The organism is Pseudomonas sp. GM50 (assembly GCF_000282375.1).
Classification (GTDB): Bacteria; Pseudomonadota; Gammaproteobacteria; order Pseudomonadales; family Pseudomonadaceae; genus Aquipseudomonas.
In genome coordinates this window covers 1-57,671 of record NZ_AKJK01000048.1, presented here as the reverse complement: position 1 = coordinate 57,671, position 57,671 = coordinate 1, and the positions used below count along the sequence as shown (strand labels likewise).

44 protein-coding genes and 1 pseudogene (1 of these 45 running past the window's edge) are annotated in these 57,671 nt (G+C 60.7%); 28 read left to right on the top strand and 17 right to left on the bottom strand.

Translation table 11 applies throughout. The annotated features are described in order from the left end of the window. The 12 genes from PMI30_RS18215 to PMI30_RS18270 form a co-directional block, all read left to right on the top strand. On the top strand, positions 1 to 175 hold the end of the coding sequence (locus PMI30_RS18215) for a 3-dehydroquinate synthase (protein ID WP_008008824.1). The gene continues 1,712 nt to the left of window position 1, outside the view; 175 of the gene's 1,887 nt are visible here — the last part of the coding sequence; its start codon lies beyond the left edge, outside the window; the stop codon is at positions 173 to 175. Continuing rightward, a complete protein-coding gene (locus tag PMI30_RS18220; RefSeq protein WP_008008822.1) occupies positions 172 to 1,062 on the top strand; it encodes a UbiA family prenyltransferase in 891 nt (296 codons plus the stop codon). The genes PMI30_RS18215 and PMI30_RS18220 overlap by 4 nt, the downstream gene beginning before the upstream one ends. After that, the gene (locus tag PMI30_RS18225) at positions 1,059 to 1,832 is read left to right on the top strand and encodes an EboA domain-containing protein (protein WP_008008820.1); all 774 of its coding nucleotides are present in this window, start codon (positions 1,059 to 1,061) and stop codon (positions 1,830 to 1,832) included. Before PMI30_RS18220 ends, PMI30_RS18225 begins: the two co-directional genes overlap by 4 nt. Positions 1,833 to 1,868: 36 nt before the next feature. After that, positions 1,869 to 2,753: a TatD family hydrolase gene (locus PMI30_RS18230; RefSeq protein WP_008008818.1), complete on the top strand. Its 885-nt coding sequence runs from the start codon at positions 1,869 to 1,871 to the stop codon at positions 2,751 to 2,753. Beyond that, the gene (gene eboE, locus PMI30_RS18235; protein ID WP_008008816.1) at positions 2,750 to 3,979 is read left to right on the top strand and encodes a metabolite traffic protein EboE; all 1,230 of its coding nucleotides are present in this window, start codon (positions 2,750 to 2,752) and stop codon (positions 3,977 to 3,979) included. The genes PMI30_RS18230 and eboE overlap by 4 nt, the downstream gene beginning before the upstream one ends. Beyond that, positions 3,969 to 5,414: an alkaline phosphatase family protein gene (locus PMI30_RS18240; protein WP_008008814.1), complete on the top strand. Its 1,446-nt coding sequence runs from the start codon at positions 3,969 to 3,971 to the stop codon at positions 5,412 to 5,414. Before eboE ends, PMI30_RS18240 begins: the two co-directional genes overlap by 11 nt. Continuing rightward, a complete protein-coding gene (locus PMI30_RS18245) occupies positions 5,393 to 6,532 on the top strand; it encodes a hypothetical protein (protein ID WP_008008812.1) in 1,140 nt (379 codons plus the stop codon). Before PMI30_RS18240 ends, PMI30_RS18245 begins: the two co-directional genes overlap by 22 nt. Before the next feature lie 10 nt (positions 6,533 to 6,542). Continuing rightward, on the top strand, positions 6,543 to 8,915 hold the full coding sequence (locus PMI30_RS18250; protein ID WP_008008810.1) for a hypothetical protein: 2,373 nt from the start codon (positions 6,543 to 6,545) through the stop codon (positions 8,913 to 8,915). A 68-nt stretch (positions 8,916 to 8,983) separates the two neighbouring features. Then, positions 8,984 to 9,907, top strand: coding sequence for a hypothetical protein (locus tag PMI30_RS18255; RefSeq protein WP_008008809.1), 924 nt, complete (start codon positions 8,984 to 8,986; stop codon positions 9,905 to 9,907). A 19-nt stretch (positions 9,908 to 9,926) separates the two neighbouring features. Continuing rightward, positions 9,927 to 11,219 carry a hypothetical protein gene (locus tag PMI30_RS18260; protein WP_008008807.1) on the top strand — a complete coding sequence of 431 codons (1,293 nt, stop codon included), beginning with the start codon at positions 9,927 to 9,929 and terminating at the stop codon, positions 11,217 to 11,219. Between the two features lie 3 nt (positions 11,220 to 11,222). Then, positions 11,223 to 13,031: a hypothetical protein gene (locus PMI30_RS18265; RefSeq protein WP_008008804.1), complete on the top strand. Its 1,809-nt coding sequence runs from the start codon at positions 11,223 to 11,225 to the stop codon at positions 13,029 to 13,031. A 30-nt stretch (positions 13,032 to 13,061) separates the two neighbouring features. Continuing rightward, entirely contained in the window at positions 13,062 to 14,117 is a 1,056-nt protein-coding gene (locus PMI30_RS18270) for a hypothetical protein (RefSeq protein WP_008008803.1), read from the top strand. A 409-nt stretch (positions 14,118 to 14,526) separates the two neighbouring features. Here PMI30_RS18270 and PMI30_RS32095 read toward each other — a convergent pair whose 3' ends face one another. The 3 genes and pseudogenes from PMI30_RS32095 to PMI30_RS18280 all read right to left on the bottom strand — a co-directional run bounded on the left by PMI30_RS32095 (position 14,527) and on the right by PMI30_RS18280 (position 17,696). Beyond that, entirely contained in the window at positions 14,527 to 15,291 is a 765-nt protein-coding gene (locus PMI30_RS32095; RefSeq protein ID WP_443216294.1) for a methyl-accepting chemotaxis protein, read from the bottom strand. A gap of 93 nt (positions 15,292 to 15,384) precedes the next feature. Further along, positions 15,385 to 16,416: pseudogene (locus PMI30_RS32090) on the bottom strand (HAMP domain-containing protein); the annotation flags it as partial. Next, positions 16,413 to 17,696, bottom strand: a complete 1,284-nt coding sequence (locus PMI30_RS18280) for an aspartate aminotransferase family protein (RefSeq protein WP_008008799.1) — start codon at positions 17,694 to 17,696, stop codon at positions 16,413 to 16,415. The pseudogene PMI30_RS32090 and the gene PMI30_RS18280, both read right to left, overlap by 4 nt. Positions 17,697 to 18,025: 329 nt before the next feature. Here PMI30_RS18280 and alr point away from each other — a divergent pair, with 329 nt between their 5' ends. Beyond that, on the top strand, positions 18,026 to 19,264 hold the full coding sequence (alr, locus tag PMI30_RS18285; protein WP_008008795.1) for an alanine racemase: 1,239 nt from the start codon (positions 18,026 to 18,028) through the stop codon (positions 19,262 to 19,264). Positions 19,265 to 19,388: 124 nt separating this feature from the next. Here alr and PMI30_RS18290 read toward each other — a convergent pair whose 3' ends face one another. Next, the gene (locus PMI30_RS18290) at positions 19,389 to 20,954 is read right to left on the bottom strand and encodes a carbohydrate porin (protein WP_008008792.1); all 1,566 of its coding nucleotides are present in this window, start codon (positions 20,952 to 20,954) and stop codon (positions 19,389 to 19,391) included. A gap of 168 nt (positions 20,955 to 21,122) precedes the next feature. On the opposite strand from PMI30_RS18290, the gene PMI30_RS18295 reads away from it, so the two are divergent. The 6 genes from PMI30_RS18295 (at position 21,123) to PMI30_RS18320 (ending at position 27,939) form a co-directional block, all read left to right on the top strand. Then, positions 21,123 to 22,397 (top strand): ABC transporter substrate-binding protein, encoded by a 1,275-nt coding sequence (locus PMI30_RS18295; protein ID WP_008008791.1) that lies wholly within the window; start codon positions 21,123 to 21,125, stop codon positions 22,395 to 22,397. A gap of 21 nt (positions 22,398 to 22,418) precedes the next feature. Next, complete coding sequence (locus PMI30_RS18300) at positions 22,419 to 23,381, top strand: carbohydrate ABC transporter permease (protein WP_008008790.1); 963 nt, start codon at positions 22,419 to 22,421, stop codon at positions 23,379 to 23,381. Beyond that, entirely contained in the window at positions 23,378 to 24,220 is an 843-nt protein-coding gene (locus PMI30_RS18305) for a carbohydrate ABC transporter permease (RefSeq protein ID WP_008008788.1), read from the top strand. Before PMI30_RS18300 ends, PMI30_RS18305 begins: the two co-directional genes overlap by 4 nt. Positions 24,221 to 24,247: 27 nt before the next feature. Continuing rightward, positions 24,248 to 25,372: an ABC transporter ATP-binding protein gene (locus PMI30_RS18310; RefSeq protein WP_007906207.1), complete on the top strand. Its 1,125-nt coding sequence runs from the start codon at positions 24,248 to 24,250 to the stop codon at positions 25,370 to 25,372. Continuing rightward, positions 25,369 to 26,871, top strand: a complete 1,503-nt coding sequence (locus PMI30_RS18315; protein WP_008008785.1) for a glycoside hydrolase family 32 protein — start codon at positions 25,369 to 25,371, stop codon at positions 26,869 to 26,871. The genes PMI30_RS18310 and PMI30_RS18315 overlap by 4 nt, the downstream gene beginning before the upstream one ends. A gap of 75 nt (positions 26,872 to 26,946) precedes the next feature. After that, positions 26,947 to 27,939 (top strand): LacI family DNA-binding transcriptional regulator, encoded by a 993-nt coding sequence (locus PMI30_RS18320; protein WP_008008783.1) that lies wholly within the window; start codon positions 26,947 to 26,949, stop codon positions 27,937 to 27,939. Between the two features lie 9 nt (positions 27,940 to 27,948). On the opposite strand, the gene PMI30_RS18325 is transcribed toward PMI30_RS18320, so the two are convergent. The 13 genes from PMI30_RS18325 to PMI30_RS18385 all read right to left on the bottom strand — a co-directional run bounded on the left by PMI30_RS18325 (position 27,949) and on the right by PMI30_RS18385 (position 46,504). Then, positions 27,949 to 29,046 (bottom strand): hypothetical protein, encoded by a 1,098-nt coding sequence (locus PMI30_RS18325; protein WP_008008781.1) that lies wholly within the window; start codon positions 29,044 to 29,046, stop codon positions 27,949 to 27,951. After that, positions 29,043 to 30,251: an MFS transporter gene (locus PMI30_RS18330; protein WP_008008779.1), complete on the bottom strand. Its 1,209-nt coding sequence runs from the start codon at positions 30,249 to 30,251 to the stop codon at positions 29,043 to 29,045. Before PMI30_RS18330 ends, PMI30_RS18325 begins: the two co-directional genes overlap by 4 nt. Next, entirely contained in the window at positions 30,248 to 31,468 is a 1,221-nt protein-coding gene (locus PMI30_RS18335; RefSeq protein WP_008008778.1) for an acyl-CoA dehydrogenase family protein, read from the bottom strand. The genes PMI30_RS18330 and PMI30_RS18335 overlap by 4 nt, the downstream gene beginning before the upstream one ends. Continuing rightward, a complete protein-coding gene (locus PMI30_RS18340; protein ID WP_008008776.1) occupies positions 31,462 to 33,111 on the bottom strand; it encodes a class I adenylate-forming enzyme family protein in 1,650 nt (549 codons plus the stop codon). Before PMI30_RS18340 ends, PMI30_RS18335 begins: the two co-directional genes overlap by 7 nt. Next, the gene (locus tag PMI30_RS18345; protein ID WP_008008774.1) at positions 33,108 to 34,961 is read right to left on the bottom strand and encodes a CoA transferase; all 1,854 of its coding nucleotides are present in this window, start codon (positions 34,959 to 34,961) and stop codon (positions 33,108 to 33,110) included. Before PMI30_RS18345 ends, PMI30_RS18340 begins: the two co-directional genes overlap by 4 nt. Positions 34,962 to 35,048: 87 nt before the next feature. Beyond that, on the bottom strand, positions 35,049 to 35,321 hold the full coding sequence (locus PMI30_RS18350) for a MoaD family protein (RefSeq protein WP_007906219.1): 273 nt from the start codon (positions 35,319 to 35,321) through the stop codon (positions 35,049 to 35,051). A gap of 62 nt (positions 35,322 to 35,383) precedes the next feature. Further along, the gene (locus tag PMI30_RS18355) at positions 35,384 to 35,791 is read right to left on the bottom strand and encodes a Mov34/MPN/PAD-1 family protein (protein ID WP_008008770.1); all 408 of its coding nucleotides are present in this window, start codon (positions 35,789 to 35,791) and stop codon (positions 35,384 to 35,386) included. 19 nt (positions 35,792 to 35,810) lie between these two features. After that, complete coding sequence (gene moeB, locus PMI30_RS18360; RefSeq protein ID WP_008008768.1) at positions 35,811 to 36,983, bottom strand: molybdopterin-synthase adenylyltransferase MoeB; 1,173 nt, start codon at positions 36,981 to 36,983, stop codon at positions 35,811 to 35,813. 181 nt (positions 36,984 to 37,164) lie between these two features. Then, positions 37,165 to 39,675, bottom strand: a complete 2,511-nt coding sequence (locus PMI30_RS18365; RefSeq protein ID WP_008008766.1) for an aminotransferase class III-fold pyridoxal phosphate-dependent enzyme — start codon at positions 39,673 to 39,675, stop codon at positions 37,165 to 37,167. A gap of 23 nt (positions 39,676 to 39,698) precedes the next feature. Next, on the bottom strand, positions 39,699 to 42,113 hold the full coding sequence (locus PMI30_RS18370) for a hypothetical protein (RefSeq protein ID WP_008008765.1): 2,415 nt from the start codon (positions 42,111 to 42,113) through the stop codon (positions 39,699 to 39,701). Positions 42,114 to 42,138: 25 nt separating this feature from the next. Beyond that, positions 42,139 to 43,449 carry an MFS transporter gene (locus tag PMI30_RS18375; RefSeq protein ID WP_008008762.1) on the bottom strand — a complete coding sequence of 437 codons (1,311 nt, stop codon included), beginning with the start codon at positions 43,447 to 43,449 and terminating at the stop codon, positions 42,139 to 42,141. Next, positions 43,446 to 44,486 (bottom strand): methyltransferase, encoded by a 1,041-nt coding sequence (locus tag PMI30_RS18380; protein ID WP_007906231.1) that lies wholly within the window; start codon positions 44,484 to 44,486, stop codon positions 43,446 to 43,448. The genes PMI30_RS18375 and PMI30_RS18380 overlap by 4 nt, the downstream gene beginning before the upstream one ends. Positions 44,487 to 44,512: 26 nt before the next feature. Further along, a complete protein-coding gene (locus PMI30_RS18385) occupies positions 44,513 to 46,504 on the bottom strand; it encodes a TonB-dependent receptor (RefSeq protein WP_008008760.1) in 1,992 nt (663 codons plus the stop codon). 159 nt (positions 46,505 to 46,663) lie between these two features. Here PMI30_RS18385 and PMI30_RS18390 point away from each other — a divergent pair, with 159 nt between their 5' ends. The 9 genes from PMI30_RS18390 (at position 46,664) to PMI30_RS18425 (ending at position 57,479) form a co-directional block, all read left to right on the top strand. Beyond that, positions 46,664 to 47,629 carry a helix-turn-helix domain-containing protein gene (locus PMI30_RS18390; protein ID WP_008008758.1) on the top strand — a complete coding sequence of 322 codons (966 nt, stop codon included), beginning with the start codon at positions 46,664 to 46,666 and terminating at the stop codon, positions 47,627 to 47,629. Between the two features lie 665 nt (positions 47,630 to 48,294). Further along, positions 48,295 to 48,810 carry a transcription/translation regulatory transformer protein RfaH gene (gene rfaH / locus PMI30_RS30535; RefSeq protein ID WP_008008756.1) on the top strand — a complete coding sequence of 172 codons (516 nt, stop codon included), beginning with the start codon at positions 48,295 to 48,297 and terminating at the stop codon, positions 48,808 to 48,810. A gap of 248 nt (positions 48,811 to 49,058) precedes the next feature. Next, positions 49,059 to 50,219, top strand: a complete 1,161-nt coding sequence (locus PMI30_RS18395) for an outer membrane beta-barrel protein (protein WP_008008754.1) — start codon at positions 49,059 to 49,061, stop codon at positions 50,217 to 50,219. A 12-nt stretch (positions 50,220 to 50,231) separates the two neighbouring features. Next, complete coding sequence (locus tag PMI30_RS18400; protein WP_007906253.1) at positions 50,232 to 50,765, top strand: polysaccharide biosynthesis/export family protein; 534 nt, start codon at positions 50,232 to 50,234, stop codon at positions 50,763 to 50,765. A gap of 2 nt (positions 50,766 to 50,767) precedes the next feature. Continuing rightward, complete coding sequence (locus PMI30_RS18405; RefSeq protein ID WP_008008752.1) at positions 50,768 to 53,014, top strand: GumC family protein; 2,247 nt, start codon at positions 50,768 to 50,770, stop codon at positions 53,012 to 53,014. 142 nt (positions 53,015 to 53,156) lie between these two features. After that, positions 53,157 to 54,548, top strand: a complete 1,392-nt coding sequence (locus PMI30_RS18410; protein ID WP_008008748.1) for an undecaprenyl-phosphate glucose phosphotransferase — start codon at positions 53,157 to 53,159, stop codon at positions 54,546 to 54,548. Between the two features lie 10 nt (positions 54,549 to 54,558). Next, positions 54,559 to 55,266: a WecB/TagA/CpsF family glycosyltransferase gene (locus PMI30_RS18415; RefSeq protein WP_008008746.1), complete on the top strand. Its 708-nt coding sequence runs from the start codon at positions 54,559 to 54,561 to the stop codon at positions 55,264 to 55,266. A 30-nt stretch (positions 55,267 to 55,296) separates the two neighbouring features. Continuing rightward, positions 55,297 to 56,376, top strand: a complete 1,080-nt coding sequence (locus tag PMI30_RS18420; RefSeq protein WP_008008744.1) for a glycosyltransferase — start codon at positions 55,297 to 55,299, stop codon at positions 56,374 to 56,376. Continuing rightward, the gene (locus tag PMI30_RS18425; protein WP_008008742.1) at positions 56,373 to 57,479 is read left to right on the top strand and encodes a glycosyltransferase; all 1,107 of its coding nucleotides are present in this window, start codon (positions 56,373 to 56,375) and stop codon (positions 57,477 to 57,479) included. Before PMI30_RS18420 ends, PMI30_RS18425 begins: the two co-directional genes overlap by 4 nt. Positions 57,480 to 57,671 lie beyond the last annotated feature (192 nt).

Here is a 57,671-nt window from a genome sequence, read left to right as displayed (position 1 = left end):
GCTGGAGGAATTCCGCCAGCATTTGGGCGGGCAACTCTCTATCCCCATGCTCAGCCGGATCGGCGAATCGGTGGACTTGCATGAAATCGATACCGCGCGGATGGAGCAGGCACTGCAACGACTGTCCACCCGCAGCAGTCCGGCGCTCACCCTGAGCGAAGGCTGCGCGCAATGAGCCAGACACCGCTGAACCTCAAGACCTGGATGACCCTGGGCCGGGTATCCAACTTGCCCACGGTGTGGACCAACACTCTGGCCGCCGCCCTGCTGGCCAGCAGCGCCGGTGCCCTGGCGCCGCCGTCGTCGCTGGTGTGGATCCTGCTGCTGGCCGCACTGTCGCTGTTGTATCTGGCCGGCATGTTGTTGAACGACCTGCTCGACGCCGACTGGGACCAACAGCACGATAACCCCCGCCCCATCACCCTCGGTCTGGTCAGTCGACAGCAGGTGGGCTTGGCCACTGCGCTGTTGCTGATATTGGCCGGCGCCTCGGTGCTGGGCCTGAGCCAGCTGATCGACCAGCCGCAGTGGCTGCTGGGCAGCGCCACTCTGCTGGTGGGCTGCATCCTCGGCTACAACCTGCTGCACAAGAAGTATGCCCACAGCGTCTGGCTGATGGGTGCCTGTCGCTCGGCGCTCTACCTCACGGCGGCGGCCAGCCTGGCGGTGCCACCGGAGCCGATCTGGCTGTGCGCCATTTTGCTCGGCGTCTACATCAGTGGCCTGACTTACCTGGCCCGCCAGGAACACCGCAATCAATTGCTCAGCCGCCTCCCACTGATCCTGATGCTGAGCCCGCTGGCCTTGGCGATCTATTCCGACAACGTCTGGTTTTGGCCGGTGCTGCTGCTCTGGCTTGGCTGGCTGGGCTGGCACTACTGGCACCACCTGGCCAACCCGCAGCAACGGCAGGTCCGCGCCTTTATCGGCGCTGGCCTGGCGGCCCTGCCGCTGTTCGATGCCCTGGTGCTGGCTGTGGCCAACCAGCCTCTGGGCAGTTTGTTATGTGTCCTGGTGTTTTTCCTGCTTCCACACTTCCAGCGCTGGATCAAACCGACATGAACATGGACGTCACAGCGCCGCCATCGGCGGCCCTCGACATGCGCCACGATTGCCTCGCCGAACAACGCCAGGCCTTCACCCAACAGCTCGATGACACCGAACTGCAGTGGTGGCGCCAGGCACAGGCGCGGCTTGACCAACGCCCGGACGCCAATACCGCCGCGCTCTTGAGCAGCCAGTGCAAGCGCAGCCTCAAAGAGCCTGCACTGCCCAACAATTGCGGCTGGAGCAACGTCCAGCTGGCGCGAGCGTTGTTGCAGGCTCAAGTACTGGAACAACAACCCCTCGCCGGGCAACTGCCCTTGCTGCGCCAGTTGTTTCTGTGGGGCGACGATCAGGAAAAAATCGCCACCTTGAAGGCCCTCGACTGGCTCGATAGCCGTGGGCTGTGCGTGGAACTCGCGTTGCAGGCCGGGCGCACCAGTAACAGCCTGGTGTTTGCCGCCCTTGCCCTGGACACCCTCTACCCGTCGCGGCACTACAGCGAACGGGCCTTCCATCAACTGGTGCTGAAGGCACTGGGCATGGGGCTCGACGTAAAACGCCTGATCGGCCTGACGCAACGACACAGCGTCACCCTCAACCAACTGGCCCTCGACCTGCTGGACGAACAGCTCGCCGCCGAACGAACGGTGTCTGTCGGGCTGCCCCGGGTGATTGCCTTCAACCTCCTCAGCCCGGCGCAACACCAGCGCCTGATAGGCCTGAATCAGCAGCAACGCCTGCCGCCGGAATGGTGTGACTACCTGGCCGGCACCTCACCGAACTGATGCTCAACCACCCCCTCCCCTTGACGAGGATTCACCATGCTCAAGTACTTCGACCCGCATATTCATATGGTCAGCCGCACCACCGATGACTACCAGAACATGGCCGCCGCCGGCATCACCGGGGTGATCGAACCGGCCTTCTGGCAGGGCCAGGCCAGGACCAGTGTCGGCAGTTTCATCGACTACTTCGACACCCTGTTGGGCTGGGAGCGCTTTCGCGCCAGCATGTTCGGCATCCATCACTTCTGCACCATCGGCCTCAATCCCAAGGAGGCCAATGACCTGTCAGTGGCCAACGAGGTGTTGGAAATTCTGCCGCGCTACCTGGTGAAAGACGGTGTGGTGGCGGTCGGCGAAATCGGCTACGACGACATCACTCCCGAGGAAGACCGCTTTCTCGCCGCGCAATTGGAGCTGGCCAAGCAATTCAATTTGCCGGTGCTGGTGCACACCCCGCACCGCGACAAGATCGGTGGCACCAAACGCACCCTGGCGGTGATCCGTGAAGTGGGGATTGCCGAGCATCTGGTGATCATCGACCACCTCAATGAACTGACCCTGCCGCTGGTGCTGGACAGCGACTGCTGGCGCGGCCATTCGATCTACCCCAACACCAAGATGTCGGAGCAGCGCATGGTCGCCCTGTTGAAGGAATACGGCACTGAGAAAATGGTGGTCAACAGCGCCGCCGACTGGGGCATCAGCGATCCGCTCAAAGTGCCAAAAACCGGCCAGGCTATGCTGGATGGCGGCTTCAGCGAGGCCCAGGTCGAACAGGTGCTGTTCCACAACCCGGTGGACTTTTTTGCCCAAAGCGGCCAACTGGACAAAGCCGTGGTCAGCACCCCGCTGCCCATCGATCAGCGTCGGCAGTGGCAGGACAATTCCGCGCTACGCGGGCAGGAACCGGTGATCAAATGAGTGCCGTCACGGGTTGGGCTGCCGCGCAGGTCAGTTATTGCAGCAACGTGCACCCGACCCGTGATCTGGCTGGGCTACGGTCATCCATCGAACAGCATTTTCAGGGCGTGCGAACCCTGCGCGGGCTGAACGAGCAGGACAGCGGACTGTGGATCAGCGCCCTCGCCGCGTCCGAATTACAGGAGGCATCGGCGCGCAAGGACTTCCTGAGCCTGCTGCAACACAGCGGCCTGCGCCTGACCTCGCTTAACGGCTTTCCCTACGGCCAGTTTCATCAGGGCGCGGTGAAAGCCGAGGTCTATTTGCCCAGTTGGGCCGATCCGGAACGGCTGGCGTACAGCCTGAATCTGGCCAGGGTCCTCACGGATGCCTTGCCGGCTGACTGTGACCAGGGAGTGATTTCCACTGTGCCGCTGGGCTATGCCGCCAGCTGGAGTCCGCAGTTACAGCAGCGTGCCGAGCATCAGTTGCGCCAGCTCACTGCCTCACTGGCGAGGCTGCATCGGGAGACGGGCAAGAAGATCGTGTTCTGCCTGGAGATGGAGCCGGATTGCGTATTGGAAAATACCGAACAGGCCATCGCCTTCTTCCGCCACTGCCAAGCCACGGACCCGCACCATGAATATTTGGCGCTGTGCTTTGATGTCTGCCACCAGGCCGTGATGTTTGAAGACTGTTATCAGTCGCTGCACAGGCTGCGCGAGGCCCGGGTGCCCGTGGGCAAGATTCAGCTGTCCAACGCGCTGATTTGCCGCCTGCCCCAAGACGATAACCGACGCGAACACGTGCTCAAGACGTTGGGCGACTTTGCCGAAACCACCTATCTGCATCAAGTGAAAGCCCGTGACACGCAAGAGCGATTATTGAGCTGGGCGGACCTTCCCGCCGCGCTCGACGATTGCGCTAAGCGCCCGGGGCAATACCCCGAGTTGAGGATTCATTTCCACATTCCGCTGTTCAGCGAACACTTGCTGCTGCCCGAGCTCAGCGGCAGTCAGATCGCCCTGTCGCAGACCTTCGATTTTCTCGCAGACCATGCGGATTTTCGTCCCGTGCTGGAAGTGGAAACCTATAGCTGGGGCGTCCTGCCCGCCACGCTTCGGCCCACTACCGAGCACGCCCAACTCCAGGGGATCGCCGCCGAACTGCACTGGGTCGAAAACCAATTGCGGCAGCGCCAATTGCTGCAATCCCAAGTGCGGGAGGCGTACGCCGATGCCCTCTGATCACCCGCGTCAACCGCTGCTGCTGATCAACGTGGTGGGGCTGACACCGGCGCTGCTGGGAGCGGCGACGCCCCACATCAATGCCCTGTTGAAAACGGCAAAAATGGCCAGCCTGCAACCGGTGTTTCCGGCCGTCACCTCTACGGTGCAGGCCTCGATCCTCACCGGTCTGTCGCCGTCGGAGCACGGCATCGTCGGCAATGGCTGGTATTTTCGCGATCAGGCCGAAGTACGCTTCTGGTTGCAACCCAACGCACTGATCCAGGGTGAAAAGGTCTGGCAGCAGCTCAAGCGTGAGATTCCCGGGTTTCGCTGCAGCCAGTTGTTCTGGTGGTACAACATGTATGCGGACGTGGATGCCGCCATTACCCCACGCCCTCACTACCCGGCCGATGGCCGCAAAATGTTTGGCCTGTATTCGGCACCGGCAGCGTTGCACGAGCGTATCGAGCAGCAGATTGGCGAGTTTCCCTTTCCAAGCTTCTGGGGCCCGGCGGCCGGCATCGCATCGAGCCGCTGGATTGTCGACTGCGCCATCGCCGAATTCCAGCTCGACCGACCCGACCTGCAGTTGGTCTACCTGCCCCATCTCGACTACAGCCTGCAGCGTCTGGGCCCCGATCATCCGTCGATTGCCGACGAGGTGCGGGCCATCGACAGTGAAGTGGGTCGCCTGCTGACTTTTGCCCAGGAGCAAGGCGCGGCGGTGATGCTGTTATCCGAATACGGGATCGAAGCCGTCCAGCAATCGGTGTCCATCAACCGCTTGTTGCGCTCGGAAGGCTTGTTGCAAGTGCGTCAATCGCTGACGTGGGAATTGCTCGACCCCGGCGCCAGCGCGGCCTTTGCCGTGGCCGATCATCAGATCGCACACATCTACGTGAAGCAGGCGCAAGACATCCCTCGGGTCAAAGCGTTGTTGCAGCGCCAGCCCGGCATCGAGCAGGTGCTGGATAAAGCCGAACAACGGGCCTGCCAGCTGGATCACCCCCGCAGTGGTGAGCTGGTGACTGTGGCGGCGCCGGGTTACTGGTTCGATTATTACTACTGGTTCGACGATCGCAAGGCACCCGACTTTGCCCGCACCGTGGACATCCATCGCAAGCCCGGCTACGACCCGCTGGAGCTGTTCATCGACCCCGCCATTCGCTTCCCCAAACTGAAAGTGGCGCGCCGTCTGTTGCAGAAAAAACTCGGCTTTCGCTACTACATGGACCTGATTCCGCTGGACACCGGACTGGTCCGCGGCAGCCATGGTCGGCTGCCCGCCAGCGAGAAGACCGGGCCGCTGCTCATCACCAATTGCGATCTGCCGTTGCCCCAGCACCTTGCGGCCACGGCGGTGAAGCAACTGCTCCTGGAACACTTCCTGGGGCACCCACACACCGACCCGGCCAATGCCAAGGAGCTTCCATGCGGCGAGCCATTTCTATAACAGTTCTGAGTGCCTTGGCCGGTTTGGCCCAGGCCGAGAACACCAACAACTTCGACTGCAGCAACTTCCTGCAGTTTGGAGGAAACGTCGACAAGACCCGGGCCGAGTTTGTCCAAAGCCCCGAGACCCTGGCCTGGAACTGGTTCGTCTGTCTGAACCAGCCTGCCGCCACGGGGAGCCCCAACCGTGAGTGGGAATCCATGAAGCCCTCCGACCAGGTCTACCTGGCCAATGGCGCCAAGCCCGCCCCTTATGGCACGTCCGTGCCGCCACCGGACGCCGTGCTTACACAAGCCAAGGCGCAGGGAATGGACCTCTCCCGAACCTTCCATAACCTCAATGCCACGCAACAGGTCGATGGCATGATTCTGGAAATGGGCGGTGCGGTGCCAGCGTCAGAAACAGGCAAACCCGTGCGTTTTCAGTTGCTGATGGGCGAAGGCACTTTCGATTATGTGGTGCAACGCCAGGTCTACAACATGAACGGCCAGGCCGCCTTGACCAGCAATCTGGAGTTCCCCTCCATCGCCTGGGAGTTGAAATCCGCCTGGCTGTGGATCGGCTCCGACGCGACCTACAAACAGACACTGGAAAACGACGGTTACTACATCGCCCAGGCCTATTACCTGCAAGACGGCAAATACCAGGTCGGTTATGCAGCGCTGAGCGGCTTGCACATTATCAACAAACTCAATCCCGGTTGGGTCTGGACCACTTTCGAAAACATCAACAACAGCAAGTACACCGTCTCCAACGCCATCCCGCCCACCCCGATGACCAACAGCACCGGGCCGATAGCCGCTGCCAAGCCCGTCAATAGCCAATTCCAGGCCCAATACCCCGGGTTGTCGAAGTACGAGCTGATCGCCGTCCAGTCCAAAACCAACCCGACGTTGCTGGCCAATTCTCAGCTGGAGTCCGCCTTTCAGAGCCAGTCGTCATGTTTTGCCTGCCACGACACCGCTGCCTATTCGGCGAAAAAGGGCTATTTCAACTTCGCCATGAAAGAACAGGGCGGCATCGTCTACCCCACCGCCCCTCTGCCGGACTCGGCCTTTGCCGGTTACAACAAACTGGACTTTGTCTGGTCGCTCAAACGCGCCCAGTGGCAACGCTAAGGAGCATGACATGAGCGTATTGAATTTCCCCCGTATCTACCTCAACGGCCATATGTTCTGGAACCCGCCGACGGCCAACAACAACGATGTGCTGCCGCTCTATGACGCGGTCAAGATGCAGATGAACTGGCGGTTTCTCGCTGAGTACGGCATCAATCCCGAGAACGCCGCCAGCCGCTTGATGCCCTGGACCATCGCGCCCTTGCCGCTAAGCGATGTACCGGCCTATGCCCAGCAAGTCCCGGGCAACGCCGATCCGGGTAACTACCCGATGATTCCCGCCGAATGGGACCTGTTCGGCGACAACGCCTGCGGCACCGTCAACTATGACCAGACCCGGTCGGTGATCATCGGCGGCGAACTTCCCGGCGGTGGATACGTCGACCAGGATGCGCTGATCGACAAGGGTTACCAGCTGTTCGGCAACCCCCTTGGCAGCACTAACCCCACCCCTGCCCGGTTCGTCGATGTCAGCCCCTGGCAGAATACGTTCACCGCGCTGTACTTCGATAAGCTGGTGCTGGGTGACGATCAATGCGGCCTGACGCTCAAACGTCAACACCGGATGCTCGATCGTTTCCTGAACTTCAACTGGGGGGCGTTGGGTGGCCTGTTCTATGTCACCACGACCTGGCAGACCTGCTTCCCCAAAGAGAACCTGCAGTGGGTGATCGGCAACTCGCAACTGTTGAAAGATCTTCAGGACCAGATGGAGCAACAACAAGCCCAGGGGCTGATGTTCAGGTTCTCCACCTACCTGACCTGCTACGACAGAAACGGCATATTCAATAACTACCCCCCCATCAACACCCACTCCACAGACCCGCAGGTACAGGCCAACGTGCAGGCGATGTATCAAAAAGGCCTGGATAACGTTGCCGATATTTTCTTCAACCCGGCCTACAGTCGCACCGCCGGCACCCTGGGTCTGTGGTTTGCGGATGAGTTCCCGACCGCACCGGCAGGTCGGCGCCTGGTGCCCGTTCCGAGCGGTTCCGTTCCGCTTTGCAAACCCGGCTCCCCCCCCACCAACATGACGCTGGGTGTGATCTCGGTCCAGGCGCATGCCAATACCCTGTCGCTGGACCTTTCCAACACCTTCCCGTTCTATCCGCTCGACAAGACTGCCGACATCCCGGTGGCGGAAAAATACAATGCCGGCAACTACCAACTGGGCATACGCCAGGACGGGCAATTCAGCCCGTTGGCCAGCTTTGGCTTTGAGGACTATCGACAGGCAGCGTTCGACAAACGTTCAGGGATCCTCGACTTGCCACTGAGCGCCGACGCGCAGAAAAAGCTGCAAACCGGATCGCTGGAACTGCAACTGCAAGGCACAACACCGGTGCAAGCCTCCGCCCAGCAGATGTGGACGGCCGAAGTGGTGGAGAGCGCCAGCTTCATCGATGTGGGCGACAGTAGAACCCTGCAGATCATGGTGCAATACGATGGTCTTCCGGCTCCGGCCGGCACCGTGCTCTGGGTAGCGGAGTACGACAACGCCTTCATGCTGAGTACCAGCAACTACTACCTGGCGTTCAGCAACAAGGCCGACTTCACGTTGTTCCACGACTATCCCCTTAACCGAAAAAACAACAAATCCAATCTGCCGCAATTTATCGATAGCCCCAGCGAACACAGCCTGGCAAGCACGGGCAGTGGCCGCCGGCTCATGGCGTTACACGTCGACGCGCCAGCCGATGTGTCGATCCCCGTCACCTATCAACAATACCTGTCGACACCCGCCTCGGTCGCCCTGGCCCCCAGCCTGGGCTTCAGTAATTCCATCGCCATGGAAGGCAAACTGCAAGATCCTCAAAGCAGTACCGTGAACTATTGCGTGACGCACATACAGACCGACGCCAAGGGCATCGCACGATTGACCGTCAAAGGTCAGGCTCCTGGTTTCCCGACCCTGCGTTTCTTCGTGCAGGAAGGTGAACAGCCTCCCGAGATCCCTTTCAGCTTCAACTACACGGATGCCTATACCGACTTCATGGCGCCTTTGCGTGTGCTGCCGCTGGAACCGAAACTGCAGGAGGACTTCGTCAACGAGTGGAACCAGATCTACACGAAAACCGAAGCCCGGGTCCTGATCTGGGAGACCTTCATCTACCCACGCATCCTGCAACCCTTCTATTACCTGTACCCGATCATGAGCAAATACATGCCGCTCAATTCCCTGGAGCGGATCGAAGGCGCCATTGACCAACTGATTGTGCTGATCAGCAAGGAGTACCAGGAGGAAAGCACGCTCGCCATGCCCATCACCCGTGACATGTCGCAAAGCCGACGCGCAGTACTGGAGCTCTGGGCACAGTCGCTGGTGAAACGCAATTACCCACCCGTCCCGCTCAGCATGAGCGACTACGAACAAAGCTAAAACCACAACGCTTCAAGCAGGACCACCGGGTGACGAGCCTGTCACCCGGTACTTCACAGGAGTGTCATATGAAAGCCAGCATTTTTAACCGACTGTTGCTGCTGACCCTGCTGCTCAACCCGTTCCTTTTCGCCCAGGCGGACAGCGGCGCCGTCTACTTCACCATGGGGGTGCATAACACCGAGGGGTGCAACGAACAGAACGGCAACTGCATCGCCAAACGCGCACCGGGCGACCCTTCCGATCCGTTTTTTCCGGCGTTCTGGATCAGCGACTGGACCATGTACCGGGTGATGCACAACTACGAAAAAAACCCGCCGCCCTACAGCAATCCACCCACCACCCTCACCCCGGCGGACTACACCGTCTCCCGCGGCACCAGCTATTACGACACCGCCTATATTCCACCGGATGGCGACGGCTTCGGCGCCATGATGGAGCACTACGAGAAGTACTGTCTGCCGATCTTCCCGATCAAGAACAACAACTACACCTGCTCCTTCGTGTCCCTGGGCAACAAGGCGTACTTCCTGACTTATCCGCAAGATCGCCCCAAGGACATGCCGGCCTGTTGCATGTTTTCGCCGATGAATCATCCGCCGCGCCAAGACTTCATCCAGCACCTGCCCTACAGCGCCGAGCGCAGCAAAAACCTCGATGGCAGCGTGCAGGCCTATGCACTGGACCTCGAATCGCCGCAAGGTCCGATCCTGTTCGGCTACGCCTTCTACAAAAAACTGTCGGGACAACCGCCCTACCGGCATCCCCAGTCGTTCTTTTTCTCCGGTGACACCAGCGTCGCCAATGCGCCCATCGTCAGCCAGAACTACACCAACTTCCGCATCGCCAAACCGGACCCGGCCCAGACCTGGGCGCAGGTGGCCGCGATGTGCCCGGCGAATCCGCCGCCCTGCCAGTTGTTCGAGCCACCGGCCTCCCAGAGCAACGGCCAAAAGGCGCAGTGGAACAAGCTCATGCAGCGCAAACCCTGACCAATGACGAAGGATCGCCATGAAAACCACACTCCGTTTCACCGTGATGTTACTGGGCCTGGCCAGCCTGCCGGGCCTGGCTCGGGAACAGCCCATGCCGTCGACGCTGGCCACCAGCCTCAGCTGCCAGCCTCCCAGCAGCGCACCGGCCGCCACGGCCAGCCAGGACCTGTTCGATCAGTACAGCTGGCAGATGTTCATCGCCTTGAACTGGCCTGCACAGAACGGGCAACGAGGTGATCCCGACTGCAGCAAACAGCCTGGGGATCCCGGCTACACCGTCTGGCAGACCTACAAGACCGTGGAGGAAATCTTTCTGCCGCAAGGGGCCAACCCTGGCCCGTGGAATACCCGGCAAGCCGCCAAAAGCCTGGGCATCATCAACATTGCCGCGCTGAAGAACAGCTCTCAGGTGAATGCCGTCGACCAGGCCGTCGGCGGCTGGCTGATCGACCAGGCCGGTAACCCGACCTACTACGACATCTCGGCCAACGAGACCTCCTACAACTACATCGTCGCCAACAGTTTCTATAACGCTGATGTGGTTTCCAAAGCCAACAACATCAACTTCCCCTATGGGGTCATCGAGGTTAAATCGAGCTGGCGCATCCTCACCACCCGTGACAATGCCAGCCGTTACCTGACCATGCTCGCGCGCGTGGCCACGTTCGACGACCAGGGCCAGCGCACCGGTGTCACCGAGGCTTACCTGGGGTTGGTGGGCCTGCACATCATCACCAAGGCGAACGGTTACCCGCAGTGGATCTGGTCGACTTTCGAGCAGATCGACAACGTTCCGCCCAAGGTGCTGGTGAACGGCGTGTGGGTCGACCAGCCGACGTCCGGCACGGCCTATTCCTATTTCAACTCCACCGCCCCCGCCGCCACCCTCAACCAGTCGCCCTGCGACTGGCAGACTCAGGGCGCGCATCTGGTCTGCGTGCCCAAACCCGGCACCACGTTCCAGACGCCGAACCCGTTGAACCGGTTTACCCCGATTGCCGAGGTCACCAATGGAGTCAACACCCAATACCGCACCGACCCGGACCTGCAAAGAAGCGTGTTGAAGTACTACCAGCTCATCACCACCCAGCGCCCGCTGATGCCGGATAACCCCAGTAATCCGCTGGGCCAGCCGACACCGGCGCTCTCGGCCAACGTGACCATGGAGAGCTACATCCAGCCCAACAGCAGCTGCATGAATTGCCACTCCATGGCGACACCGGTCAAGAGCCCCTACAAGTCCGATTACTCCTACCTGTTCAAATTCGCCAATGCGCCTGTCGGTAAAACCATCAAGGACGAGGAATAAATCATGAGCATCCTGAACGGACCACGACTGAATTTCTGGGGCGGTATCCGCACGGACGTCAGCCTGCCGAACAACTCCCCTACCATTCCCTACGACGGCAATGATGAATGGCCGCTCTTCGACCTGACCACCTCGACCCTGGCACCGGGTGCCCAGTCTTACACCGACGATCAACTGAACAATATGATCAACGCGCCTGACGGCGACTACTACACCGCTGGCGGCTGGAATCACTACGGGCAGCATGTGGTCGACATACAGAACGCCCTGATCAGTTCCCAGGGTAATCCGGGCGGCATCAGCACCACCGGCGACATGGTGGGCCAGCCGGTCTATCTGCTCGGCTCGGTGGACCCGGTGACCGGACAAGGGCCTGTGTCCGGCCCGATGATGGTGGACCTGGACCCCACCTCCTCAACGACCACCCAGATTTTCGTCGGCGGTCTGCAAATTGGCGGTAACAGCGACATCCAATTGCTGATTCGCAGTAATACCGTGTGCAGCAGTTTCGACGTCGCCGGGCGTGTGCTGTTGCCCGCGAAAATGGACGCGCCGGGCTCCTTCCACGCCAGCGGCACGTTTCAACTGACCTTTCCCCTGAGCAGCATCGTCAGTTGGAATCAGAACAGCGCTGGCCTGCGATCGATCATCCAGGCACCCGGGGCGACAGGCATCGTGCTGCGTTTCGTCATGTTCGAAATGTGCCCCACGATGACCACCGAACAACTGGACGCCGATTATGGCGCCGGTCGATACACCCCCAATCCGAGCATCGGCCGGGTCATCGGAACGCTGGCCCCGGCCTTCGCCGATGAGCCGCTGAACTGCCAGCCGGGCCGGCAACTGGTCAACCAGAGCACGGGGAATGCCGGCTATGCCGACCTGGGCAACAACGGTTACCTGAGCATCGATATGGTGAACGTCATTCCGAAGGAAACCTTCAGGGCTGTCAGGGACGACATCACCAGCCCTATCGGGCCCAACGCGAACTACGGCCCCGTCACTATCACCGCAGGCACCACCACACTGGCCACCCTGGAGCCGACCAACCGCTTTTTATTCGACTACTACGTGTATGGCGGCATCGTCGACCTGCCCCTGACCGCCAACCAGATACAGGCGGTGCGGACCGCCGCCCTGGCGATCAACGCGCCCGGCAAAGTCGCCGGGAGCACGTTGCAAGCCACCGAATCGACCTATCGGGTCTATGCCGACCAGCGCAACGTTTATCTGGAGGATTACCCCAATGGCTTGTCGCTCACCCTGCAGGTCAGGTATCTGGGCGGTCCGGTCCAAAGCACCACCGAAATCGACCTGCAGGCCGCTGCGCCTGCTGTATACGATGAACCGCAATACTGGGACTTCCTCGACTTCCCTGCTTCGCTGACCGTGGACGCCGGCCAGCTCGCCGTCAGCTTCCCCGTCACCGTCAAACCGGGCAGTGCCGCCCAGGCCGGTTTTGTCGCCCTGACCTGCACGGCCAATGGCCTTCCAAGCAGTGGCTACTTCACCAGCTTTCGCAAATACGCACAGACCGACTTCGGCATCCCCGCGGGCACCACCATTACCTGGGAGCTGATGTATCCGAACGTCCTGCGTTTTCACTACCTGGCCTTCCCCGCCATGTCGCGCTACATCCCGCTCAATCAGCGCGACGCGATCATGGCCGCCAAGAACCCCATCCTCGCCCGAACCTCGGACGCCTACAAAGGCACCACGCTGTTCATGCCCGTGGTGCGCTCGATGTCGCCTTGCCAGCGGGCGCTGCTTCGAGCCTTTCTCACCGGTGAACCGTGGCAACCGCCGCAGTAGTCGTGCCCCTTGTCCATGGAGAGAAACCCTATGCCCGTTCCCGTTCATATCCCGGCGCAACCGACTGAGACGTTGCGCCCAAGCACGATCATCGCCGAGGGCCTGCTCAACCCTCGCGGCGTCTGTCTGCAAAGCGATGGCAGCCTGCTGCTGACCGAAGCCGGTTCGGGCCTGCCGGACCAGCCCTTCAGCGGCCGTATCAGTCGACTGCGACCGGATCCGCACAGACCCGGCGCCTACCTGCCCCGCGAAACACTGGCGCAAGGTTTTCGCGCCATGAACATGCAGGCCCGCATGCTGCGCGATGAAATCATGGGGCTGTCGGACATCGCCTGCGGTGACGGGCGCTGCCTGGTCAGCCAGACCGATTACGTCGAGGGCTCCAAACTGCTGGACCTGCAATACACCCCGCCCGAGCCAGTGTTTCACAGCCGTGGCAATCTGAATGCGCTGTGTTACCACCCGACTCGCCGCAGTTGGCTGGCGGTCAAACCCGATACCAATCAGTTGGTGGAGTTCACCAGCGGCCAGGACGAACGCGTGCTGGTTCAGCTACCCGAACTGGACCAGGGCCAGGAAGCCGTTCCCGTGACCCTGGTGTACGAACCGGCGACAGATGCCGTGCTGATCAGCCTGTTCTCCGGAGAACTGCAAGGCGACCCGACGCGCAAAGGCATCGACTTTGCCGATAAGGCAGGCCAGGTGATTCGGGCCTGGCCGGCCAGCGGGCAGATCGAAGTCCTGATTCGCGGCCTGCAATTGCCCACCGGACTGGCGCTGTGTCCGAAGGGCAACGTGTTGGTCCTGGAACTCTGCGACCGCCTGCAGCAACCCTTGCCGCCGGATTGGAACGGCGAACCGCTCCATGGCGGCTTTACCCGTTTCACCGGTCGACTGCTGAGTTGCAACCTGCAAACAGCCCACGTCGTCGTGCTCGCTCGCGGCCTGGATACCCCTTCCAACCTGTGCCTGTTGCAGGATGCGGTACTGGTGAGCGAAGGCATGGGATTAACCGGCCGGCCGCTGCCCACGCCAGACAACAACGTCGTCCCGTTGAGCGGCAGACTGCGACGGGTGCAGCTCTGAATAAGCTTAGGCGCAACCTGTGGGAGCGAGCCTGCTCGCGATGAGGCCGGCACCTTCAACATCCCGGTGACTGCCAGACCGCTATCGCGAGCAGGCTCGCTCCCACAAGGGATTAGTGTCGGGCACACACCCGTTCGTCAAAGCAGATACCTGTGGGAGCGAGCCTGCTCGCGATGAGGCCGGCACCTTCAACATTCCGGTGACTGCCAGACCGCTATCGCGAGCAGGCTCGCTCCCACAAGGGATTGATGTCGGGCACACATCCGTTGGTCAAAGCAGATACCTGTGGGAGCGGGCTTGCCCGCGATGGCGTCGGCCCACTTAACATTTCTGCATCTGATACTCCGCTATCGCGAGCAGGCTCGCTCCCACAATGGGTTGAGCTTGACTGACTGGCATCAGCATCCGCTCAGATCCGAAAACTGCCCACCAATTGCTTCAAACGAGCCGCCTGCTGCTCCAGATCGGAGCAGGCCCGCAAGGTCGAATGGAGGTTTTCCACGCCGTCCCGGTTAAGGGTGTTGATCTCCCTGATGTCGGTATTGATCGACTCGACCACGGCGGTCTGTTGTTCCGTGGCGGTGGCGACCGATTGGTTCATGCCATCGATCTCACCGATGCGCAGTGTCACGCTGTTCAAGCGCTCGCCGGCCAGGTTGGCGACCTCCACGCTTTCCAGGCTGTGGCGCTGGCTCTGACTCATGGTACTGACCGACTCGCGGGCGCCGACTTGCAGCTCCTCAATCATGGTCTGCACCTGTTGCGCCGATTCCTGAGTGCGATGGGCCAGGTTACGGACTTCATCGGCGACCACGGCAAAACCGCGCCCGGCCTCGCCGGCGCGGGCAGCTTCGATGGCGGCGTTGAGTGCCAGCAGATTGGTCTGCTGGGAGATGCTGCTGATCACCTCGAGAATCTGCCCGATATTCACTGTTTTGCTATTGAGGGTTTCGATGTTGACGCTGGAGGTGCTGAGCATCTCGGACAACGTGTTCATCGCCTGGATAGTTCTATCGACCACCTGCTGACCGTCTTCAGCCAGCCCCCGGGCATCGCTGGCCTGATGCGACGCTTGCGCTGCGTTGCGGGCAATTTCCTGCGCGGCTGCACCAAGCTGATTGATGGCGGCGGCCACGCTTCTCGTCCGGCTGGATTGTTCATCGCTGTTGAGCATTGACGAATTGGAAGCACTGACCACCCGCAGGGCGACTTCGTTGACCTGCTCGGTGGCCGAGGAGACCTCGCGGATCGAACCATGAACCCGTTCGACGAAGCGGTTGAACGCCATACCGAGGATGCCGAATTCATCCTGGGTCTGGATGGTCAGGCGTTTGGTCAGATCGCCTTCACCCTCGGCGATATCCTGCATGGCCCCGGTCATCACCCGCAGCGGCTGCATCAGGAGGCGAATCAGCATGCCGAGTAGCGCGATGATAATCAGCACAGCGATGAAGGTGGCGACCAGTGCTGAAGCACGGAACTCACTGAGCATCAAAAACGCCTTGTCCTTGTCCACGGACAAACCGATAGACCAATTCAGCGAGGGCAAACCTTTGATTGGTGCAAAGGTAACGATGCGGGTGTTGCCATCAACCCGCACTTCACTGATGTCGCTGCTGATGCGCGGGGTATCTTGCGGATAGACATCGGCGAGCGTCTTCATCACCAGCGCCTTGTCCGGGTGAACCAGAATCTTGCCCTCGCTGCTGACCAGAAAGGCATACCCCATCCCGTTGAAGTCCAGCGCATTGATACTCTCGGCAATGGCCTGCAGGCCCAGATCACCGCCAGCGACACCCAGGGTCTGCCCGGCCTTGCTGACGGCGTCGACGACGGTGATCACCAGGTTACCGGTCGTGGCGTCAAGGTACGGCTCGGTGATGGTCGGGCCATTGCTCTTGACGGCATCCTTGTACCAGGGGCGCGCACGCGGGTCGTAACCCTCCGGCATCCTGGCATCAGGGTAAGTCATGAACTTACCCTCTTTATCCCCTACATAGGTGGCGATGAACGTCGACGCCAGGACTTGCTGCTTCAGCAATAGCGCGATGTTCTCCGGAGTTGGATTGATCGCCACCGTCTGTGAAAGGGTCTCCATCAACAACACTCTGCCATTCAGCCAGTTGGCAATGTTGCTCGCGGTGACATCGCCCATTTCATGAAGATAACTCTCCAGGTCCTTACGAATCGCGCTGCGCTGCAGATAGTCGTTGTAGACGGTGAATAACGCGAACGCGGCGACGACAATCAGCGAGACGGCCAGCAGGATTTTGTGGCTGAACTTAAGGTGAATATTCATGGCTGATTTGCAGCCCGGGTCAGCAGCTCAAGCGTGCGCTCGAACCGGGACAACCCTTCGACGATGTCCGCCTCGGTCACAATCAAGCTGGGGGCAAAGCGCAGAACATCGGGACCGGCTTGCAACAAGATCAGCCCCTGCCCGGCGGCCGCACTCAGTATTTCCTTTGCTCGCCCGCGCCAGTCGTCACTGAGCACGCAACCGATGAGCAGCCCCAACCCACGGATCTCGTTGTACACGCCATATTGCCCGGCCATTTGCGCGAGGCGAGACTTGAACTGCTCTGCGCGTTGTTTGACGCCATCGAGCAGGGCCCTATCGTTCACCAGGTCAAACACCGCTTCGGCCACCGCGCAACCCAGAGGGTTGCCACCATAGGTCGTCCCATGGGTGCCCGGCACCAAATGTTGAGCCAGCGCTTCGCGAGTCAGCATCGCGCCAATCGGAAACCCGCCCCCCAGGCTCTTGGCACTGGTCAGGATGTCCGGTTCAACGCCGTAATGCTGGTAAGCGAACAGTTCTCCACTGCGCCCCATGCCTGTCTGTACTTCGTCAAAGATCAGCAGCGCATTGAATTGATCGCAGAGCGTGCGGGCACCTTCCAGGTAAGCACGTTCAGCCGGGAGCACACCGCCCTCGCCCTGTATCGGCTCAAGGACGACCGCGCAGGTTCTATCCGAGATTGCGTTCTGCAATGCCGCCAGATCATTGAACGGTACATGGCTGATCCCTTCGACTCTCGGGCCGAAGCCGTCGGAGTATTTGGGTTGGCCGCCCACACACACGGTAAACAGTGTTCGGCCATGGAAGCTGTTCACCGCGGCGATGATTTCAAATTTTTCCTCGCCGTAACGGTCGTGGGCCACCCGTCGCGCGAGCTTGAACGCCGCCTCATTCGCCTCGGCACCCGAGTTGCAGAAGAACGCGCGGTCGGCGAAGGTTGCATCCACCAGCTTGCGCGCCAGACGCAGTGTGGGCTCGTTGGTGAATACGTTGGAGATGTGCCAGAGCTTGTTCGCTTGCTCCGTCAACACACTGACCAGTTTGGGGTGAGCATGGCCGAGCACATTAACGGCGATCCCGCCGGCGAAATCGATCAGCTCACGACCACTCTGGTCCCAGAGCCGCGATCCTTCTCCGCGGACCGGGATAAACGGTGCAGGTGCGTAGTTGGGGACCATGACACGATCGAAATCTCCACGATCGACCGCCTCCTCCTGCGGCTTTTGCAGGTCGGGGAACCGCGAAGGCTGAATCAACACCGTATTAGTCGTTTGCATGGGAACCTTTCCAGAATGGGAAGTGAGTGCGGTTATTCTCCCTCCACTCAAGCGGCCGACTCGGCTGTTATCCAATGGACTCTCGACTCAGAATGCTGAAAGTTTCACCTCGGCAGCCGATTCCGTGCTTGCCAGTGTGCAGATGGATTCTCTGTTGTCTGGTCCCGTTTAACAGCGTCATCCGCTGTGTCAGGCCTGTCACTCCACATAAACAAACGATGGCTTTGCTGAAAAATTCCATGGCTGTTCGCTCGATGCCACAGGGATCTGGCTGATGCCAGATCCACGTGCGCATGGGGCCTTTCCTCATCCAGTATGGAAGACTCGATATGCCACGTTTTATGCTCAGCACGCTGACACTCGCACTGGCTTTCTCGGCAATGATGCCTGTGGTCGACGCCGCCCCTTTACTTGATCCCACACCTGAACATCCTCGCGCCGACAATCAATCAGGCCAGGCCAACACCTGGCTTGAGATTGATCAGGCGGCCTTCGAAGGAAACATCGCCAAGCTCCAGCAACGGCTGGCGGGTAAAAGCCAGATGTGCGCCGTGATGAAAGCCGACGCTTATGGAAACGGCATTGGTTTACTGATCCCCTCCGCCATCAGGATGGGCATCACCTGTATCGGCGTAGCGAGCAACGAGGAGGCACGCGTTGCGCGGGCAAAAGGCTTCAAGGGCCGACTGATGCGTTTGCGCAGCGCTACCGTTGAAGAAGTCGAGGGTGCACTGCGCTACAACATTGAGGAACTGGTCGGTAACCTGGAGGTTGCACGCCAGCTCAATGAACTGGCCACCCGCAAGGGCGTAAAGCTGCCGGTTCACTTGGCGCTGAATTCGGCGGGCATGAGCCGCAATGGCCTGGAGATGAGTACGGCGCAGGGGCAACAACAGGCAGTGGATGTGACGCGGCTGGATCACTTGGATATCGTCGGGATCATGACTCACTTTCCCGTCGAGGAACGCGAGGATGTTCTCCGTGGGCTGGCCACATTCAAGGAGCAGTCCGGCTGGCTGATCGAGCACGCCAAACTGGACCGCAGCCTGATCACCCTGCACTGCGCCAATACCTTCACCACCCTTGAGGTGCCCGAAGGTTGGCTGGACATGGTTCGCCCGGGGGCTGCGCTTTATGGTTATCCAGTGGGCGGGCATAACGAGTTTCAACGGGTGATGCAGTTCAAGTCGCGGGTCGCGGCGGTCAATGCCTACCCGGCGGGCAGCACCATCAGCTACGACCGCACCTTTACCCTGAGCAAAGACTCATTGATCGCCAACATCCCGGCCGGCTACTCCGACGGCTATCGAAGGGCATTCTCCAACAAAGCCTCAGTGCTGATTCACGGCCAGCGCGCCCCGGTGATCGGCAAGGTCACCATGAATACGCTGATGGTTGACGTCAGTGGGATCAAGGGCGTGCAAGCGGGGGATGAAGTGGTACTGTATGGCAAACAGGGTGATGAAGAAATTACCCAGACTGAGCTTGAGACCATCAACGGCGCGTTGTTGGCCGACCTCTATACGATCTGGGGTAATTCAAATCCCAAGGTGTTGAAGTCCAGGTAAGGATGGACGTGTAGGAGCGGCCTGACGCAAACCCCGTGGGAGCGGGCTTGCTCGCGAATTCGGTGTGTCATTCAGCTTTGATGTTGACTGACACACCGCTTTCGCGAGCAAGCCCGCTCTCACATTAAAACCAGGTTTCCATCTGTATGCCGTATTGCCACACACCGCCGGCGTTGAAGTCCGACTTGCCGAAGTTATCTGTGGAACTGTATCTGTCCAGGTCCGAAGACCAGTTCATCAGGCTTGCGAACACGCGCAATTCGGGGCGTGTGAGCAGGTCTCCAACGTCGGGTTTGAAGGTTGGGGCAATGGTGAATTTCCAGAAGTTACCGTCGACCGCATTACGTTGCATGTAGCCCTTGGGGTCGAGGTCCATGGTTTGCCAGCTCATTTCATAGGCCATCTCGAAATTGCTGTTGATTTCATTGGCCAATCGCACGTTCAGGGTCATCCAGCGGTAATCGTCACCCTTGACGTACCTGTCCTTGCTTTGTTCGGCCAACAAGCTGGGGCCGATGCGCCAGCCGGGTGCAATGGGGGTCTCGCCATAAAGCGCCAAACGCAGCGCGCGGGCGTCGTCGATCAGCTCGCCATCCGAGCCGATGTTCTTGACCTCTGCCCCCAGACCTTGCCCGTAGAGCAGCGCCGTTTTGAAGAAACCTTCCCTGCCGAAAAAGTTTTTCTGATGATTCGCGACCATGCTGTGCAAACCGGAATCCGCAGGCGTCAGGCCCGCTGCATTGCTGCGGGTGCCAAAGTCGTTTTTCTTTGAGCCAATGCCATTGAACATCCACTGCCACTGACCGTTATCGAAGAACTGGTTGGAGGTCAGGATGTAGCTTTCCACATCGGCATTGACACCGCCTTCACTGAAATCCCCGTAGTTGCGCCCGATCAGGGAGTAATTCGAGCGCCAGTCCTTGTTCATCTGCACATCGTAGATACCACCCCCGGTGCCCGCCAGAAAGACCACGTCCGAGTCCAGCCAGTGGATATCGAAATTGTCCCTGTCGAATCGTTTGCCTGCCCACAGGGTGGAGTTTTCGAACACTGAATTTCCCTTGAATGCAGCGAGATGATCGAGTTCGGTAAATACCTGACGCACGTTCAGGTTGCTCTCGTCGGCGGTCCAGTCGTTGGAGCTTTCCACACCGTCGGCGATGGACACGGTGAATTTGGATCGGGTGCCGTTCTGCGCATACATCTCTTTCGACAGGTCTATGCGCATGTAGGTGTCGTCTTCGTTACCGAGTCGCCCGACGGCACCACCGACTGAACCGGCCGGGGTTGTATAAGGGCCGCCACGACCACCACCCAGCCCATCGTTGATCAGCAATCCGGAGCGGGCGTAGCCCTTGAAGCTGAAACCGTCAGTCAGGTGTCCGCTGCTGCCCTGCTTTTCCATGCTTTGCTGACGGGCTTCGAGTTTTGCCAGCCGGGTGTCCAGTGTGGGGGCCGCAGTGGTTGTCGCCGTGGATGCTGCCGGCTGCAAAGTGGGGGTGGCGAGTTTGATTTGCTGCAACTCCCTGGCGAGTGCCTGGGTTTGCTGTTCGGCTGCGGCGGCACGTTTTTCCGCCGCGCTGGCACGGGCTTCAAACGCAGCCATGCGCTCTTCCAGGGTCGCGGCCTGAGTGGTCGCCGCCGAGGTGCTGAGCACGCCTGCGAGTAGCCATCTTGATGCTTTCTGCATGTGGATTTCCTGTTTTGTTTTTATTGTTTTGTTCCAGTGGCCGAGCCTTTTTTCCGTGATTCGCGGATTGCCAAAATCGACAAAAAAAAGGATGCCTCATCGCAAATACGCTGCTACATTGACGATGTTAACGTTAACTTTTCTAAAAACAAAAATAAAGAGGGCTTTATGAAACAGCTCAAATCTCTTCTTCCAGCAGCACTGTTCACCCTCTGTGCCGGGCTTTCATCCCTCTCGAGCGCAGCCAATTTGACGATCTCGTGCGGTGCGGTGGGTGCCGAGTTACAACTCTGCAAGGAGGCTGTCGAGGCATGGTCGAAACAGACCGGCAACAACGTCGAGGTGGTTTCCACGCCTAACTCGGCGACCGAGCGATTGTCGTTCTACCAACAGATCCTCAGTGCGCAGTCCGCCGACATCGACATCATTCAAATCGATATGGTGTGGCCGGGGATGCTGGCTAAACACCTGATGGACCTGCGCGAGGTGCTTCCCGCCAACGCGACCCAAGGCTACTTCCAGGCACAGGTGGATAACGCCACGGTGAACGGGCGGCTGGTGACGATGCCGTGGTTCACCGACTCGGGCCTGCTGTATTACCGCAAGGACTTGCTCGAGAAGTACAACCAGCAGGTTCCCCAGACCTGGGAGGAAATGACCGCTACCGCCAGGAATATTCAACAGGCCGAGCGCACTGCCGGGAATCCCAATGCGTGGGGTTACATCTTTCAAGGGCGCGCCTACGAGGGCCTGACGTGCAATGCGCTGGAGTGGATCAGCAGCCAACCGCAAGGTGGGCTGGTCAATTCACGAGGCGACATCGTGGTCAACAGTCAGGCTTCAAGAACGGCGTTGACCCTGGCCAAAAGCTGGGTCGGCGACATCTCCCCGCGTGGCGTACTCAATTACACCGAGGAGGAAGGCCGTGGCGTGTTCCAGTCGGGCAATGCGCTGTTCATGCGTAACTGGCCTTATGTCTGGGCCCTGGTCCAAAGCCAGGACAGTGCCGTAAAAGACAAGGTCGGGGTTGCTCCCCTGCCCCGCGGCGGCGAGACCGGCAGCCATGCATCCACCCTCGGTGGCTGGGGTCTGGCGGTATCGCGTTACAGCGCCCACCCAAAACTTGCCGCAGAACTGGTGAGCTACCTGACCAGTGCCCAAGAGCAAAAACATCGTGCCCTGATAGGCGCCTATAACCCGGTTATCGAGTCGCTGTATCAAGACCCCGAATTGCTCGCGGCAATGCCTTACTACGCTCAGCTGCACAGCATTCTCAACGATGGGGTGATGCGCCCCGCCTCCATCACTGCCGATCGCTATCCACGGGTCTCCAATGCGTTCTTCGATCGAGTGCATGGCGTGCTCGCGGGCGAGTTGCCTGTCGATCAGGCGCTGGCCGAACTGGAAAGCGAACTCACGCGCATCAAACGCCGGAACTGGTAAGCCACAAGGAAGGAAATCACCATGTCTGTCTCTTCTACCCATGTCCCCTGTGACGAGCTTCTGCTCACCAGGGAAACGCCCGTACAACGTCGCCGAGTGCGCGCTGCCTGGCTGTTTCTGACGCCGATGTTGCTGTGTCTGGCCCTGGTGGCAGCCTGGCCGTTATTGCGCACATTCTGGTTCAGCCTGACCGACGCCAACCTGGCGGACACCGGTGGCGGAACCTTCATAGGCTTTGCCAATTATCTGTTCCACAACGGTTCCAGCTGGTCGGGCATTCTGGTCGATCCACAATGGTGGAACGCGGTGCGCAACACCTTGCATTTCACCGTGGTGTCGGTGGGCCTGGAAGTCGTACTGGGACTGCTGGTGGCGTTGCTGCTGAACATCAAGTTCACCGGCCGCTCGCTGGTGCGTGCGTTGATTCTGATTCCGTGGGCGATCCCGACCATTGTCTCGGCGAAGATCTGGTCATGGATGCTTAACGACCAGTTCGGCATCATCAATCACCTGATGCTGAGCCTCGGCCTGATTGACGCGCCCCTGGCCTGGACGGCAGATGCGGATCTGTCGATGTGGGCGGTGATCATCGTCGACGTCTGGAAGACCGTGCCTTTTGTCACGCTGCTGATGCTGGCGGCCTTGCAGATGTTGCCGAGCGATTGCTACGAAGCCGCCAGGGTCGATGGCATTCATCCGCTGAAGGTGTTCTGGCGTGTCACGCTTCCCCTGTTGATGCCCGCACTGCTGGTGGCGGCGATCTTCCGCATCCTCGACTCCCTGCGGGTATTCGACGTGATCTACGTGCTGACCTCGAACTCATCGAGCACCATGAGTATGTCGGTGTATGCCCGCCAGCACCTGGTGGAGTTCCAGGACGTCGGTTACGGCAGCGCGGCCTCGACGCTGTTGTTTCTGGTGGTTGCAGTCATCGCCATGCTTTATCTCTACCTCGGACGCCGTCAACTGGAGGTCCGGTCATGAACCTGCGCCTACTGAAAAAATCGCTGTTGCGTCTCGGATTCTGGTGCCTGATCGGGGTTCTGCTGCTGTATGCGGTCTTCCCTTTCTACTACGCCATCGTGACGTCGCTGAAGCCGTCCAGCGCCCTGTTCGAGGTGAGCTACTGGATCGATAACCCCGACTTCTCCAATTACGCGGCGGTGCTCCATCAAGCCTCATTCCTGCGGGCTATCGGCAACTCTCTGGTGGTTGCGCTGTGCGTGGTGACACTGGCGCTGTTCCTCAGCCTGACCGCCGCCTATGCCTTGGGCCGGGTGAAGTTTCGTGGGCGTGGCACGGTCTTGATGATGGTCCTTGGCGTGTCGATGTTTCCCCAGGTCGCGGTGCTGTCGGGGTTGTTCGAAGTGATCCGCGCCCTCGGTCTGTACAACACCTCCTGGGCATTGATCCTGAGCTACACGATTTTCACCCTGCCCTTCACCGTCTGGGTGCTGACCACGTTCATGGGGCAGCTGCCCCATGAACTGGAAGAAGCGGCAATCATGGATGGCGCGTCGCCCTGGGTCACGCTGACCCGAGTGCTGTTGCCGCTGCTCTGGCCCGCACTGGTCACCACTGGCTTATTGGCCTTTATCGCCGCGTGGAACGAGTTCCTGTTTGCCCTGACCTTCACCCTCACCGACACCCAACGCACGGTGCCGGTCGCCATCGCCTTGATTTCCGGCGGCAGCCCTCATGAGTTGCCTTGGGGGTTGTTGATGGCCGCCTCGGTGCTGGTCACCGTCCCACTGGTGATTCTGGTGCTGATCTTCCAGCGCCGAATCGTTTCCGGTCTCACTGCCGGCGCGTTAAAGGGTTGATGCCCAACAAAGACAAGGAACAGCATCGTGATCAAATTGAAACTGGACAACGTGAACAAACAATTGGGCGGCGCGCGGATTCTTCGCGACGTCAGCCTGGAAATCGCGGCGGGTGAATTCGTGGTGTTCGTCGGCCCTTCGGGCTGCGGAAAGTCGACCCTGCTACGACTGATCGCCGGACTGGATTCGATCTGCGGCGGCGACCTGCTGATCGACGGGCGTCGGGTCAACGACCTGGAGCCGCGCGAGCGTGGCGTCGGCATGGTGTTTCAGTCTTATGCGCTGTACCCGCACATGAGCGTCTACGACAACATCAGTTTTGGCCTCAAACTGGCCAAGACGGAAAAGACCAGCCTGCGCGAGCGCGTGCTGAAAACCGCGCAAATCCTGCAATTGGACAAACTGCTGCAACGCAAGCCAAAGGAACTGTCCGGTGGGCAGCGTCAGCGTGTGGCCATGGGCAGAGCCATGGCGCGGGAACCGGACATTCTGTTGTTCGATGAGCCGCTGTCCAACCTGGATGCGTCCTTGCGGGTGCAGATGCGCAACGAAATCGCCCGGCTGCATGATCGGCTGGGCTCGACCATGATCTATGTCACCCACGATCAGGTTGAAGCGATGACCCTGGCCGACAAAATTGTCGTGCTCAATGGCGGTCGCGTCGAGCAGGTCGGCTCACCGCGCGAACTCTATGAACGCCCGGCCAGTCGCTTTGTCGCCGGTTTCCTCGGTTCGCCCAGAATGAATTTTCTGGCGGCGCGCCTGCATGCGCCAGGTAAAACCAGCCTGGTTCATACCCCCGTATTGGGGATGAGCTCCCTGCCCTTCGACAGCTCGAACCTGGCGGCGGACGCTCAACTGAGCCTGGGAATCCGCCCGGAACACGTGTCGCTCAAGGCAGCGGATGGAACCGCCGGCGTCGTCGTCACCGGGGTCGAGTATCTGGGCAGCGAAACCTATGTGCACCTCGATACCGGTCAGGACGAACCACTGATCTGTCGTTGTGAAGTCAACGCCGGATGGCGAGTGGGCGATCAGGTCGAGTTGCAGCTGGACCCCGGCAACCTGCACCTGTTCGACGCCGACGGCACAGCCTTGAAACGCTACCCGCACGGCGTCCTGCTGCACTCGGTACGAGAAGCAGCCCTATGACCTTGGCTTTGAATTCCATGAACGATCCGATGTCCGCTACCCTTGAACTTGCGCAGCAAGCGCTGAATGATGGCCTGTCTCGCGTCATCCACGATTACCAACCCGGTTATCATCTTGCCCCTGCGGCGGGCTGGATGAACGACCCAAACGGGGTGGTGTACTTTCGTGGCGAATACCACGTTTTCTATCAGCACTACCCTTTCGAAGCGAAATGGGGCCCGATGTATTGGGGGCATGCCAAGAGTGCCGATCTGGTCCATTGGCAGCATCTGCCCATTGCACTGGCGCCCGGCGATGACTTCGACCGTGACGGTTGTTTTTCCGGTAGCGCGGTGGTGTGTGGCGATACCCTGGCGCTGATCTATACCGGGCACACCTGGCTGGGAGAAGTGGGTGACGAGCGCTCGATCCGTCAAGTCCAGTGCCTGGCCACCAGCACCGACGGCATCCGGTTCGTCAAGCATGGCGCCGTCATCGAGACCGCGCCGCAAGACACGATCATGCACTTTCGCGACCCCAAGGTCTGGCAGGAGGATGACTGTTGGTATCTGATTGCCGGCGCACGCCTGGGCGATAAACCGCTGCTGCCGCTGTACCGTTCCACCGATCTGCACACCTGGGAGTTCCTCGACTATGTGTCTAGCGGCAGCGAGGGCGATGGCTATATGTGGGAGTGCCCGGATCTGTTCCGGCTGAACGGGCGCGATGTGCTGCTGTACTCCCCTCAAGGCATGCAACCCCAGGGGTACGAACGACTTAACAAGTACCAGACCGGTTATCGAGTGGGTCGACTCGACAGCGAATGGCACTTCACCGGCGGGCCTTTTATCGAGCTGGATAACGGCCACGACTTCTATGCCGCGCAAACGCTACTGGCCGCCGATGGCCGGCGTCTTGTGTGGGCATGGCTCGACATGTGGGAAAGCCCGATGCCGAGCCAGGCCCATCACTGGTGTGGCATGCTCGGTGTGCCACGCGAACTTGAACTGTGCGCCGATCGCCTTTGCGTGTATCCGGCACGGGAGCTCACCGCTCTGCGCCAGGCGCCATTGCCGGGCACGCTCTGGTGGGGAGAGTCGGGAACCCGGTGGGTGCCGGAAGTGAATGGCGATATGCTCGAAATCCATGTGCATCTGGATCTGCTCGGCTGCACCGACGGCCACCTCGGAATCGCCTTGCGTTGCAGCGATGATGGTCATGAAGAAACCCTGCTTTACTACGATGCTGCGCTGCAGCGCCTGGTGCTTGACCGTAGCCGCTCGGGTGCTCAAGTCACCGGCCAGCGCAGCGTGGCGATAGACCCGACACAAGGGCAACTGGAACTGCGGGTGTTCCTCGATCGCTCGTCCATCGAGGTGTTCGACGAAAACGGGCGCTTCAGCCTCAGCAGTCGCCTCTATCCGCGGCCCGACAGCCTGGGCGTGAAGCTGCTGGCCAGCGGAAGTGGCGGGCGTGTCTGCATTCCCAAGGCATGGCCTCTGGCCTCGGGATGGCTATGAGCAGCGTCATTCGAGTCGCGAGAAGCCCGGGGCCTGTGTCATGATTCTGCGTCAACCTGACCGGCCTCGCCTCGCATGACTTCAGTGAAAGACGTTGCACAACTGGCCGGCGTGTCCCTGATGACGGTTTCTCGCGCGCTCAACAACCCGGAAAAACTGAGCCCCGAAACCCTTCAGCGGGTGCGTCGCGCCATTGATGAACTGCAATTCGTACCGAGCCTGTCGGCGCGCAAGATGCGCGGCGACAACCTCCAGTCGCGGACCATCGGTGTGTTCGCGCTGGACACCGCGACCACACCGTTCGCGGTCGAGTTGCTGCTGTCCATCGAACAGACCGCGCAGCAGGCGGGTTGGAATGTGTTCATCCTTAACCTGTTGAGCAACCCGCCCACCGATCAGAACATCGACCTGATGTTGTCGCACCGTCCCGACGGGTTGATCTTCAGCGCCATGGGGTTTCGCCAGGTGTGCATTCCCGAGCGTTTGAAGAGCAAACCCCTGGTACTCGCCAATTGCCTGGCGGATGACAGTCGCCTGGTGAGTTATGTGCCAGACGACGAAACCGGGCAGTATCGCGCCGTACATCACGCGTTGAGCCAGGGCTATCGGCGCCCTCTGTGCATCAATCTGCCCAAACAGAGTCTGGCCTGGGAGCTGCGGCAAAAAGGCCTGCAGCGAGCCTGTCAGGCATTTGGCCTTGCGCCTGACGCACTCCTGCAATACGACCTTTCCGATCATGACGCCTATGGTGAAACCGCAGCCATCCTCGACAGGCACATTATTGAAGGTCGCCCGGAATTCGACATTCTGATTTGTGGCAACGACCGTATTGCCTTTTGTGCTTATCAGCTGTTGTTGGGCCGTGGCCTGAAAATTCCCGGCGACGTCGCGGTGCTCGGCTACGACAACATGATCGGTATCGCTGAACTGTTCATCCCGCCGCTGACCACCGTGCAATTGCCGTACTACGAGATCGGTCGCAATGCGGCCCGGCACTTGATCGAAGCCCTTGAGGTAGAGGGAGCCCAGCCGGTTGATTGTCCATTGGTGGTCAGGGCGTCGCTATGAAGGCTCTGCTCAGATCCAGCGCGGATCGATCTCCCCGGTCCAGGCCAGCAGCGCCGCCAACAGAAAGAAGCTGCCGCAGGCCGATTCGACCTTCTGCTCCACCGTCGTGGTGCGATAGCAATGGCCGATAAAGCGCCCATTTTTGAAGTCGGCGCTGCGCACGATCGCCGCCAGTAACTGGCCCGCCTGTTGCCACAGCACCTCAGCCTCGACGGCACCTTCAACCTCGACAACACCCGCCGCCTGCCCTAGCAGGGCCAAGGCCGTCATCGCCGCGGCGCACGGGTCGTTCAGTCCCTGGGGCTGATCCAGGCGATTGAGCGGGACGCACACACCTCGACTGCGCAGCCAGTACTGGCTTGCCCTTTCGGCGTCGCTGCTGAACGGCGCACCGTACAAGCAGGCGCCCGTGCCCAGGCCGAGCATGGCCCAGGCCTGACCCCGAGACCAATTGCCCAGATCATCGCCAGCCTGCCATTGCCCCTGATCAAAACGCGCATGGCTGCTCCAGGTACCGTGCGCGCCGGCGCAGGCACGGAAGGATGTTTGCAACTGTTGGCGGCCCAGTCCCAGCAGTCGTGGTTCGGCATTCAGGGCAAACAGCTGCAGGGTCGCGGCCAGCGGATCGATGCTCAAACAGCTGTCACCGTGTTCACCGCCACCCATTTCGCGGCCGAGGGGGATGCAGCCCAGCACCGGATCGAACGCCTGGGTCAGACGCTGCACCGCCTCATCTGCCAGTTCCTCGGCCTGGGGATCGGCCAACAGGCGTGCGCCCAACCCGGCGCCGTACCAGAAAATCAGGCTGCGATGATGGGTATCGCTATCGAGCTTGTCCCGCAACCGCTCGGCGATGCGCCGCGCCTGTTGCAGATATTCCTGACGCCGACGGCAATGGGCTCGCAGCCACCACAACCCGGCCCAGAACCCACCCAGCCAGGAGCCGCTGGCAGAAACCTTCCATACCCCGCTGTCCTGCGTGCAGTACAGGGGAAAGGCCTGGCCACAAGCGGCATCGATCTGCTCCAGTCGCGTGAAGATGGCGTTGATGGCGCGCTGACTTTCAGCGATCTCAAGGGGATGATCCAGGACTTCGAAGTGACTCATTTGACCACCCTCAAGAATGACTCGACTGCGCTGCTTCTGTGGCGTTGCCGAACCCGCGACAACAACAGGCTCAGCAGGCAGCCCACCAGCAACACCCCGATCAACGCCAGCCAGGCATAGGCAAACCCCCGAGGCCCGTTTTGCACCAGACCGAACAATGGCGGGCCCAGCGCAAAACCACCAAAGAAACCCACCGACAGCAAACCTGCGGCCGGCGCCGGGCTGCCGAAACCCGGGTCGCGCAGGACCATGCTCATGGCAATGGCGTTGGTCGCAACTGCGGTCAGCCCCATGCCCAGAGCCCCGGCCCATAACGGCCAGTGACTGCCCGGCACGGCCAGGGAAGTCAGCCACAAGGCCAGGCTCGACAGCAGCAATAACACCAGCAGCAGCCAGGACTCATCAACCATGCGCGCGCCCAACGGTGTCAGGAAAATCCGCGCCACAATGCCCATCACGCCGAAGCCGGCGATCAGGCCGCCGATCAACGTCGCCGGCATCCCCTGCCCCGCGGCGAACACCCCGAGAAAGGTCACGAACGACGAAAGCACGATGCCCACGCACAACTGCACGCTCATCAACAGCGCCAGCCGACCGTTGGGACGGGTAACGGCAAAACTCAGCGGTTTGCCTTGGTGCTCACGGCGAGCCACTCGCGGCCCGAGAAACGCCAGCAACAAGGCCGGCACCAGCAAACTCGCCAAGGCCATACGCCAGCCGAACATCACGGCCAGAGTCGGCAGCAACAAGCCGGCAAACAGCGCCGAGACCTGCACCCCGGATTGTTTCAAGCCGACCACCGCTGCCTTGTGCCGGGGTTCGACACGCTCGGCGATCAGCAAATTGGTCACCGGGTTGGCCAACGCCTGGGCAATCCCGCACGCTGCCAGGGCCAGTACCACGCCGACGAATCCCGGCAGGCTGGCCAGCAAGCCATAGGCGCCCACCGTGCTCCAGAACAACATCGCCATGGCCCGCCGGGTGCCCAGCCAGTTGACCAGCGGCCCGGCCCACAACGACAACAGCGCGGCAAAACCGAAGGCGCTGGTGATCAGCCAACCCAGCCAATGGGTCGGCACGCCAAGGTCGGCGACGATTAATGGGCCAAGGGTGCCGACGGCGTAAAAGATCAGCATCGGCAAGGCCATAGCTGCGGTCAGTACCACCCGCAGCCACCAGCCTCGCGGGGCTTTTGGCTCAGTCATCGGCCCGCTCCCTGCGTCACCGACGGCCAGTCGAAATCCAGTCCGGCGTCGCCACAACTGTCCAGCAGTTGTCGGCCCACCGCACTGATCAGCGCATCGTCGGTGCCGTCGAGAATGTGCGTGGTGCGTGCGGTGCGGTAAATCCCCGACAGCGGCGACAGCTCACTCAGGCCCTCGGCGCCCATGATCTGGATCGCCGAATCCACGGCCTCGCTCAAGGCCTGGGACGCGGCGACCTTGGCGATGTTGACCTCGATGCTGTTGGCCACCCCGGCATCGTGTTTACCGGCCGCGTCCTGCAGCAGCAAGCGGGCGCTGGCGATGGCCTGATAGACCTTGAATACCCGCTGACGCACCAGCTGTTTATCCGCCAGCCGCGCCTGTTGGCCACGGGCCGAGTGGATACGCGCGCACATCAGGTCGAAACAGCGCTGGGCCAGGCCCAGCCAATGCACCGAGCGCAAAATCCGCCCCAACCCCAGGCGTTCCTGCATCAGCGCCAGCCCTTGCCCCGGTTGCCCCAACACATGGCTGGGCGGGACCCGCACCTGGTCGAAAGACAGCTCGCCCTGGCCAGAGAACCGTCCGAGGATCGACAACGGTCGCTCGACCCGAAAGCCCGGCGCATCACTGGGCACCAGCAACATCGACAGCCCATTTTCCAGCGGGCCGGAGCCGGTGCGGGCAATCACCGTGATCAGCCCCGCGCGCTCGGCGCGGCAGATGAACCACTTGCGCCCGCTCAACAACCACTGGCCGTCGACAAACTCGGCGTGGCTGTTCAGGGTTGCCGGGATCGAGCCGATGCTGTCGGGCTCGGACATGCCGTAACTGGAGACCAGCGTCCCCGCCGCCAAAGGTTCGAGAAAGCGCTGGCGAATGTCCTCGCGGGCATGCCGGGTGAGCATGTACAGATCCAGAGTGGCATCGTCACCGAAAATGGCCGGGGCGTACTCGGATCGCCCCTCCTGCTCGGCCACCGCCAGATAGTCGCGCAGGCTGGTGATACGCCCGCCGAGGGCCTGAGGGTAAAAACTGCCCCAAAGCCCGGCCGCCCGTGCCTCGGCGCTGAGTTCGGCCATACGCTGGGCGGCCTGCCGGGGCTCCCCCGCCAGTTCGGCCTCCAGCGGGATGATGCGCTCGTCGACAAAACGTCGCACCGCCCGGGCCAGCTCCGCGCTGTCCCGGGTGGCGGCCAATGGCTGTGCACTCAACATGCGATGCCCGCCCCGCACTCGAGAAACGCCACTTCGGCGGCCAGGGATTTCTTGTCGATCTTGCCTGCCGGGGTCAGCGGCAGCTGTCGGTAGAAGCGCAGGTACTCCGGCAGTTTGTTGACCTCCAGGCCTTGCTCGCGCAGGTAGTCGGTCAGCTCGCTCAGGGAGAAGCGCGGCGCGCCGTCACGCAGGGTCACGCAGATGCACACCCGCTGGCCGAGGTCCGGGTCTGGCACCGCCACGCACGCGACGCTGACCACATCCGGGTGGGCGGTGGCCAGGGTTTCGATCTGCACCGGGCTGATATTGGCACCGCCACGGATGATGATGTCCTTCTTGCGCCCGGCCAGAACCAGGTAGCCGTCGGAATCGATGTAGCCCAGGTCGCCGGTGTTGACCCAGCCTTCAGCATCGCGATATTGCGCGTCGAGTTCCGGGGCATTCACATATTGCATGGGGCTTAACGGGCCGCGGGCCTTGATTTCGCCGACGCTGCCCTGGGGCAATTCAATGCCTTGCTCGTCGGAAATCTTGATCGCGCACACCGCCGGGTTAGGCCGGCCGACACTGTAAAACACCACGTCCTGAGCATCGTCCAGGGTGTTGTGACAGTTCACCCCGTCCGCCGAACCATAGAGGCTGATAAAACCGCAACCGAACGCCTCGACACAGCGGCGCACGGTCACTTCATCAATCAACGAACCACCGCAGATCAGCCCCACCAGGCTGGACTTGTCGGCCTGTTCCAGGCGGGCATCGGCGGCGATGCGCTGGAGCATGGTCGGCACCCCGAGAATGTGGGTCGGACGCAGCTGCTCGATGGCCTCGATCGCCGCCCCTACGTCGAACTGCGGCAACACGGCAATCGAACCGCCGAGCCAGGACAGGCTGCCAAAGGTCGCGGTGGAACCGAAGGACGAGCCCAACGGCACCAGATACAGCCCGCGAAAGCTCTCGCCTTCGGGGTGGATGCGCTGCAGGAAACGCCCGCGCCCGCCCACCAGGGCGTTGTGCGAATAGGCCACCAGCTTGGGTTCGGATTCGGTGCCGGAAGACACCAGCAAGCGCACCGGCGAGTTGGGGCAAACCTTGGGCAATTGCTCTTCGGTCAACGGCTCGGCCTGGAGCATGTCCTGCAGATTCAACCAGCCATCGCGCACGCAACCCTCGACGATCAGCACCCGCAGCGACAACAGGCTCGGTCGCAGGGCCTCGATGACCTGGCACAAATCGATGCCGGCATATTCCGCTGGAACAATCACCGCCCGCGCATCGCAACGGCGCACCAGGGCCTGAATGTCGAGGCTGCCGCGTCCCGGTGGAAACGGCGCGACCACCGCCCCCAGGGCCGCGGCGGCGAGGTCGATGGCGCAACTGCGCCAACTGTTAGTCAGTTGATAAGCGACCACATCGCCGGCGACGATGCCAGCGGCGCGCAGGCTCGCGGCCATGCGCAGCGCGGCATCATGCAACTCGCCATAGCTGAGTGTGCCTTCGGGTGAGAGCACCGCCGGTTTCTGCGGCGCATGCAGCGCGTGCTCGCGGAACAGTTGGTAGACCGAACGATTTGGGTAGGTGCCGTCGCGCTCCCAAACACTGCGAACGTCAGCGGGGACCAGATCAATAATGCCTGCGTTGTTCATCGAAAACTCCAGTGAGCGTTGACCGAGGTGTAGGTATTCACGCTTAAACACGTCTTCAATCGCCTGTCTTGAGCCAGCTGCGACAGGTCTTCTACGGCCACGGAGGCCGGTATGGCGGCGTCGCCCAGCACCTGTTGCCAGGTAGCGGCGGACTGCGACGCCAAGGCACTGCGAATCAGCGCATCACCCCCCTCGGGGTCGCTGTGCAGATCGCAGGCGAGGATATTTTCCAGTTGCTCAAGTTGGGCCGGGGTCTGGCAGTCGATGGCCAGCAGCCCGGCCAGCGTCGGATACACGCCCTTGAGCAGACTGCTGTCGGCGAATCTCTCTTCTTGCAATGGCTGCACGCACAGCAGGTTGGCGGCGCCGAGCAGCGAACTGTCGACCCGTACGCTCTGCCCGCTGAGGGCTCGATGCAGCAAAGCGGCGCTGACCCCTTGAGCGGCGACCACTCCGCCCAGCACATCCAGCACGGTGAACAGCGAACCGCCGGGCGTCGCCGAGGCCAGGCCGATTTGTTCGCCAACACCGGACCACGCCTGGACCACGAAGTCGGTGCCCGGCAAGGGTTCCCCCGGACGGTCATGGCCCCAGCCGCCGGCGTAGGCATAGACCAGCCCCGGATTGACCCGCATCAGGTCGGCGCGATCCAGAGCCAGTTCGGCGGCCTTGCCCGGCGCCCAGTTGTGCAGGAACACGTCAGCGTCCCTGACTCGCTCGTACAGTTCTTCGCGGCCAGCGGCGGACTTGATGTCCAGCTCACGGACTTGCTTGTGCCGATTGAGGGCGTCAAAGCGCACCGACACCCCATCGACGCAAGGCGGCATGCCGCGCAGCGGGTCGCCACCGGGCAGCTCGATGCGGATCACTTCGGCACCCAGCAGCGCCAACAGATGCCCGGCGAGCGGGCCCTGGATCCGCCGGCACGACTCGATCACCGTCAGGCCACTCAAGGGCAGTGCTTGCCCATTCAGGTCAGGCAATGCTTTGCCGCCCGCGCTGACAGCGTCGAAGGCCCACGGCCCCTGTTCCAGTTGGCCGGGCAGATCGCGGTCAGCCCGACGCTCGGCGAGGCTGCGCACCGGGCACACAGCCATTCCGTTCAACGCGCACAGGGCGCTGATCCGGGCCATGGACAAGCGCGCCAAGGCCTGACGGAACACCGCCGGCATTGGCGCAACAGCCTTGGCATAACGCAGCAGGAAGGCCTTCCAGCCCTGCCCGGCCAGTTCGCCGTCGATGCCCACCTCCGCCCAAAAGCGCCGCCAGGGTTCGGCGTCCAGGGTTTCCAGTTCGAAGTGCACGCCATCGGCCGACACAAAGGGCGGACGATTTTTCGCGCACGTGGCCCCCGGTAACAGACGTTCGGCTTCAGCGCCCGCAGTCGCACCCGCCAGGTATTGGGCAATACCGAGTACCCCGGCCGCGGCCATGGAAGTGGTTACAGTGTTGAAGTCGCCACCGCGCAACTGCCCAAGCGCTGCGGCAAACGCGCCTTGCAGGGCCAGGCTGGCACTGAGGGTCGAGACATAATTCACCCCCAGCCCTTGGGCCTTGCCGCTGGCCCGGCCATGCACCGACATCAGCCCGCAGGCTGCCTGCACGGTATGTTCGGTGACGCCCGCGCAGCTGCCGTCGGGCCAGCCATGAATCAGCCCATTGAGTGGTTTCAGATCAGGGTGACGCAGGGTAAAGCTCAACCCCTCGTGCACCGGATCATCGACCGTGGCCTGTGGGTTCAGGCCCAGCGCCGTTGCTTGGTAGCGCAGTGACGCGGCCAATGGTGCGAGCCCGGCAGGTGAAGAGGCAAAGGAGCCGCTGAGGCTACATCCATGTAAAAGACGAGACATAAAACCTACGCCAGAGTGGTTGCATATCGCTGCGCGAACGGCCTCGGGTGAGGTACGCCGCGCAGGCCAGAATCCATCGGCAAGCAATCAGCCGCCGGCGACCGCTGGCAGGATGGTGATGGCATCGCCGGCCTTGAGGGTTGTGGCCAGGTTGTCGGCAAAACGAATGTCGTCATCGTTGACGTAGATGTTCACGAAACGATGCACCTGACCGTCGCCAATCAGCCGTTCCTTAACGCCCGGGTACTCCCGTTCCATCTGTTCGATTACTTCAAGCACCGTACTTCCCTGAACTTCGACGCGTTTCTGATCTTGAGTAAAAGAGCGCAACAAAGTTGGCACAATGACGGAAATCGACATGCAGAACTCCCTGAGCCTTAACAAGGCCCGTGTATTAATTAATTGATCTTTTGTTTAAAGCTTCAGCGAACTACATAAATACTTTCTTCGGTAACTTTTCGATTAACGATTCGAAAGCTGCGCACTGCCACATCAATGTCCGGCAGGGTTGAAACAATCACGTAGTGCACCGACGCGTCGCCGGCGTACTGCACATCTTCGGCACTGGGATAGGCCGCGCTGGCGGTGTGGGAGTGATAGATCACCCGGCATTCCTCGTCCCGCTCATCCAGCTCACGCCAGACCGCCAGTTGCTGTTTCGGCGCAAAGCTGAAAAAGGTCGGCGAGCGCGCGGCGTTGTCCATGGCGATCAGCCGTTCGGCGGTCCTGGCGCCAGCCGGTGCGGCGATGATGCCGCAGGTTTCCAGCGGATGATCCCGCCGCGCCTGCTCCAGCATGGCCTCCAGCAGGCCGGCACGAATTCTCAACATCCTTGTCCATCGCCTCCGTTCAATAACTCGGCAACGCCGGCTCGACGTCCCGCACCCAGGCCAGTACGCCGCCGTCGAGGTTGCGCACATTGCTGAAGCCCAATTGCTGCAATTCCAGCAAGACAGCCTTGGAGCGTGCCCCGGACTTGCAGTGCAGGACCAGGTTGGCGTGCTTGCCAAAGCGGGTCTCGATCAGCGCGGCGGTCTTCGGTCCCTTGGGTATGTGCTGGGCACCCTGGATGCGCACGATGTCCCACTCGGTGCGCTCGCGCACATCGATCAGCAACACATCCTCGCCACGTTCGCGCAAAGCTTGTAGCTCCCGGGCACTGATGGACGGAATGTCCGAAGGCTGCACGCCCTTGGGCGCGGTCAGGCCGCAGAACGCCTGATAATCGCCCAGGGCAGTGATCGGCTGGCGCCCGGGTGAACGGCGCAGCGGCATCTGTCGGTAGGACATTTCCAGAGCGTCGTAAACCATCAGGCGCCCCAGCAGGCTTTCGCCGATACCGGTGATGAGTTTGACTGCTTCGGTGGCCATGATCGCGCCGATGGAGGCGCAGAGAATGCCCAGCACCCCGCCCTCCGAGCAGGATGGCGCCAGCTCCGGAGGTGGCGGCTCCGGGTACAGGTCGCGGTAATTGAGGCCGACATCGCCGGGAGCGTTTTCCCAGAACACCGAGGCCTGGCCTTCGAAGCGGAAGATCGAACCCCAGACATAGGGCTTGTTGGCCAGCACGCAAGCATCGTTGACCAGGTAGCGGGTGGCGAAGTTATCGGTGCCGTCGAGGATCAGGTCGTACTGGCTGAACAACTGCACCGCGGTTTCCGGTTCCAGGCGCTGGTCGTAGCGGTTGACCTGCACATGGGGATTCAGGTCCTGGATCGCCGCAGCGGCGCTTTCAACCTTCGATTGACCGACCGTGGCCACCCGGTGAATGATCTGGCGCTGCAGGTTGGACTCGTCCACCCGGTCGAAATCAATGATACCCAAAGTGCCGATGCCAGCCGCCGCCAGATACAACAAGGCCGGTGAACCCAGACCGCCCGCACCGATAACCAGTACTTTACTGCTCTTCAAGCGACGCTGACCTTCAAGGCCCACATCGGGAATTAACAAGTGTCGGCTGTAGCGGGTTATTTCTTCATTACTTAGGCTGGCGAGTGGTTCTACAAGAGCGGGGAGTTTCATGGCGAATACCTGTTACTGAATGCAACCGATTCTCAAGCAGCAACTTCAATTAATCAATTCAACGGGCCTGCATTTTCATATTCAGAAGGCACGTTTTTGTATGCATTTAAACAATCGTCGGCAACTTATGACGAATAGATGAAAGCCCTCTTTCGAGGGCTTTCAAAGGTCGTCAATAGCGTCAGGCGAGGAAGGTCGACATGTCCTTGCACACAGCGCTGAAAGCCTCGACAAAATGCCGCGCCTCATCGTCGCTGAGCACCAGCGGCGGCTGGATGCGCATCACCCGGTTATTGTTGGCGGTGACGAACGTCAGCACCCCATGCTCCCTCGACAGTTTGCTGACGAAGCGCAGCACGAACATCTCCTCGAAGTTTTTCTCCACCTCGCTGATGGCCTCCTCGATATGCCGCTTGGCCTTGCCCGACAGCATGCGATAGGTGCCCGCCGCATTCCCCGGGATACGGCTGGCGAACTCACGCACAAAAGCCTCGACCCCACCGTGGAAGCTGTACTCGAACTCGATGGCGATCATCAGCCCGATGCCCCGCACCTCGCGGATAAACGGATAGCCGCTGACCGCCTCGCGCAGCGCCTCCTTGAGTTGCCCGCCGACCCGCGCGGCATTGCCGGCCAGGTCTTCATCGGCGATCACGTCCAGGGTCGCCAGGGCCGAAGCCGAGGCGAAATTGCCGCCGCCGAAGGTAGAGGTATGCAGGGCGAAGGTATCGATACTGCCGTAAGCGCGGTCCCACAGCGCGGCGCTGGACAGGGTCGCGCCGATAGGCACGGCGCCGCCGGAGAGCGACTTGGACAGCACCAGAATATCCGGCACCACCGCCTCCCACTCACAGGCGAAGAGCTTGCCGGTACGCCCGAGACCGGTCTGGATCTCGTCGAGAATCAACAGGCAGTCATGGGCGCTGCACAGCTCCCGGACCTGTTTCAGGTAGCCGGCAGGTGGCAGTATCACCCCGCCCTCGCCCTGGATCGGCTCAAGGATAAAGGCACCCACATCGCCCCGGCTCAAGGCCGCTTCCAGCGCTTGCAGATCACCAAAAGGAATCGAATCGCAGCGCGACAACAGCGGCTTGAACGGGTCGCGATGTTTGTCGCGGCCGGTCACCGACAGCGCGCCCAGGGTCTTGCCGTGATAGCCGTTGTCGCAATACAGCACCCGGGGGCGCTGCATGGCGGCCATGGCCAGTTTCAACGCCGCCTCGATCGCCTCGGTGCCGGAGTTGCTGAAGAACACCCGCTCCAGATTGCCCGGTGCCAGTTCGCTGAGACGCTGCGCCAACAGGCTGGTTTGCAGCGGCACGGAGACGTACTGGACGAAGGTCGGATGCTGCTGTTGCAGGTACGCCTGCAGCGCCTGGTTGATCCGCGGGTGGTTGTGACCGGTATTCAGGCAGCCATAACCGGCGACGAAATCCAGGTAGCGGCCACCGTCCAGATCGGTCAGCCAACAGCCGCTGCCGTGGGTGAACACTCGCTCGATATGGTTGAACTGATAGAACTCGCGCAACACCGGATTGATGTGCTCGCCAAAACAACGCAGGGCTTCGGCGCGCAATGCCACCGGAGTATCGACCGGTGACGGGGCCACGCTGCGCCGATGGAAACGGTGCAAGGCCTGGAAGTCTTCTTCGCGCAACCGCTCGCCATAGGACGCCATGGGTGACGGAGAGAAACCATGCAACTCGGCGATCCGGCCGATTTCCAGCACGCGTTCCTCGGGCAGTTCACGGCCGATGGAAAACGCCTCGGCACGCCCCTCCAAGGCCAGCACCAGGGTTTCCGCCAGGCAGCCGTTGAGGAATTTCTTCGGTGCCAGCCCCAGGGTCTCGGTGCCGAAACGCAGGGCTTCACTGGCCGAAACCAGGCCACCATCAATGATCAGGATGTCTTTGCGATCATGCTGAAACGGCAACACATCACGCGGCAAGGCTGCGTCCACCACCACCGAACCCGGTGCCAGGCGATAGGGATCGATCACGCCACCGCTGGACGTCGCGGCGACGTAGAAGCGTACCTCGTCGTAACAGCTGTCGATGTCTGCCGTCATGCGTACCTGGCCATGCATTTGCGCCGGCAGATAAGCCAGGCTTTCGCGGCCTTGCTCGACGCTGCCGCGATGCACCAGGCGCAGGCGGCAACCGTCCCGGGCCAGAAGCTTGGCGATGACCATGGCAATCGAACCCGGGTAACCGACCACTGCCACTTCAGTGTCCGCTGGGGACACCTCCAGGCGAGCCATGGCTTCCAGCACATTCTTGTAGGCGGCGTAGGCCGTGAGCGAGTTGCCGGTAGTCACCGGCACGCCGCTGCGGTCCAGGGTCTGTAAACCGCGATTGCCGACGATGGCGGTAAAACCACCCAGGCCGACCAATTGCGCGCCCTGCTCTTTCAGGCTCTGCACGCCTTCAAGCACACGCCCGGCAATGGTTCGCGGCTGGCTGAGCATCTGCTCGGCAGTCAGCGGCAGGTAATGCAAGATGCCTTCGCAGGTCGCGCCGCTGGCACTGACGATGCGCCCGAAATCGGCGAACGGCACCAGGTTGCGCGGCTGCCAGAGTTGGGCCTGATAACCACGGTCCTGCTCGGCGAGGGTGCGGTCCAACAGGTCGATGATTTTCACCTGACGTTGCAGGGCGATGGAGGTCGGGTGAGCGATAAAACCGAATTTCATGGGGGGTTGTCCTGGGTGCAGGTTCATTGACGGTTCCAGGCGGTTTCGGAGACCAGGCTCAAGCCATCGCCTTCCGAGTTATGGGCCAGCAACACGTCGAAAATATTCAATTGTCCGGGGCGCGTCAGGGCGCTGCGCAGGCTCGCTTCATCGAAGCTCACCAGACGCTCGCGATGCAGGCTGATCGGCCCGACTCGCTCCAGCGGTGCCGCCAACGGTGCAGCACTGGTCACGGCGACCTGTTGCGCGCCGTTATGGGCGTAGCGTTTGTCGAGGTAGGTCTGAATCAACGACAACAAGCCATTGGTGAGGTAGAACAGCGTGACGTTACGCTTTGCCGCCCCGGGGTCCTCGGCCAGCCCCTGGGCCAGCCGTGCCTCGATATCCGGCACCAGCGCCCGGGCGCCGTCGCCGACAAACGCCAGGACATTGCCGGTGCCGGTCATGGCGATATAGGGCAAGGCCATCAGGCCGTCACCCATCAAGGCGCGCCCGTACCAGCCGGAAAAACCCGGATCGGTGCGCGGCACATTACGCACCGCCGAGATGCCGCAACGGCCGACGTCATACACGCCGATGTAGCGATAGTCCTGCTGCTCGATCAGTTCGCGCACCAGGTTGCCCAGGCGGCGAAAGAAGTAGTTGGAGGTCATCGGCAGGGTTTCTATGTGGTCCGCCGCCACGCTCTCGCTGGTCGCGGACAGCACCTCGAGCTTGGCCCGGCGCAAGGCGAGAATCTGCGGCTCGACCTGCAAGCCCCGCTCGATGTGATCAAGGAACACATCCAGCGGCACATCCAGCGCCAGATCGGTAAAGGGTGAAAGATGCCGCGGCTCATGGTTGACCTGCACCACCCGCAATTGACGCTTGAGCTTGCCTTCGGAAAACGGCGTGGCGGCCTGGTCGACCTTGCCCTTGAGGAAGAACACACAATGGCTTTGCGGCCCATTCAACTCGTGGTCGGTGTGCACGAACTGATAGACCCGTCGACTGAAACCGTACAACGACAACGGCCCCAGATAGTGCGGCACCGGCCGCCCCTCGTGGTAAGGGCCGACACTGCCGGGCTGGGTGATGCTATCAGCCAGACCGATCGCACCGCGTTCGGCCAGGGCATGCACGCGTTGGCGCTGCTGATCGCTGAGTTTGCCGCACTGCCAGAGCAGGTGCAGCGGCTGGTGGTTGATCAGATCCAGGGCCTGTTCGAGGGCCTCGACCTGGGTACTGCTGAGGATCGTTGCCGGAGGCGCTGGCGGCTCGGGCAAGCGCACATCCAGTGGCACCTGCGGCCGGGATTCCAGCACCCCTTGAGTGGCGAGGACAAACACCGGTTCGGCCCGTTCGGCGAGCATGGCGAAGGCCTGCTCCAGGCCGGCAGCGATGTCCTCGACCTTGCGGATGAACACCTGGCGCAAGCCTTTGGCCTCGATCACCCGACGCCCGTCGTTATCACCGTCATGGGTGCCCTGAAAGGCGTACCAAACGCTTTCCGGGCTGTCGGCGCAGATGATCAGCCCCGGCGCGCCGAGACGTTTGAGGTTAGCCAGGGTGCCGCGAAATTCATCGATCATGCCCGAGGTCACGGTGATCACATAGGCCCGGCCAAACAACTGCCAGCCGGCCATGGCGCTCACCGCCAAGCTGTGTTCGTTGCAACCACTGAGGCAACGCACGCCGGTGCCGGCGACGTTTTGCTGCATGGACTGGATCAACCCCGCCACCATGGAGCCGGTGTAGGAATGAAAGTCCCAGCGCTCCTGCCAGCGACTGCGCATAAAACGCGTCACTTCGGTGGCCAGGCTCACCGACAGCAGCGGGCCGCTGATGGAACGCGCCAGCAGGCGGTTGAAGTAGGCGTGTTCCAGGTGATCCAGGACGATCCGCAACAAATCCGCGCGCCGCGCCGCGCGGTCCTCCCCCGCCACTCGCAGATGGCGATTGCCACCAATGCGGTTCATCCATCCCGGCAAGGCCGGCAAGGCGCAATACAACAGCGCCGAATGGGGCGACAGGCGTGCATTGGGCGCGGCGGCGATCAGCTCGTCGAAAGGGTCTTCGACGCCGGCCTGCGTTTGCTCACTCAGGTCGAGAATGAACAGCTCGCTCGACAGTTGCCGGTCGAGGTGACGCAACCGCGATTGCGCCGCCTCGACCGAATCGAAGGTCATCAACCACAGATCGGGCAGCGCTGCGGCATGCGCCGGGTTGCCCTGCAGATAGCGCTGGGCCTGGACCATCAGCGTTTCCAGAACCGCCTCGCTGCTGGGCCGTGGCCCCAGGGCTCCATGCATTTCTTCGCAGCCTCCGATCGGTAGTGGCCAGTCAGCGGCGGTGGCAGGTGGCTGCAAGCCGGCCTGCAACTGCTCAATGACAAAGGTCACATCCTCGATCAGAGGCAGAGTCTGGGTAACCAGACAGATACCTAAGGTTGCCTTCATGAACTCATCCTTACTCAAGTCGGACTTACGATTGAATGGCTCGCGGCTGTGGCCCATGGCCCTCAACCCGAGCCGGACCGGGCGCCAACCGCCATGTCGGCGCCCCTTTACCCATACCGGCCGTGGCCACCGCGATCGAACGCCTGGCCGCCAGGGCCAGGGCACAGACCACGAACATCGCCAGGGACAGACCGGCCAGCATTCCCACATGGCCGCTATGGTCGAGCAGCACCCCGGCGGCAATCGGCACCAGCAGGCGCGTCAGTACGAACAGACTGGCTTGCAGTCCGTAGTCGGCGGCCTGCCGATGCTCGCGGGAGAAAAACATCATCAGGGCGAAGACCAGTGTCGACACCGCGCCCATGGCCGTGGCCAACAAGAAAGCCGCGGCCACCAGCCAGGCCATCCCGGCCTGCAACCCCACCGCTGCTGTCAGCATCAACAGGGCAAACAAAGCCCAGAGCATAAACAGCGGAATCGCTCGCCCCGGCCCCAGTCGCTGAACCAGGCGCCCCCCCAGCAGGCTGGCCAAGGCCCCCACCACGCCGCCGCCAACGCCGGCAATCAAGGCCACTTGCTGCGCGGCCATGCCCTGGTCCAGCAGCAAGGGCTTGAGGTACAGCCAGGCGGCGCCGACAAAGGGAAAGCTGCTCAGCAAAACCCAGGTCCACAGGCGTGCACCGGGTTGGCGGAAATAGCCCGACCAGTCGGCCAGGCAAGGTCTGGCCGGTGTGGCAGTGGCACCTTCAGCGCGGCCTTCGCGCAGCCAGGCAAAGGGCAGTAACGCCAGTAACAGACCCGCGGCCATCAGCAGAAACGGCGCCTGCCAACCCCAGCGGTTCTGCACCAGCAACATCACTCCGGCACCGACAATGGCGCCGAGAAACAGCGCTGCCGAGCGGATGCCGCCGGCACGAATCCGCTCGGACTGTGGCAGCAACTTGATCGCCAGGGCATTGACCGGAATGTCTGCCCAAGTCGCCAGCACCCCGGCGGCGAAGGCCAGGCCGAACAGGTACCCGCGATGGGCCGTGATCGCCTGCTGGCTGACCACCACCAGCAACAGCGCCAACAACAGGCACAGCACCAGCGCCCAGGTTCGGTAATGCCCGCGCTCGCAGCGATAACGCTGCACGGGCAAGGCCAGCAGGAACTTGAACACCGCCGGCAAACCGGCCAGCTGGAACAGGCCGATGTCAGTGCCAGACCAGCCGTGCTCGCGCATCACCAGCGGCAACCCGAGCAGCAGGTAAATACTCGGCACCGCCAGCACGAAACTCAGCCAGCCAAAGAGCAGTTGCAAACGCCAGGCGCCGGTGGCGTCCCGCCGGTTCATGAAGCACTCCGACGCGCCACCAGCACCGACACCGGGGTCATGGCGAAAGCCACTTCGGGGTAACTGTCGATGTTGACGAAACCGGCCTGCTGCAAGGCTTCGCTCAAGCCGCCGGCGCAGGTCACCTGACGTCCTTGCATCTGCATCGACAGGTAATAGGCCATGACCCGCCGAGCGAGCTCCGGGTCTGCGGGTATTTCCGCATGGGCGCTGACCAGCACGCCGCCGGGACGCAATGCAGCATGAATCTTGGCCAGGGCCGCGGCCATGTCCGGGACGAAATGCAGCACCGAGGAACACCAGATCAAGTCGTAGCCTTCACCGATCGGATCGCTCGCCAGATCGCCGCCGCGTACCTCCAGGCGCTGCTCCAGGCCGGCCAGACGAATGTTATCCGCGGCCACCGTCACGGTCTGGGCAAAGTCGAACACCTCGCCGGTGAGCATCGGGTTGTCCCGGGCCAGGGCAATGGCCACCAGCCCCGGGCCACCGCCCAGATCGAGCATGCGCCGCACAGCGGGGAACTCCGGCACTTGAGCCATCAGGCGCAACGCCACATCCACGGTAACTGCCCGTTGCTCCTGGGCGATCTGCAAGCGCGCCGCCATGGTCCAGTTGTCGATGGTGGTCGCCATATTCGGCGCCTGGCCACTGAGCTGGCCGGTGCGCACCTGGTCGCCAAGCTGGCTGCCGAAATGCCGCAAGCCGCGCAAGCGAAAGGCCCAGGCGTCACCGCAATAATCCGCGGCGTCGGCCCGCAGGTAATCGCTGGCTACCGCGGTGTTGCGGTAATGGGGCGGCTGGCGATCGTCGCGCTTGAGCAGTTCCATGCTCCACAGCACCTCCAGCCAGTAACCGGTATTGGCTGGGTCGAGCTGTAACTGCCGGGCAATCGCCAAGGCCGAAGTCGGCACTTGCAGCAGGTTGAACAGCTTCCAGTCCAGGGCGATGCGCAAGGCATCGGCGCGCACCCCCGCCAGGGTCAGGTCCCAATAAGGTTGCAGGGGATGGGGGGATGCCAGGTTGATATCGTTCATAGTTCGCCACTCATTATTTTCATCATTCACAGTTCGTAGCTGACCCGCAGACCAATCTCCCGTGGCGGGCTGTAGACCCGGGCGGTGCCATTCAGGTAGCCGACGGCGTCGTAGCGTTTGTCTGCGGCGTTTTTCACGTACGCGGAAATGCCGTAGTGGCTGAAGTCGTAACCGGCGTTCAGGTCGATCAGGCCGTAGCCGCCACGGCGGTACTGGTTGGCCGAATCCAGGTAGGTCTTGCCGACGGCACTGACACCGCCCTGGGCGTACCAACCGGCGGGAGCGTCATAGCGCAGGCTGAGGTGGCCGGTGAGGTCCGGCGCGTATGGGTTGCGGTTGCCCTGATAGTCGTTGCTGCCTTCGCTGAAGCGTTCGAAACGGGTGCGGTTCAGGCCCACGGAGCTGACCACCCGCCAGTTGTCGGCGAACAGGTATTCAGCTTCCAGGTCGAGCCCGGTAGAGCGCGCCGAAGCGGCGTTGGTGATGTGCACCACCCCGGGCTGGGTGATCTGCTGCACCTGCATGTCACGGACGTCCATCCAGTACAGCGCCGCCGAGTAGCGCAGGCGTTTGTCGTCGAGCCAGCCCTTGGCCCCGACCTCGTAGGTTTTGACTTTTTCCGGGTCGTAGCCGGGGTAATTGGCGGCACTGGAGAAGGCGTTGAAACCGCCGGCGCGAAAACCTTCGGCGTAACTGCCATACAGATAGGAATCGGGCTGCCATTGGTATTGCAGCGCTGCCTTGGGGGTGAAGCGTTGCCATTTGGCGCTCTGGCGGCTGCCGACCGCCGGGTCGAGATGCACCTTGTCCTGCTCGGCCCGGGCGCCGAGCGTCAACGTCCAGCGCTCGGCCAGGGGCATCACCCATTGGCCGAACAGCGCCATGGTGTTGCCGCCCAATTGCACATCGGTACGGGTCAGGCTCAGGGGCAGCTTCTGCTCATAGGACAAGTCGTGATCATCACGGTCGGCATAGGCGCCGAGCAGCCATTGGTTATCGCGCCACTGCCCTTCCAGGCGGAACTCCTGGGACAAGGTGTTCATGTGGTAGTCGCGGCCCACGTGGAACAGGTCGGCCGGCATGAAATCGGTGTCCTGTCGGACCCGGTCGTAGAAGTCATTGCGTGCGGTGATCGAGCGCAGCTTCAGGCCCGAATCGAACTCATGCACCACGTCCAGGGACAGGCTGCGGCCGCTGGAGTGGTTCCAGCTTGAGGTGCCGGAACGCACTTCGCGCCGCGATGAATTCACCGCGCCCCACTGCGCCCCGCCATCGCGATAATCCTGGCGGCTGTAACGCAGGTTGACGTCGGTGGCCAAACCCGGGGTCCAGCGCAGGACCATTCGGGCACTGTGCCGCTCGCGGTCATCGGCCTGGCCGCCGCGCCAGGCGTTGTCGATAAAACCGTCCTGCTCCAGCCATTGCCCGGACACCCCGGCATAGAGAGTGTCCGGCACCAGCGCGGTGCTGGCATCGGCGCTCAGGGTGCGCTGGTCGCGGCTGCCGCCACCGGCTTCAATTCGGGCGTAAGGCTCGGCACCGGGCTGGCGGGTATAAATGCTCAGGACCCCGGCTTCGGCGTTGCGGCCATAGAGCGTCGACTGTGGCCCACGAAGGATCTCGATGCGTTCCACCCCCAGCAGGTTGTGGTCGAAGCCCTGCCCCATCAGGGTCGGCACGCCGTCCACCAGCATCAGCATCGAAGACGAAAATGCCGTGGGGCTGGAGGTCAGGCCGCGCACCACCGGCAGGTTGGTACCAGACTGGCCGAAGGGCTGAAAGGTGAAGCCGGGAGTGACCCGGGCCAGGCGTTCCAGGTCATCGATGGCGCCTTTGCGCAGGTCTTCGTTGCTGAGCACCGACAGGCTGGCCGGGACCTGCTCCTGTTGCTGCTCGATCTTGTTCGCCGTGACGATCACCGACGGCAGTTCTGTCTGCGCGATTACAGTCGTCGCGCCGCCCACCCAACAGCCAACAAACAGCGTATAACCGCTGGCTTTCCAAACATGCTTGCTCATTGCTGACCCCATCAATGAATCGGCGCACTGCCACAGCCGGAGATGGCAGTTGACTTGGAAACATGTTATTCATTAATGCGAATGCTTATCATGTGTGTACGTATGGATTCTGGATCAATCCATATGCGAGCCGGAGCCCAATCAAGGAGGACAGTAAAAGTGGCGGCCTTACAGAGGATTTCCCAGTCGTATCGAGTCGCGTCAACGCACTCGCGGCTGGTCAGCGACGACACCGGCGGCTGGATGCGCCAGCAATTGCCGGAAGAGTTGGGCGAGTGCTATTCCGAACGCTTGTGCCTGGACGACGACCTGATGGTGGTGCGTTCGCGCTATCGCCCCACGCGCAACCTGATCGAGGAAACCGTCAGCCCGCACAATCGCCATATGCTGGTGATCACCTTCGGCATGCAGGGCGATTCCGGGTACAAGGGCGCCGACGGTTCGGCGGTGTCGTTTCGCGCCGGCTACACCACCATCACCTCGTTCCAGCTGAGCCTCGGCGAGCGCTGTTACGAAGCCGGGGCAACGGTGTCCCAACTGCGGTTGTTGATCGGCGAAAGCATGCTCAACAAGTACATTGGCGAGCAGCGCACCCGCCAATTGCTGGGCAATGGCAACGTCCGCCAACTGGCGTTCCAGAAGACCTCGGCGGCCAGCGCCAGCCACGCCACCGCCCTGACCCGTTACCTCAACCAAGGGGTGACTGGCACCCTGGACATGCACATTCACACCCTGAGCCTGCTCTCCGAGCAGCTGAAACTACTGAGCCCCGCGGCCAGTCCTGAAAGCCTGCAGTTCAGCACCGTCGACATCGAGAAACTCGACCGCGCCCGGGACATCATGATCGAGCAGATGGACCAGCCGCTGACCATCCCCTACCTGTGCGCAGCAGTGGGGCTCAATGAGTTCAAACTCAAGGAAGGCCTCCATTACCGCTTCAACTCCACCCCGCACCGCATGCTTCACGAGATCCGCATGCGCAAGGCCTACACCCTGCTCGAGAGCGGTTGCCAGGTGGCCCAGGCGGCTTATCAGGTGGGCTACAAATTCCCCAACAACTTCAGCGCGGCCTTTACCCGGTTTTTCGGCAAGCCACCCAAATCGGTATTCGGCAAACGTCGCTGACAAATCAGCGGCGCATTACATTTGAACCAGAGGTGCTTACGCTTTGGAGATAAAGCGATAGGGTGCAACCCCTTGCCTTTCACCCAAAGCGCGCACCAGTACGGATTCGATAAAACACCTTAAAAACAATAGGTTGAAACCCACTAACAGACTATTGGACAAAAGGTTATGTTTTTGACTAGTGACATTTGACAGGTCGTCTGGAGTGATCAATACCTAACAGGGTCACTGCCTATAACGGCGAAAGTGCAGTTAGTGGATATCTGCCGCCACCCATCATTCAAGGGTCATGCTCGAAAGGACTTGTTTTTAAAGGGCCGAAGGTTCGGACCATGCGGTAGCTTTGGCCACCGCAAAGGACATTTTCCATCAAATGTCGAAAGCGATGTTATGCGCAGCATCAAGTAACAGTCTCGCCTGCTTTACACTTTCCATTAACAAGCTTGATTGCCACCCAGGCCCAAACGTTATGCACGCCAAATTATTGACCTGAGTTTCGGCTTTACTGTTACACGCGCCTTACATGCTTCACTATTGATACACCGTCTTAAAAACTTAACACTGTCGCGGCACCACGACCTCAATAGAGCTCACTGAAAGTGTAAGAGCATCGCTGATACGCGAACAGGCATGCTTAAACCAATGCTACGACGGAGCTTGCCAGAATGCTGACGAGTACTAACCGTTCCCACTGGTATCTTTTGCAGTGCAAGCCGCGTCAGGACGAACGGGCACAAATCAATTTATTGCGCCAAAACTACGTCATATTTTGCCCGCAAATCATTAGCGAGCGCCTGATTCATGGCAAACCCCATCAATCCCTTGAGTCTCTCTTCCCGGGGTATCTTTTCATTCAGTTGAGCCGTGACGACAAATGGGCACCTTTGCGTTCTACCCGCGGCGTCAGCCGCATCGTCGATTTCAATCACGGCCCGGCCATAGTCCCTGACGACGTCATCGAGCATTTGCGTACCCGGTGTTTCAAGCCATCAAAAACTCCGTTTCCCCAACAATTCAAGCCCGGCGAAACACTGCAAATAACCCGAGGACCACTGTCGACCCTGGAAGGTATTTTCCTGACCATGTTGGGTGACGAGCGAGTCATGATTCTGCTTCACTTTCTAAATAGAGAACAGCAAGTTCGTGTTCCATTGACTGATATTGAACGACTACAAACTTAATCTTCGCCCTTATGTAGCGGCGCACTTAAAATACAAGCCAGTTAATCTCCCACCCTTTAAACCTTCATTTACACCCAACCTGTTATTACCAGCCGCCTTCTTGATTTCCTGCTGTTTGGCCGGCGACTACTTGAACTTATAAACTTCACCCAACAAAACAACACTGATAGCGCCCCGCATTACACCGAGCACATTCACCCACTGTTTTCCGGTCTATAGTCATTGGATTCATCCCCAGGAGCAATGATATGACCTTCAAGACCCGTGGCCCTTTCGCACTGATCATTATCTATTTCTGTCCCGGAACGGCCTGGAGTCTCGATCCCCAGTCCATTGATATCTATGGGTTCGACTTCACCCCCACCCTGCTGTTTTCAGAAAGTTATGATGACAACTTCCGGGAACTGGAACGGGGGCGTCAGTCTTCCATGGTGACAAAGTTGGCGCCCTCTTTCGAACTGAAGGCTGAAGACCGCAACAGTGCCACCCGACTTATCTGGCAGCCTACACGGTACATTTATCATGACGAATCGGATGCCTCGAATACCGCACAACGCGTACGACTCAACAGCATCATGGAGTTCACCGACCGCCATCGACTGAAACTAGAAGCGGAAGCACGTAAATACGAGCGTACGACGTCGACAGCTGTCGATGGCATTAATGACAAGATTCGCAGTAACCGCGTCAATGGCCTCTATACCTACGGCGCCAGAAGCGCTGCCAATCAGATCGACCTGGGCGCAAGTTACGCTCAACTTCGCTACGGCAATTCCGGCGGCATCAACGACGACAAAGAGCGCAATACCAGCGGCCTGACCACCACTTGGTACCACCGCATCGGCAGCAATACGCGTGGGCTGCTGGAGTACGACCATACCGTCTTTGATTACCTGCAATCCGACAGCCGCCTCGACAGCACATCCGACGCGGTTCTTGCCGGCGCCGAATGGGACTTCACCGCCCGCACCTCTGGCAAAGTCCGTGTGGGTTATGAGCGCAAGAACTTCGATGATCGCAGCGTCGATGACCTCAGTAATCCGACCTGGCAGGTGGACCTGCGATGGAAACCACGAACCTACTCGACCTTCTCGTTTGTTGCCCGCCAGGCCATGGCCGAGGGCGACGACGGTGCCGATGCCGTCAAGACCACCTCGGCGCTGGTCGGATGGCGTCATGGCTGGACCGATCGCATCACCACGGTGGCCGAAGTCGGGCTGTCCCGCTATGAGTACGAGGGCCAGAACCGTACCGATGACCTTCGTGACTACAACCTCGCCGTGGAATACGCAATGCGCCGCTGGCTGGATATCGAGCTGGGCTATCGCTACCGCAACGATGACTCCGATGCCGACAATCAGAGTTTCGAACGCAACATCTTCTTGCTCAGCTTCAACGTAAGTCTCTAAGAGGTTTTCTCCATGAACTCGCGAATGCTTGGCTTGTTGTTCGTGCCGTGGCTGTTGCCCGTGACTTTTGCAGCAGACCCCGGCGCCCAGTACAAACTGGCAGCCGGCGATGTATTGCGCATCACGGTCTTCGGTGAGCGGGACCTGAGCTTCGAGAAAATCCGTCTCAACGATGCCGGAATGTTTTCCTATCCATTTCTGGGTGAGATTGCCGCCAAGGGGCTCACCCCCAATCAGGTGGAAAAGCTCATCGTTGACGGGCTCAAGCAAGGTTACCTGGTCGACCCCAAAGTCAGCCTCAACCTGATTACCTATCGCTCGTTCTACATCAACGGAGAGGTGAAGAAACCCGGCAGCTATCCATTCGAGCCCGGGCTGACACTGGAGAAAGCCATCGCCCTGGGTGGCGGCCTGACCGAACGAGCCTCGATCAAGCGGGTGACCATCGTACGCGGCGATGGCTCCCCACCACTGACCGATACGGTCACGCGCAGCACCGCCATCGCCCCCGGTGACACCATTTCCATCGCACAAGGCTTTTTCTAATCATGGACAACAGCCCAAGCCTATACGTCGAACGTCCGCTCCAGCCGCATGTGCCGCAGCATCAGCAGTACAGCGAGGAAAAGGACACCATTGACCTGCTCAAATACTGGAGGGTGATCTGGCGCGCCCATTGGAAAATCGGCTGGTTGATACTGCTCGGCTGTGCGCTGGCGATGGCCACGCTGTCATTCATTCCCCCGCAATACATCGGCAGCACCACTCTCCTGATCAAAGAAAAAACGCCACCGCTGTTGTCCTTCCAGCAAGTAACGGATTCGAGCTCCGGTACCGTCGATTACTTGCAGACGCAACTGGCGCTCTTGCAATCGCGGGACCTGGCCGAACGTGCGGTCAAAAAGCTGAACCTCACCACCCATCCGGTAACCGATCCACGCCAACAACCGGAGTCATGGTTTGCGCCGCGCAAATGGCTGGCAACGCTTGAGCTTGGTCAATGGCTGCCAGTACTGGGCCGTTTGGCCCCCGTGCAGGTGATGCCCTCCGAAGTCGATATCTTCAATCAAGTCACGCAGAACCTCATGCGGCACACCAGCGTCAAATTCGTCGGCAAGAGCCAGTTGATCAAAATAGAAGTGGAGCTGCCCGACCCTGGTTTGGCTGCCGCTACCGCCAATGCCATTGCCCAGGGCTTCATCGATAGTCAGTTCGACAACAGCCTGAAGTCCTCGCAGACCAACACCAGCTGGATGAATTCACGCCTGATCGAGCTACGCAATAACCTGCGCAGTGCCGAAGACAAACTTCAGGGCTACCGCGAAGCACAAGGCCTGGTCGACGTCGGCGGTGTCGCCACCATCAGCGCCAATGAACTGGAAATGACCGGCAACCGCATGATCGATGCCCGCCGTAATCTGGCAGAGGCCGAAAGCCAGTTCCGCCAGGTACAGGCTTTGAGCAATGGCAACCTGAGCAAGCTCTCCAGTGTGCCGGCCGTTTTGAGTAACCCTTTGGTGCAGAAATTCCAGGCGCAACAGGCCAAGGCCCAAGCCAAGGTCGAGGAATTTTCCGGGCGCTACGGCCCAAAACATCCGACCCTTATCGCCGCTCGCGCCGAGCTGCGTATGGCCACCGACAGTTTGCGCCTGCAAGTTCAACAGGTGGTTGCCGGCATCGAACGCGAATATCAGCTCTCCCAGGCCAATGAAAGCTCACTGCGTAAATCATTCAACAGCAACAAGGCGCAGCTACAGGATATTTCGCGCAAGGAGTTCCAGCTGCGTGAGTTCCAGCGTGAAGTCGACAGCAGCCGCGCGCTGTATGAAACCTTCGTCACCCGTTTGAAGGAAACCGCGGCCACCTCCGACATGGACTCCACCAAGGCGCGCATCGTCGACCCTGCGATTATTCCTCTGGAACCGAGCAAGCCTCGTAAAACACTGATTATCGCGATTGTCGCCATCGTGGCGGCGCTGATCGGCGTAGCGCTGGCATTGCTGTCCGAAACGTTGAACAAAACATTCAAGACCGACGAAGCTATCGAAAGCACGCTTGACGTTCCCCTGCTCAGCGTAGTGCCGCTGGTCACGAAGAAAAGCCGCCGGCAACTGGCGCGACTGTTCGACGACAACGACCATCCGCGTTTCTGCGAGACCATTCGCAACCTGCGCACCTGGTTGATGTTGCACGGCGGCGACATGCCGTCACAGGTAGTACTCGTTGCCTCGACCATGGCCGAAGAAGGCAAAAGCACCATCGCCAACAACCTGGCGTACTCGCTCACAATGCTCGAGCGTGTCCTGTTGATCGACGCAGACATGCGCAAACCCAGTCTGTCGCTCAACTTCGATTTCCCGGCAGACAGCCCCGGATTGGCCAATGTCCTCGCAGGCACTGCGCGACTCGAGGACTGCATCCGGACCGTCGGCAATCTCGATATGTTGCCGGCCGGGAAGCTGTCGCCGCCACCGCTGGATCTGCTCAGCTCGCCGCGCCTGGCCCCCATGCTTGAGGCGCTGAAGTCGCGGTACCAACGCATCATCATCGACTCACCGCCTGCGCAAATGGTCAGCGATGCGCTGTTGCTGGCCAAGCATTCGGACGCGGTGATCTATGTGATCAAGGCCGAAAGCACACCGGTCAACCAGGTGCAGAAGTGCCTTGCAATACTGCAGCAGAGCCATGCCCCGGTGTTCGGTGTGGTGCTTAACCAGGTTGATCTGAACAAGGCTCGCAAACAGGGCTACAGCCATTCCGATACGTTCCAGAACTACGACTACATGTCCAGGTAAGCGCTGGCATCTGTCTGTGCAGTAGTCTCCTTCCAACCTCATCAAAAAGTTGCTTCATCCCAGTCGAGCTATTCCAGCGTGCGGGAACGAGGGCGTGCAGCATTCGGCGCCGATGTCCAATCCATGCCCGGAGGTTGAGCCGATGACATCGCTATACACCGCTCAAATGACGCACCGCCGAGGTCTGACCTTCTGGGGCCAATGGGTGTGTGCACTCAGCCTGGTCAACCTGCTGCTGATGTTGCTCGTGTACGGGCGAGTCGGCAGCCTGACCAGTGAATACCGTGTTCTGATGATTCTCACCGTGCTCGGTTCGGTACCGATCTACAGCGTGATGCAGGTTTACCACAAGCGCCATGAGTGGCTGTCAGGGCTCGCTCGGCTGCTGGCGGCCTGGATGATCCTGCTGGCCGTGTTGATCAGCATTGCTTTCGTCACCCAGACCAGCGTGATTTTCTCGCGTCAGGTGATCATCGTCTGGGCCGTATTGGGTTACCTGGTCCAGGCGGTGAGCTTCTTGCCCCTGCATTACCTGGCCCGACTGCATTCGCACAAGCTCTGCAACGAGCGCCGCGCGGTGATCATCGGGACGTGTCCAACCGCCCATACGCTGGCGAGAAAACTGTCCAGGCGCAATCGCGTACCGCTATTGGGTTTTATCGCAACCGCCGAACATACCGGCCCGGCCCCGAGCATTCTGCCGCTGCTGGGGCGCATCGACGAGGTTCGCGAAATCATCACCCGCCTGCACGTACGCCGCGTCTATATCGTTTTGCCGATGGCACAAGCCGCCATCATCGAAGCGCTGTACATCGATCTTCTGGACATGAATGTCGACGTGGTCTGGATCCCCGATTTCGGCAGCATGGTGCTGCTCAATCAGTCGATCTCGGAAATAGAGCGAATGCCGGCCATCTACCTCAATGAAAGCCTTATCAGTTCGCACCCCGGCAGCCTGCTCTGCAAAGAGCTGTTCGAACGCAGCCTGGCCGCCGTGGGCATTATTGTGCTCAGCCCCTTGCTGCTGATCGTGGCGGCAGCCATCAAGCTTTCCTCGCCCGGCCCGGTGTTGTTCAAACAAAATCGCTACGGTTGTAACGCTGAGGTGATCAAGGTCTGGAAGTTCCGGACGATGCGTGTGCACGACGACAACGAAGTCCGTCAGGCTACCCGCGAGGATGACCGCATCACCCCGCTTGGGCGTTTTTTGCGCCGTAGTTCCATCGACGAGTTACCGCAGCTATTCAACGTGCTCTGCGGCGAAATGGCCCTGGTCGGCCCGCGACCGCACGCCGTCACGCACAACATTTACTACACCGGCAAGGTCCGCGCCTACATGGCCCGTCATCGCCTCAAGCCGGGCATCACCGGGTTGGCCCAGATCACCGGGCATCGAGGTGAAACCCAGACGCTGGAAAAAATGCAGGAGCGCGTCGCCCAGGATCTCAAATACATCAATCAATGGTCGCTGTGGCTCGACATCAAGATTCTGGTCAAGACCCCTTTTACGTTGTTCTCGAAAGACATTTATTAGGAGTCAGGCAATGATCAGTCTGGAATTAATCGGGCATTACACGCCGAATCTGCTGGACGCCAACAAAGCGTTTTCCTTCATCAATTTTGCGTCCGTCGGCAGTCTGTTCGACCGACACCCGACTTCCATCGCCTATTTTTGCGACGGCATGCTGATGTCGACCTTCATGTCGCGCATCACCGGCCGGACGATCGGCCGGGTCAGCTTCGACTTCACGTCCATCGCCGACGCTGTCTTCAGCTGCGCCGAACAACAAGGCAAGCGCGTGTATTTTGTCGGTGCCCGGCAAACCGAACTGGACCTGTTTCTCGACAAGATCAAGGCGCGCTACCCGGCGTTGATGATCGCCGGTCATCACAACGGCTATTTCGATGCACCGCAGGCCGTGTGCATTCATGCAGATATCTGCCGCAGCGAAGCAAACATTCTGATCGTAGGCCTGGGCGCCGGGCTTCAAGAGCAGTTCGAGCAGGACGCCCTGCGCGCCGGCTTCACCGGTGTTGCATTCACCTGTGGTGGCTTCATTCGCCAAGAGGCCACGGCCACTCATCATTACTACCCTGAGCTGATCAACCGCCTGCATCTGCGCGCGTTCTATCGGATGTACCGCGAACCGCACACCATCAAGCGCTACCTGATCGACTATCCGACCAATTTTGTTCATCTATGGGTGATGATCGTTCGGCGCAAAGTGACCATCAATATCACTTTCCCCTGAGCACCCGGCATTGATCACTGAGCACTGACCATGCATATCCTGTTCATCCTCAAGGACTTCAAGCCCGATGGTGGCCTCGAGCGTGTTCAGCAACGCCTGGCCAGGCAGTTTCTCAAGGATGGCCAGCGTGTCCGTTATTTTGTCATGAACGGCGACACGCCAGACGATGAAGGCGCTGCCACGCTCAATGGCGGCGGCAATGGAATCGTCGGCCTGTGCAAGTCCATCGTATTGCTGCGCCGGATTATTCGGCGTGAACGGGTGACCCACCTCATCGCAGCCAAGGAACGGGCCAACCTCTGCGCCTGGTTTGCCACCTTGGGTAGCCCATGCAAAGTCATCTATAGCCGTCATGCAGCACTGGATTGCAGCGAACAAAAAATCAGCCTCGTCACTCTGCGTCTGCTCTATGCGTTGTACCTCTGTGGCAACGGCCGGGTAGTGACGGTTTCCAACGGCCTGCGCCAGTCCCTCTCTGACCTGGTGCCCTGGGGCCGCCAGCGAATCCGTTATTGCCCCAATGCAGTGGTCACCGAACAACTGCTCAGTGCCGCACAGATGCCCATGCTCACGGGTTTGCCGGCCGAGTTCTGGTTAGCGGTAGGCCGGCTGGTGGAACCGAAGGGTTTCCACCTGCTGCTCGACGCCTATGCCATGGCCTTGTGCAGGGCTGCGCTGCCCGATCTGGTGATCATCGGCGATGGCCCGCAACTCGCCGCGCTGACCTCACAGGCCCGCCGCCTGGGCATCGACGCCCGAGTGCATTTCACCGGTTTTCTGAGCAATCCCTACCCATTGATCAGGCAGGCAAGACTGCTGATCCTGAGTTCGTTTCATGAGGGCTTGCCCACCGTGCTGATCGAAGCCCTGGCGCTGGGCACCCCTGTGTTGGCCTGCGACTGTGAAACCGGGCCCAGGGAACTGCTTGATAACGGCCGACTCGGCGATCTGGTCAAGGTCAATGATGTAGCGGCGCTGGCCGAAGGGATGCTGCGCAGCGTGACCTCGCAACGCCGTGCTGCGCCAAGCGGGGAAGTTGCCGTTGAAGCCGTCCGACAGTACACCAGTCAATACGCCGCGCAGGCGTACTACCAGGTATGGAATCAATGAAAAGGCTGCTGATTATTCTGCAGGACCTGAGCGGAGGCGGCGCCGAAAAAATGATGGTGCGCCTCGCCAGTGCGCTGACTGAAGCAGGCAATGACGTCACCTTGTTGATGCTCACCGGCGCAGGTGTGAATTCGGCGCGCCTGGACCCCCGGGTCAAACAGGTGGAGTTGCACAGTACGCGCAGTTCCAGAGCAGTGCCGGCGCTGGCACGCTTTCTTCGCCACAATCGCTTTGACGCGCTACTGGCGGCCCTCACCCACGTCAACGTGGTGGCCATCGCCGCGGCCATGTTGTCCGGTACGCTGGCGCGCCTGCATGTCAGCGAACGCAATGCGTTTTCCCATGACAAACACGTCAATCCCGCGTTGATGGTGCGCACCGCCTATCTATTGGCACCGCTGCTGTACCGACTCATTCCCAATCCGGTGATCTGCGTCTCGCGCGGTGTCGCGCAGGATCTGGTCGACACCACCATCACGCGCCCGCAGGATGTCACCATTGCTGACAACCCGGTGCTCGACAATGATTTTCGCGACAAGGCGCCGGGACGTCCGAACCACCGCTGGCTGCTGAAAAAAACCACTCCGGTAATTGTTGCCGTAGGTCGCCTGGCCCAGCAAAAAGGCTTTGACGTATTGCTCGATGCCTTTGCCCGCTTAGCCGACCCCAGTGTTCGATTGATCATTTTCGGCGAAGGCGCGCTCAGAAACGAGTTGCTCGAGCAGGCCGTCGCCCTCGGCGTGGCCGGCCGCTTCGATCTGCCGGGCTATACCAGCGAACCATTGGCGGAAGTGGCAGCGGCCGATTGCTTTGTGCTGTCGTCGCGTTTCGAGGGCAGTCCCAACGCGCTGGTCGAGGCCCTGTCCACGGGCACTCCGGTGGTATCGACCCACTGCCCCTATGGCCCGCAAGAGATTCTCGACAATGGTGCGATCGCCCCGCTGGTGGCGGTCGACGACCCTGATGCACTGGCACGGGCGATCACCGTGGAACTGACGTTGCCGCGTGATGCGAACCGCCAGGCACGCATCGATGCCGCTGCCCGTTTCGTGAGTGCCTGCGCGGCGAAGACCTATCTCGATGCCTTGCTGACGCATCGCTAGGGGGCGTTCTCTGTTAGTTTTCCCGCCGCGCCGGGTCTGGTGCTGTGCAGGGTAAGGCCGATTTTGAGGGGGTACATATCCGTTGCTGCAGTAGCGCCGGCTGGCGGTTATCGCCCGCCCTGTAGGAGCGAGGCTTGCCCGCGAAGGCGGCCTGATAGTCAACCGGGGTCTTTGATTGTGTACATATCCGTT

Bases quoted from the DNA above. Each gene is read 5' to 3' on its own strand.
- PMI30_RS18325 (WP_008008781.1), bottom strand. From the start codon at position 29,046: ATGAGTCACTTCGAAGTCCTGGATCATCCCCTTGAGATCGCTGAAAGT.
- PMI30_RS18315 (WP_008008785.1), top strand. From the start codon at position 25,369: ATGACCTTGGCTTTGAATTCCATGAACGATCCGATGTCCGCTACCCTT.
- PMI30_RS18300 (WP_008008790.1), top strand. From the start codon at position 22,419: ATGTCTGTCTCTTCTACCCATGTCCCCTGTGACGAGCTTCTGCTCACC.
- PMI30_RS18290 (WP_008008792.1), bottom strand. From the start codon at position 20,954: ATGCAGAAAGCATCAAGATGGCTACTCGCAGGCGTGCTCAGCACCTCG.
- PMI30_RS18345 (WP_008008774.1), bottom strand. From the start codon at position 34,961: ATGTCTCGTCTTTTACATGGATGTAGCCTCAGCGGCTCCTTTGCCTCT.
- PMI30_RS18225 (WP_008008820.1), top strand. From the start codon at position 1,059: ATGAACATGGACGTCACAGCGCCGCCATCGGCGGCCCTCGACATGCGC.
- PMI30_RS18335 (WP_008008778.1), bottom strand. From the start codon at position 31,468: ATGTTGAGTGCACAGCCATTGGCCGCCACCCGGGACAGCGCGGAGCTG.
- PMI30_RS18410 (WP_008008748.1), top strand. From the start codon at position 53,157: ATGACATCGCTATACACCGCTCAAATGACGCACCGCCGAGGTCTGACC.
- PMI30_RS18375 (WP_008008762.1), bottom strand. From the start codon at position 43,449: ATGAACCGGCGGGACGCCACCGGCGCCTGGCGTTTGCAACTGCTCTTT.
- PMI30_RS18280 (WP_008008799.1), bottom strand. From the start codon at position 17,696: ATGCAAACGACTAATACGGTGTTGATTCAGCCTTCGCGGTTCCCCGAC.
- PMI30_RS18420 (WP_008008744.1), top strand. From the start codon at position 55,297: ATGCATATCCTGTTCATCCTCAAGGACTTCAAGCCCGATGGTGGCCTC.
- PMI30_RS18255 (WP_008008809.1), top strand. From the start codon at position 8,984: ATGAAAGCCAGCATTTTTAACCGACTGTTGCTGCTGACCCTGCTGCTC.
- PMI30_RS18270 (WP_008008803.1), top strand. From the start codon at position 13,062: ATGCCCGTTCCCGTTCATATCCCGGCGCAACCGACTGAGACGTTGCGC.
- PMI30_RS32095 (WP_443216294.1), bottom strand. From the start codon at position 15,291: ATGCTCAACAGCGATGAACAATCCAGCCGGACGAGAAGCGTGGCCGCC.
- PMI30_RS18355 (WP_008008770.1), bottom strand. From the start codon at position 35,791: ATGTTGAGAATTCGTGCCGGCCTGCTGGAGGCCATGCTGGAGCAGGCG.
- PMI30_RS18265 (WP_008008804.1), top strand. From the start codon at position 11,223: ATGAGCATCCTGAACGGACCACGACTGAATTTCTGGGGCGGTATCCGC.
- PMI30_RS18260 (WP_008008807.1), top strand. From the start codon at position 9,927: ATGAAAACCACACTCCGTTTCACCGTGATGTTACTGGGCCTGGCCAGC.
- rfaH (WP_008008756.1), top strand. From the start codon at position 48,295: ATGCTGACGAGTACTAACCGTTCCCACTGGTATCTTTTGCAGTGCAAG.
- PMI30_RS18245 (WP_008008812.1), top strand. From the start codon at position 5,393: ATGCGGCGAGCCATTTCTATAACAGTTCTGAGTGCCTTGGCCGGTTTG.
- PMI30_RS18405 (WP_008008752.1), top strand. From the start codon at position 50,768: ATGGACAACAGCCCAAGCCTATACGTCGAACGTCCGCTCCAGCCGCAT.
- PMI30_RS18320 (WP_008008783.1), top strand. From the start codon at position 26,947: ATGACTTCAGTGAAAGACGTTGCACAACTGGCCGGCGTGTCCCTGATG.
- PMI30_RS18330 (WP_008008779.1), bottom strand. From the start codon at position 30,251: ATGACTGAGCCAAAAGCCCCGCGAGGCTGGTGGCTGCGGGTGGTACTG.
- PMI30_RS18305 (WP_008008788.1), top strand. From the start codon at position 23,378: ATGAACCTGCGCCTACTGAAAAAATCGCTGTTGCGTCTCGGATTCTGG.
- PMI30_RS18295 (WP_008008791.1), top strand. From the start codon at position 21,123: ATGAAACAGCTCAAATCTCTTCTTCCAGCAGCACTGTTCACCCTCTGT.
- PMI30_RS18425 (WP_008008742.1), top strand. From the start codon at position 56,373: ATGAAAAGGCTGCTGATTATTCTGCAGGACCTGAGCGGAGGCGGCGCC.
- PMI30_RS18370 (WP_008008765.1), bottom strand. From the start codon at position 42,113: ATGAAGGCAACCTTAGGTATCTGTCTGGTTACCCAGACTCTGCCTCTG.
- PMI30_RS18350 (WP_007906219.1), bottom strand. From the start codon at position 35,321: ATGTCGATTTCCGTCATTGTGCCAACTTTGTTGCGCTCTTTTACTCAA.
- moeB (WP_008008768.1), bottom strand. From the start codon at position 36,983: ATGAAACTCCCCGCTCTTGTAGAACCACTCGCCAGCCTAAGTAATGAA.
- PMI30_RS18400 (WP_007906253.1), top strand. From the start codon at position 50,232: ATGAACTCGCGAATGCTTGGCTTGTTGTTCGTGCCGTGGCTGTTGCCC.
- PMI30_RS18250 (WP_008008810.1), top strand. From the start codon at position 6,543: ATGAGCGTATTGAATTTCCCCCGTATCTACCTCAACGGCCATATGTTC.
- alr (WP_008008795.1), top strand. From the start codon at position 18,026: ATGCCACGTTTTATGCTCAGCACGCTGACACTCGCACTGGCTTTCTCG.
- PMI30_RS18220 (WP_008008822.1), top strand. From the start codon at position 172: ATGAGCCAGACACCGCTGAACCTCAAGACCTGGATGACCCTGGGCCGG.
- PMI30_RS18385 (WP_008008760.1), bottom strand. From the start codon at position 46,504: ATGAGCAAGCATGTTTGGAAAGCCAGCGGTTATACGCTGTTTGTTGGC.
- PMI30_RS18415 (WP_008008746.1), top strand. From the start codon at position 54,559: ATGATCAGTCTGGAATTAATCGGGCATTACACGCCGAATCTGCTGGAC.
- eboE (WP_008008816.1), top strand. From the start codon at position 2,750: ATGAGTGCCGTCACGGGTTGGGCTGCCGCGCAGGTCAGTTATTGCAGC.
- PMI30_RS18240 (WP_008008814.1), top strand. From the start codon at position 3,969: ATGCCCTCTGATCACCCGCGTCAACCGCTGCTGCTGATCAACGTGGTG.
- PMI30_RS18395 (WP_008008754.1), top strand. From the start codon at position 49,059: ATGACCTTCAAGACCCGTGGCCCTTTCGCACTGATCATTATCTATTTC.
- PMI30_RS18230 (WP_008008818.1), top strand. From the start codon at position 1,869: ATGCTCAAGTACTTCGACCCGCATATTCATATGGTCAGCCGCACCACC.
- PMI30_RS18340 (WP_008008776.1), bottom strand. From the start codon at position 33,111: ATGAACAACGCAGGCATTATTGATCTGGTCCCCGCTGACGTTCGCAGT.
- PMI30_RS18380 (WP_007906231.1), bottom strand. From the start codon at position 44,486: ATGAACGATATCAACCTGGCATCCCCCCATCCCCTGCAACCTTATTGG.
- PMI30_RS18365 (WP_008008766.1), bottom strand. From the start codon at position 39,675: ATGAAATTCGGTTTTATCGCTCACCCGACCTCCATCGCCCTGCAACGT.